This window comes from Streptomyces sp. NPDC093094 (assembly GCF_044754345.1).
In the GTDB taxonomy this organism is placed as follows: domain Bacteria; phylum Actinomycetota; class Actinomycetes; order Streptomycetales; family Streptomycetaceae; genus Streptomyces.
This window is the reverse complement of the sequence record NZ_JBIVOX010000017.1, coordinates 14,528-70,295: the sequence shown is the minus strand read 5'-3', so window position 1 is coordinate 70,295 and position 55,768 is coordinate 14,528. Positions and strand designations below refer to the sequence as shown.

Sequence of the window (55,768 nt, the reverse complement as noted above, 5' to 3'; positions counted from 1 at the left end):
CGCGAGCGACTTGACCAGCGCGTCCCCGGCGGCACCGGCCGGCACCAGCACCAGCCCCGGCTTCACGCAGAACTGGCCGACGCCCAGGGTCATCGACCCGGCGAGCCCGGTCCCGATGGCCTCGGCGCGCTCGGCGGCGGCGGCCTCGGTGACCAGTACGGGGTTCAGGGAGCCCAGTTCGCCGTGGAACGGGATCGGCACCGGCCGTGCGGCGGCGGCGTCGAACAGCGCGCGGCCGCCGCGCACGGACCCGGTGAAGCCGGCCGCCGACACCAGCGGGTGCCCGATCAGCTCGACGCCGGCCCGGAAGCCGTGCACCAGCCCGAGCACGCCCGCGGGGATCCCGTGCTCCGCCGCGGCCCGGCGCAGCACGGCCGCGACCAGTTCGGACAGGGCGGGGTGGTCGGGGTGGGCCTTGACGACGACCGGGCAGCCCGCGGCGAGGGCGCTCGCGGTGTCGCCGCCGGCGACGGAGAAGGCGAAGGGGAAGTTGGAGGCGGAGTAGACGGCGACGACGCCCAGCGGCACCTTGTAGCGGCGCAGGTCCGGGACCGGCGGGGTGGCGGTGTCGTCGGGGTGGTCGACGACGACGTCCAGGAAGGCGCCCTCGTCGACGATGTCCGCGAACGCGCGCAGCTGGTGGCAGGTGCGGGCGAGCTCGCCGGTGAGCCGGGCCGGGCCGAGCGCGCTCTCGGCGTCGGCGGTCTCGACGAGCCGGTCCTTCGCCTCCTCCAGCCGCGCGGCGGCGGTGCGCAGGAAGGCGGCGCGCACGGTCCGGTCGGTCAGTGCGCCGCGGGCCTCGTGGGCCGCGCGGACGGCGGCGTCCACCTCCTGGGCAGTGGCCTCCGCCGCAACCTGTTCCCGCTGCTTCCCGGTACGGGGGTCGACACTCCAGACTGGTGCTGCTGCCACCGCGGATCCCTCCAGGCATATCTGGGTCATCCACCAGCGTCGTTCGATATACTGAACGCTGTCTCAGATGATGAATACGTTTCGGAGACTATTTCCCGCCGAACGAAGGGGTCAAGCGCGATGTCGGCAGGCGAGACGGGAGGCGGATCCCAGGTCAAGTCCGCTGTTCGGACGGTCGAACTGCTGGAGTACTTCGCGGGCCGTCCCGGCATGCACTCCCTCGCCTCGGTGCAGGAGGCCGTCGGATATCCCAAGTCCAGCCTGTACATGCTGCTGCGCACCCTCGTGGAGCTCGGCTGGGTGGAGACCGACGCGACGGGCACCCGCTACGGCATCGGTGTGCGGGCCCTGCTGGTGGGCACCTCCTACATCGACGGCGACGAGGTCGTCGCAGTGGCCCGGCCGACGCTGGACCGGCTCTCGGACGACACCACGGAGACCATCCACCTGGCCCGGCTGGACGGCACGAACGTGGTCTACCTCGCCACCCGCCAGTCGCAGCACTATCTGCGCCCCTTCACCCGGGTCGGGCGGCGGCTGCCCGCGCACTCCACCTCGCTGGGCAAGGCACTGCTGAGCACGTACTCGGACGAGCAGGTGCGCAAGCTGCTCCCGGAGACGCTGCCGGCACTGACCGAGAACACCGTCACCGACCGGGAGCAGCTGATCGAGGAGCTGCACCAGGTCCGCGAGCAGGGGTACGCGGTCGACCGCGAGGAGAACACGCTGGGCCTGCGCTGCTTCGGCGTGGCGATCCCCTACCGCACCCCGGCCCGCGACGCGATCAGCTGCTCGGTTCCGGTGGCCCGGCTGACCCCGGCGCACGAACAGACGGTGAAGGACGCCCTGTTCGACGCCCGCGACCGGCTGACCCTGGCGACCCGCAGACTCTGACCGGGCGCCGGACCCGCGCCTCCCCCCTGCGGAGGAGGCGGATCGTCGCGGAGCAGGAGGTGCGCGGGGCGGTGCACGCGAGAGCGTGGGGGCATGACGCAGACAGCCCCCGCATCGGCCTTCGGCTCCACGACACGCGCCCCACGGACGGACGGCCGACGGCGCCGGGTGCTGCGGGCCGTCTCCGTCGTCGCGTGCGTGCCGTATCTGAGCCTCAAGTGCGCCTGGATCGCGGGAAGCCGCATCGGCATCCCGGACGGCAGCAGGCTCCTGGACCATCGCACCACCCTGGCCGTCGCCAACGGGGTCACCGTGCTGATGGACGCGTGTGTGATCGTGCTGGCGCTGGCCCTGACCCGGCCCTGGGGGCTCCGGCTCCCCGCATGGCTGCTGGGCGTCCCCGTGTGGGTGGCGACGGGGCTGCTCGTCCCGATCATGACCGGTTTCCCGGCCCAGCTCGTCGTGCGGGCGTTCGGCGGATCCGCGGAGCCGGCCGGCGACGGGGGCGAACCCTTCCTGGACTCCTGGGTGTTCGGGGTCGTCTACGGCGGTTTCATCGTGCAGGGCCTCGCCCTCGGCGCGCTGTTCGCGCTCTACGCCCGCGACCGGTGGGGCGACCTGTGGCAGGGCCGGCTGTGGGACCTGCCGGGTGCCGTCGTCGGCGGCACCGGCCGAAGGACCGCCGCCGTCACGGCCGCCGTCCTCGCCCTGCCGCCGCTGACCGTGCATCTGCTGTGGGCGTGCGGCGGCACGGCGGGGCTCGGCGAGGACCGGACCGCCGGCCGCACCGGCGACTTCCAGGTGGTGGAGGCCCAGTCCGCCGTCTTCCTCGCCGTCGCCGCCGCCGCCGGGCTGATGCTCGCCTTCCGCCGCGGCCGGGCGCTGCCGGTGGGGGTGCCGCTCGCCCTCGCCTGGACCGCCTCGGCGGCGGCCTGCTGGGCGCTCTGGCAGGCGGTGGCCTCGCTGGTGATCACGGAGGACGCGGCGGAGCGGCCCACCTGGCAGATGGACCTCACCTACGCCGGCGGCATGACCGTCGGGACCCTCGTCGCGGGTCTGGTCGTCCGTTTCCTCGTCGCGCGTTCCGCGAGCAACAGGCGTACGGCGTGAGCGGGTTCGTCCGGGCCCTGTTCGGGCGGCGGGCACGCCGGCGGTGGATCCACCTGATCCTCGGCGGCGCGCTCGCCATGCCGTACTTCTTCGTCGGCCAGCTGGTCATGGGTCCCGCCCTCGACTCGCGCCATGTCTTCCAGGACACCGTCCTGCAGTTCGCCTCCTTCGCCGTCGGGCTGCCGCTGGCGGCGGTCACCTCGCTGTTCCCGCTGACCCGGACCCTGGAGTCGGGCGCCGCCCGCGCCCTGTGCGGCGTCGACGCGGACGCGCTGGCGTACGGGCCCGCGCGCGGCCGGGCGGCCAGGCGGCGGACGGCCGCCTGGTTCACGCTGCATCTGGGGTTCGGCGGGATCGTCTCCGGGATGTCGCTGGCCGTACCGCCGTTCGCGGCCGTGCTCGTCGCCCTGCCCGCCGCGTCGTGGCTGGCCGGCAGCCGGCTCGGGATGCCCGCCGCCCTGGACCGGACCTGGGTGCTGGCGCTGTGCCCGGCCGCCGGCGTGGCCATGCTGGTGGCGCTGGCCGGGTGCGCGGCGGGGTGCGGCGCGCTGCTCGCCCGCTGGGCGCCGGCGCTGCTCGGGCCCGGCCCGCAGGACCGGCTCGCGGCGGCCGAGGCGCGCGCCGCCGACCTGGCCGTGCGCAACCGGCTCGCCCGGGAGCTGCACGACTCCGTCGGCCACGCCCTCAGCGCGGTCACCCTCCAGGCGAGCGCGGCCCGCCGGGTGCTGGACAGCGACCCGGAGTTCGTGCGCGAGGCGCTCGCCGCGATCGAGGACACCACCCGGCGCACGGTCGGCGAACTGGACGCCGTCCTCGGTGTGCTGCGCGACGGCGACGCCCCCGGCAGGGCGCCCGCGCCCACGCTCGCCGACGATCTGGACGGTCTGCTGCGGCGCACCCGGGCGGGCGGGACGAAGGTCACCGCCGACGTCACGGCGGACCCGGTCAGCGTGCCGCCGATGCTGTCCCGGGAGGCGTACCGCATCGTGCAGGAGGGGCTGAGCAACGCGCTGCGGCACACGGGCGGCGGGGTGCCGGTGCGCCTGCGGCTGGCCGTGGCGGACGGCGGACTGGAGATCATCGTGGAGAACCCCGTGGAGCCCCCCGTGGCCGGGGCCGCGCCCTGCCGCCCCGGCGGCGGGCACGGGCTGCGCGGCATAGCCGACCGCGCCCGGCTGCTGGGCGGCACGGCACAGGCGGGGGCCGCGGACGGGACATGGCGGCTGCGGGTGCGGCTGCCGCTGACAGGACAGGGAGCCTCATGACCGACAGCCCGATCAGGATCGTGCTCGCCGACGACGAGCGCATGGTGCGCACCGCTCTGCGCGCCATCCTCACCGCCGAGCCCGGACTGGAGGTCGTCGGCGAGGCCACGACCGGCGCCGAGGCGGTGTCCGTCGTGCGCGAGGTGCGGCCCGACGTCGTCCTGATGGACGTCCGCATGCCGCAGACGGACGGGATCCGCGCCACCGAGCAGATCCTGGCGACCATGGCCGACCCCCCGCGGATCGTGGTCGTCACCACCTTCGAGAACGATGCGTACGTGTACGACGCGCTGCGCGCCGGAGCCGCCGGGTTCCTGCTGAAGCGGGCGGACGCCGACGAGCTGGTGCAGGCGGTGCGGCTGATCGCGCGCAGCGACACCCTGCTGTTCCCCGCGGCGGTGCGGGCGCTCGCGGTCGAGCACGGGCGGGCGGGCGGACCGCCCCCGGCGTGGGTGGCGCGGCTCACCGGCCGGGAGAGCGAGGTGCTGCGGCTGATGGCGGGCGGGCTGACCAACATGGAGATGGCCCGGCGCATGGAGGTCGGCGCGGCGACCGTGAAGTCGCATGTGGCGGCGGTGCTGGCGAAGACCGGGGCCCGCGACCGGACCCAGGCGGTGATCGCGGCGTACGAGGCGGGGTTCCTGAAGTCCCCGGCGTGACGAGGTCCCGCGCGCGGCGGGGCCCCTGGTGATCGGGCCCGCCGCGCGACGAGGCCCCTCGGTGACCGGGGCCTCCGCATGAGAGAACCATGAGAAAGCCGGGCGGAAGGAACGATCCGGTCAGCCCGCTCGTCCTGTGAACGGGATGAACAAGACGATCAGGCGCGCGTCGGTCTTCACTCTGCTGCTGGTGCTCGCCCTGCTGGTCAGGGCGACCTGGGTGCAGTTCTACGAGGGCCAGGCGCTGGCGGACGACAAGGACAACCGGCGGAACGCGATCGCGCTGTACAGCGAGCCGCTCGGCAACATCGTGGTGGGCGGGGAGGCGGTCACCGGCTCGGCCCGGACGAAGAGCGGCGACCTCAGATACAAGCGCACGTACACCGACGGCGAGCTGTACGCGGCGGTGACCGGCTACAGCTCGCAGGTCTACGGCGCCACCCAGCTGGAGGGCGTCTACCAGGACCTGCTCGACGGCACGGACAGCCGGCTGAAGAACGTGCTGGACACGGTGACCGGCAAGCGCGCCGACCCGGGCGACGTGATCACCACGATCGACCCGGACGTGCAGCGGGCGGCCTACGAGGCACTCGGCGACAAACTGGGCGCCGCGGTCGCGATCGACCCGGAGACCGGCCGGATCCTCGCCGTCGCCTCCACCCCGTCGTACGACCCGTCGGACCTGGCCTCGGGCGACTCCGACGCCTGGACGGCGCTGCGGAAGGACGCCGGCAAGCCGCTGACCAACCGCGCGCTGCGCCAGCCGCTGCCTCCGGGCTCCACCTTCAAGCTGGTCGTCGCCGCGGCGGCGCTGGAGGACGGGCTGTACTCGTCGGTCGACGACAGCACGAAGAGCCCCGACCCGTACCCGCTGCCGCAGTCCGACGACGAACTGACCAACGAGAACCCCTCGGCGCCCTGCGAGAACGCCTCGATCCGGGTGGCGCTCCAGTACTCGTGCAACAACGTCTTCGGCAAGATGGCCGTCGATCTCGGCCAGGACAAGGTCCGGGCGATGGCGGAGAGGTTCGGCTTCGGCGACACCGAGCAGGACGTGCCGGTGCGCGCCTACGAGAGCGTGTACCCGAAGGGCATGGACGAGGCGCAGACCGCGCTGTCCGGCATCGGCCAGTTCGACGTGACGGCCACCCCGCTCCAGATCGCGATGGTGTCGGCGGCGCTCGCCAACGACGGCGAGCTGGTCTCCCCGCACATGGTCTCCCGGATCACCGACAGCAACGGCGACGTGCTGGAGGACTACGACGAGGAGGCGTCCGGGAAGCGGATCGTGAGCTCCTCCACGGCCGAGCAGCTGCGGTCCGCGATGCAGACGGTCGTGGAGGAGGGCACGGGCACGAACGCGCAGATCCCCGGGGTCACGGTGGGCGGCAAGACGGGCACCGCGCAGCACGGCGAGAACAACTCCAGGACGCCGTACGCCTGGTTCACCTCGTACGGCAGGTCCGACTCGACCGGCAAGCAGGTCGCCGTCGCGGTGATCGTGGAGCAGTCGGACGCGACCCGCTCCGAGGTGAGCGGCAACGGCCTGGCGGCACCGGTCGCGAAGGCCGTGACGGAGGCCGCGCTGAAGAGCTAGTGCTGTGACCGGAAAGGTCTGCCGGAAGGCTCGCGGCGTCCGGTGCCGGGGGTACCCCCACGCCTTTCGGGCAGTGGGGGAGCATCGCAAGGCGGAGCGTCGCCCGCGTACTGGATGTACTCGGGTGATGCGACAACGCGGCGTGGGGGTACCCCCGGCCGGAGGCTGGGGGAGCGCCGTGCCGGGCGTCGCGAGCCGGTGAACCTTTCCGGTCACAGCACTAGGGCCGGACGGCTAGGCCAGCAGCTGCCGTACGGGGTCGATGGCGAAGTACACCAGGAACAGCGCCGAGGCCCCCCACAGCAGTCGGTGGACCTCCCTCGCCCTGCCGAGGGCGGTCCTGATGACGACGTGGGCGAGGAAGCCGGCGCCGATGCCGTTGGTGATGGAGTACGTGAACGGCATCACGGCGATGGTGAGGAAGGCCGGGACGGCGATGTCGTAGCGGTCCCAGTCGATCTGCTTGACCTGGGTCATCATCAGGAACCCGACCGCGACCAGGGCGGGGGCCGCCGCCTGGAGCGGGACGATGGTGAGCAGCGGGGTGAAGAGCAGGGCGAGGGCGAACAGAGCGCCGGTGACGAGGTTGGAGAAGCCGGTGCGCGCGCCCTCGCCGACACCGGCCGCCGACTCGATGTAGGAGGTCGCCGAGGAGGACGAGGCGGCCCCGCCCGCAACCGCGGCCGCGCCGTCGACGAGCAGCACCCGTCCGAGGTTCGGCACCTTGCCGTCCTCGCCGAGCAGCCCCGCCTCGGCGCTGACACCGACGACCGTGCCCATGGTGTCGAAGAAGTCGGACAGCACGAGGGTGAAGACGAGCAGGACGACGGTGATCACCCCGACGCCGGGCTCGCCGAAGGCGCCGAACAGGCTGAACTGCCCGATCAGTCCGAAGTCCGGGGTGTCCACGACCCGATCGGGCCAGGCGGGCGTGGTCAGGCCCCAGCTGTCGATGTCGGCGAGCGCGTCGACGGCGACGGCCAGCAGCGTCGTCGTCACGATGCTGATGAGGATCGCGCCCCTGACCCCGCGGGCGAGCAGGGCGAAGGTCAGCAGCACGCCGAGGCAGAACACGAGCACGGGCCAGCCGCCGAGGGTTCCGGCGTCGCCGAGCTGGACCGGGACGGTGGTGTCGGCGGCGTCCGGGATCCGGCTGACGAACCCGGCGTCGACGAAGCCGATGAACGCGATGAACAGGCCGATGCCGACGCCGATGGCCTGCTTCAGCGACTGCGGGACGGCGCGCATGACGGCCTCGCGCAGCCCGGTGACCACCAGGACGCAGATCAGCAGCCCTTCGAGGACGATCAGGCCCATCGCGTCGTCCCAGCTCATCAGCGGGGCGATCTGGAAGGCGACGACCGCGTTGAGGCCGAGTCCGGCGGCCAGGGCGAGCGGGAGATTGCCCGCGACGCCCATGACCACGGTCATCACCGCGGCCACCAGCGCTGTGGCGGTGGTGAGTTGGACCGGGTCGAGCGTCTCGCCGTGCCTGTCCTTCGCGCTGCCCAGGATGATCGGGTTGAGGACGAGGATGTAGGCCATGGTGAAGAAGGTGGCGAGGCCGCCGCGTATCTCGCGGCCGAAGGTCGAGCCGCGTTCGGTGACGCGGAAGAACCGGTCGACCCCGTTCGTCCCGGGGGGCCCGGCGGTCTGACGGTCGGTCACCTTCTCGGTCTCGGACATGGCGAGGCTCCTCGGGCTGGTCGGGCGGGCGGATGCTGGCTGGATTGTTCCCCTGTTGAACCTGGTTCAGGTTTTCCCCGTGTTACGGAATCGGGTTCGGGATGCCAACCGGCGTTCGAAGTCCCGTACGGATCGCTGATAAAGTTCCGGCTCCCGTCCCGGCGTACGGCCGTTCGACGACCGGGGAACCGCTGCGAGGAGATGCCGCCCGTGGGGACTGTCGTCGACGACGCCGCCTCCGTGGAGTTCCATGCCTTCTTCGAGCGTCACCACGCCGAACTGGCCCGTCTCGCCCATCTGCTGACGGGGGAGGCGGACGCGGCCGACGATCTGGCCGCGGACGCGCTGCTCGCGCTGTGGCACCGCTGGGACCGGGTGCGCGCGGCCGACCACCCGGTGGCGTACGCGCGCGGGGTGGTCGCCAATCTGGCCCGCACCCGGATCCGCAGCGCGGTGCGCGAGCGGCGCCGGGTCGCCCTGTTCTGGTCGCGCGGCGAGGACAGGGCCGAGAACCCGGACGTGGCGGGCTCGGTCGATGTGCAGGCCGCGCTGCGCCGGCTGCCGTTCCGCAAACGTGCCTGTGTGGTGCTGCGGCATGCCTTCGACCTCTCGGAGAAGGACACCGCGCTGGCCCTGGGGGTGTCGGTGGGTACGGTGAAGAGCCAGACCTCGAAGGGGATGGCCGAGCTTCAGCGGCTGCTCGGCCCGCAGGCGGCGCCCGCGAGGGTGCATGCGGCGATGGCGCGCGGCGGCGAGGCCGGAGGAAGGAACCGATGACGCGGGACGTGCACGACGAGCTGCGCGCCCGGCTGCACGAGGCGGCCGGCACGCATCAGCCGGACCGCGCGCGCATCCTGGCCGGGATCGAGCGCGGCATGGCCGAGCAGGTCCGCCCCGGCCGCCGGACCCGGCGGCACCCCGTGGCCGGCTGGCTGCGGGTCGCCGGGGCCACGGCCGCGGTCGCGGGTGTGCTGGCGGCCGGCGGCTACGCCGTGGCCTCCGCGGTCAGGGAGGAGGCTCCTTTGCCGCAGCGCGGTGCCGCCGTCTCCCCGGCCCCCACGCCGTCGCCGGACGTGACGAGCCGTCCGCCCGTCCTCCCCGCGGACCCGACGCCCGGCCCCGGCATCTCGCGCCGGCCCGACGGCTCCGGCGGTCCGGACCCCTCGGACACGCCGACGGCAGAGCCCTCGTCCCCCGCGCCCACGCCGTCCGCCGGGCCGCCGGTCTTCGGCGCCGAGGACGGCCCGCTGTGGTCGGACGGTTCGGTCGACCCGCACAGCAACGAGTTCTGGGCGCAGAGCAACGTCACGCTGAGGACGGCCGGCGAACTCACCGCGCTCACCGTGCGGCTGGAGGTCGCGCAGACCGGCGGGGTGTCCTCGACGGGTGCCTGGCGCTCGCTCCCCGAGCAGGACTTCACCCAGACGGTGCAGGAGCGGGACGGCTTCCTCGTCTACACCTGGACGCTCAAGGAGGGCCGCAAGGTCCCCGCGGGCCGGTGGGTGTTCGCCGGGCAGTACGACCATGCGCGCGGCGGCCGGGACGCCGAGGCCGACCGCTACGGCGCGACGGCCCGTGCGGGCTCCCGGAAGCTGTCCGTGGCGGGCGGTTTCGCGCCCGGCGGCGGCAACGGGACGGCGTCCGGCGGAGATTCGTAGAAAAAATCCCGCAGGACACGGCAACCCCTTCCCCGCCGGTGGCGACAAGGAGCCGCAAGGTTCCCCCACCACGCAAGGAATGGGTATGACAGCACGACCCGAACAGCGTGTCCGCCACCGGCGCCGTCCTGCGAGGCGGATCGCGGTCGTCGGCGGCACCGCCGCCCTGGGCATCACCGCGGCGGCGGTCGTCTCCACGACGATGCTGTCCTCGGCGGGCGCCGCCGGCTCCTGGCCGACGGCCACCGGCAAGAAGGCCGTGAGCAGCACCGTCAAGGTGTCCGGCAGCTACGACGGCAGGTACCGGCGCTTCTACGGCAGCGGCGCGCTGGGCGGCGGCGGCCAGGACGAGGACCAGGACCCGCTCTTCCAGCTGGAGGACGGCGCGGTCCTGAAGAACGTCGTCCTGGGCGCCCCGGCCGCCGACGGCGTCCACTGCCTGGGCAGCTGCACGCTGCAGAACGTGTGGTGGGAGGACGTCGGCGAGGACGCCGCCACCTTCAAGGGCAGGTCGGCGTCGGCCGTCTACACGGTGCACGGCGGCGGCGCCCGGCACGCCGACGACAAGGTGTTCCAGTTCAACGGCGCCGGCAAACTGGTCGTGACCGGGTTCCAGGTGTCCGACTTCGGCAAGCTGGTGCGTACCTGCGGCAACTGCAGGACGCAGTACAGGAACCGCCGGGTGATCATCAACGACGTGGACGTCACCGCGCCGGGCAGGTCGATCGTCGGCATCAACTCCAACTTCGGCGACACCGCCGCGCTGCGCAGCGTGCGCATCCACGGCGACGACAAGAAGAAGATCAAGCCCTGCACCCGCTTCCAGGGCAACAGCACCGGCGCGGAGCCGAAGGAGCTGGGCACCGGTCCCGACGGCACGAACTGCCGCTACACGGCCGCGGACCTCATGTACGAGTGATCATCCGAAGCCGCCGGCCGCCCCCCGGCCGGCCACCGGGCACGACCCCCATCGGGCCCGGAACACGAGGCGCCCCCGCCGATGACGATCCGCGGGGGCGCTTCGCCGTGCCGGTCCGGCACGGGGTCAGGGGCGTGTGCCGCAGGGCCTCCAGTCCCCCAGGTAGGTGTCGCGGGTGTGCAGGGCCGCCTCGGCGGAGGTCAGCTGGGGCCGGTTCCCGGGGACGGACACCAGCGCGCCGGGCCCGGTGTTGCGGTACTCGGCGAACCGCTGCCGCTGCCAGGGGTGGGAGCCCGACATGTCGGTGTAGGGCGCGACGGCGTCGATGCCCGCCGCGAGCCGGGTGTCGCGCACGATGAGCATCGGGCGCGCGGTGATGTCGGAGCTGGGCACCCAGGGGCGGGCCAGCTTGTAGAAGGCGTCGGGCGCCTCGCTGCTGACACGGCTGCGGACGACCAGGTGGCCGAGCGGGTTGGCGGACGCGGTGGAGGGCGCGAAGACGAAGCCGTAGGGCGCGGCCGCCAGGTCGGTGCGGTCCAGGGTGCGGAAGTGGCAGTGTTCGAAGACGGCGGTGGCCCGTCCGAAGACGAAGTCGACGTCGCCCTCGACGTAGCAGTGGGAGTAGTACTGCCGGGCGAACACGCCGAGCGCGGAGGAGTCGGCGTACAGGGTGTCCTGGTGGCCGAGGAAGCGGCAGTGGCGGAACGCCGCCCGGTCGCCCTGCACCTTGATCGCGACGGCCTGGGTCGCGGTGACACCGGGATGGCGGGCGCGCAGCCAGTCGTTGGCGAAGGTGATCCGGTGGGCGGTGAAGCCGTCGGCGCGGACCAGGGTGGTGGCGGAGCCGCTGGTGCCGTAGGTGCCGGACCCGTCGGGCCGGGGCGTACCGGCGGCGTTGTCGTACACCACCACGACGTCGCGGGGGTCCTCGCCCGCGCCGATCCAGGTCATTCCGGCGGCACCGGCCGGGACGGTCACGGTCTCGCGGTAGACGCCCGGCGCGAGGACGAGGGTGTGTCCGGCGTCGGTGGCGGCGTCCACGGCGGCCTGGACGGTGGTGAAGTCGCCGCGGCCGCGCGGATCGACGTAGAGCGTGCGTCCGGTGAGGCGGGCCTCCGGTGATCCGTGGCGGCCGAAGGGGCGGGCCCGCGGCCGGGCGGCGGCGTGGGCGGGCAGGGGCGTGAGCCCGAGCGTGGCGCCGGCGAGGAGGAATCCCCGCCGGGAGGGAGGACGAGAGGGCATGCGGATGCTCCTGCACGGTGCGGGCGTGAGGGCCGGGCCGGGGCGGACGCGCCCGGAGTGGGGCGCGGTGCGGACCGCCCCGGCCGGTTCGGGGCGGGTCAGCGCAGCTTGCCGGCGCCCGCGTGGTGGCGGACGATGCCGGGGACGGCCCGCGCCGGGTCGACCCGGGTGCGCAGGACGGGCGTCCAGCCCGCGCCGGACCGGAGGGTCTCGGCCGGGATCTCCGCGTTGTGCACGGCGATCAGATCGACGGGCCTGCCGTTGACGAGGTTGCCCGCCGCGGTGAGGGGGGCCTCGTTCCACTTCTTGAGGATCTTCGCCGGGCTGATCCCGTCCGGCAGCGTGAACGCGTTGTGCTCGGCGACGAGCTGCGACTCCTTGCCGACGCCGAAGCTGTAGGAGTACGCGGCGCCGGCCACGAAGTGGTTGTTGTACGAGTCGACCTGGCCGAAGCGGACCCGCGGCGCGCGCTCGACCAGGTTCCGGAACAGGTTGTGGTGGAAGGTCACCTTGAGGTGGCCGCGGTCGGTGGCGGTCGTGGCCGCGTTGTCGCTGTTGCCGACCAGGATCGTCTTGTCGTGGTCGGCGAAGACGTTCCAGGACGCGGTGACGTGGTCGGCGCCGCGGACGATGTCGAGTTCGCCGTCGTGCTGCTGGTACAGCATCCCGAAGTGGGTGGGGGCGGCGCTGTCGGGGCGGCTGCCGTCGGTGAAGGTGTTGTGGTCGATCCACACATGGGTGGATCCGTACACGACGGCGGTGTCGTACTCGGAGTTCCAGTTGCCCTTGCTGCCGTCGGTGGGGTCCCACTGCGGGAAGCAGTCGACGGGGCTCTCCAGGGCCAGGTTGCGGACGATGACGTTGTCGACGCCCTTGATCTGGAGGCTGGCGCCCTTGATCCCGGCGTCGCGCCCCACCCCGATGACCGTGGTGTTCGACGGCACCTCCACCTTGACGGCCCTGTCCTGGGCGGCGGCCGAGGCCCGCCGCAGCCCTTCGGGGCTGTCGTCCGGCTCGGCGCTCAGGTCGGTGGTCAGGCCCCAGGTCTCCGGCGCGTACTTCGCCAGGTAGGCGCCGAAGTCGTAGCCGGGCGCGGCGAACGCGTCGCAGCCCTGGGCGACCGCGTCGATCGTGCCCCTGACCTTGATGATCCTCGGCGCGCTGCCGCCCTGCGCGAGCGCGGCCCTGAACTCCTCCCAGGTGCGGACGGTGTGGACCCGCGCCGTGTCGGCGGCGGCACCTCCGGTGGTGCCGGACCCGTACGATCCCCAGCCGTCGTTCGCCGGCAGCACCTCCCGCGCCACGTCGTGCCGGGCGCGGGCGCCGGCCGAGGCGGGCCCGGTGACGGACAGCACCAGAGCGGTGCATCCCACCAGGACACCTATGACACGTGCATGACATGCAGTTGTACCCACTGTACGGTTCTCCTCGTCTCAGACGTCCGACGGCCAGGTGATCCAGGAGACCGGGATCTCGTCCTCCAGCCGGAGGACGTCCCGCGGCGCGAGCACCCGGGCCCGCACCGCCTCCTGTGCCACGAGCCGGGCCACCTCGATCGCGCCCGGCGGATTGAAGTGCGTGTTGTCCTGTTCCGTCCCGGTCCAGTTGAAGTACGCCCTGGTCCCCTCCGCCCCCAGCTCCTGCCACAGCCGCAGGGACAGCGCCTGGAGGTCGAGCAGCGCGACCCGCTCCCGCGCGGCCAACGCCCGCATCGCCGCCGGGTACTCCCCGTGGGTGGGCAGCGCCGTGCCCCCGGCGTCGAACCGCCGCCGCTCCACAGGCGTGACCAGCACGGGCCGCGCCCCTTCCGCCCGCGCCCCGTCGACGTACATCCGCAGATACTCCTGGTACGTCGACCAGGGCTCGGTGTACCGCGCGGGGTCGGCCGTCTTCTCGTCGTTGTGCGCGAACTGGATCAGCAGGACGTCCCCGGGGCGGACGACCCGCAGGATCGCGTCGAGCCGCCCTTCGTCGACGAAGCTCTTCGAACTCCGGCCGTTCACCGCATGGTTGGCGACGGCCCGGTCCCGGCGCACGAAGAACGGCAGCGCCGTGCCCCACCCGGTCTCGGGCGCGGCGGACACGTACTTCTGGGCGGCGGTGGAGTCACCGGCGATGTGGAGGGTGCGACGGCTGCGGCCGGCGTGCGCGGGCGCGGCCGCCGCGACGCCGAGAGGAAGGGCGGCGAAGGCCGCACCGGCGACCTGCCTACGGCTGAGGGACACGCGGGGCACCTTTCGACGGGCGGGAAGCGAAAGAAGAGGGCTGGGCCGCACCGGCATGCGGCTCCGCCGCGTGGGCGCGGCCAGCCTGGGACGGCCCGTGCCCGGCGACGCACGGACCGCTCCGCGGCGAGACCCGGCCCGGGTCAGCCCTTCTGCTGGTTCCACTCCGCCTGCGCCTCGTTCAGCTGCTCGGCCAGCCCGTCCAGGAACTCCTTCGCGCTCATGCTGCCGAGCAGCACCTTCTGGAAGTTCGGCTCGTTGTCGGCCTTGGAGATGGTGTTCCAGTCGGGCAGGTAGTACGGAAGCTGCACGATCGTCGTGGACCCGTCGGTCAGCGCCGCCGCGGCCAGCTTCGTCGGCTCCGCCCTGGACACCCACGCGTCCTGCGCGGCCTCGGTGTTCGCAGGCACCTGCCCGGCGGACTCGTTGAACTTCGAGTTCTCCGCGTGGGACAGCGCGAACTCGATGAACTTCCAGGCGGCGTCCTTGTTCTTCGAGCTCTTGAACAGCCCGAGTCCGTCCACGGGGTTGGACACCTGGACCCGCTTCCCGGAGGAGCCCACCGGCTGCGGGACGCCCCGGAACTTCCCGGCCCCGAGCGCCTTCACATGGTCCTGGTAGGAGCCCAGGTTGTGGTTCAGCATGCCGATCGTGCCGGAGTCCCACTGCGCGACCATCTTGGTGAAGTCGTTGTTCAGGTCGGCCGCGGGGGTGCTCTTCTTGAACAGGCCCGCGTACTTCTCCAGCGCGGCCACGTTCTTCGGGTCGTTCACGGTGGTCCTGTCGCCGTCCCAGAACGACGTGATGCCGGACTGCCCGTACGTCGCGTCCAGCGCCTGCGCGATCGACCCGGCCCCGCCGCGGATGGTGTAGCCGAACTCGTTCTTCCCGGCGGCGGTCAGCTTCGACGCGGCCGTGTAGAACGCGTCCCAGGTCGCCGGCTCCTCCAGTCCCGCCTTGCGGAACAGGTCCGTGCGGTAGTACAGCACGCCGTTGTTCGCGGAGGTCGGGATCGAGTACAGCGTGCCGTCGCCGCCTCCGGCCGCCTTCATGGACTCGACCATGTCCTTGTTGAGCATGCCCTTGAGGGCGGAGTTGCCGAGCCGGCCGTCCAGCGGCTCCAGCGCGTTCTGCGCGGAGAACCCGGCGAGCATCGCCGCGCCGACCCCTCCGACGTCCGGCAGCCCGCCGCCCTGGATGGCCGTGTCGACCTTGGACTGGTACTCGGTGGAGGCGATGCCGACGTACTCGACGTCGATGTCCGGGTTCGCCTTCTCGAAGTCGGCGATGATCTCCTTCCAGACGTCGGTGCGGACACCGCCGTTGTTGTCCCAGAAGACGACCTTGCCCTTGCCGCTGCCCTCGGCGCCCGAGCCGCCGCCACCGCTGCCGTCGTCGCCGCAGGCGGTGGCGGTCAGGGCGAGTGCGGATCCCAGGGCGACGGCCACGGCGGCACGCCTGCTTCTGCTGATGCTGGTCTTCATCGGTCGGCTCTTTCTTCCGGATCCAACGGGGGGTGTGCGGTCGTGGGGGGCCGGTGGGCCGCGGACGGGGCGACCCGAACGGCCGGTAAGCGCTTGCTGGAGTGATGCGTCATCGCGGCTCCCGACAGGCGTACGGAGAGGGGGACTCAGGCGGGTGTGATCCTGAACCGGGTGAACGTGGCCGTCCCCGCGGGGCCCGGCCCGTCCGGTGCGAGGGCGAACAGGCCGAGCAGGGCGCCGACCCAGCGCCACGGCGTGGCGGCGAAGACCTGCCCGCAGGGGCGCGGCCCGTCGCCGGTGTCGGCCAGGAAGCGGCAGCGCGCTCCGGGCCCGATGCCGATCCGCAGCCGGACCCGCCCGTCGGGCGCGGGCCGCGGATGTGCGGCGTCGCGTTCGGCGTCGGCGACGCTCTCGGCGAACCGGTGCACCAGCAGGACCGTCCCGTCGGCCCCGCGCTCCAGCCCGATCCACGAGAAGGCGTCCCCGAGCACCACGAGCCCGGCACGGGCGCCCGGCTCCTCGCTGTCCAGGCGCAGCTCGACCTCGGCCGCGCAGGGTGCGCCGGGCAGCCTCTGGGTCAGGACGTTCGGCAGCCTGCGCAGGTCGTGCGCGTCGGCCGAGCGGACGCAGGCCAGCCGCAGCCCGTCGCCGGAGTGCTGGGGCGCCCATCCGTCCTGCGGGTTGGCGGTCCACTGCCACTGGCGGCCGAAGCGGCCTCCGGGGAAGTCGTCGTCGGTGGCGGGCGCGGCGGGCGGCTGCACCGGCAGGGCGGGGAGTTCGTGCACGGTGACGGGGGCGCCGTCGTCGCCGATCACGGGCCAGCCCCCGGCGTCCCAGCGCATCGGCTGGAGGTGGACGACCCTGCCGTGGGCGCCGCGCTGCTGGAAGTGCACGAACCAGTCCTCGCCGGCCGCCGTGCGCACCCAGCCGCCCTGGTGGGGGCCGTTGACGTCGGTGTCCTTCTGCTCCAGGACGACCCTCTCCTCGTACGGTCCGAAGAACCCGCGGGAGCGGAAGGCGCCCTGCCAGCCGGTCTCCACTCCCCCGGCGGGGGCGAAGATCCAGAACCAGCCGTCGTGCCGGTACAGCTTGGGCCCCTCCAGGGTGAACCAGCCGGGGATGCGGTCGGCGTCCACGATCAGGGTGCCCTCGTCGAGGAGCCCGGTGGCGTCGGGGCGCATCCGGTGCCCGGTGAGACGGTTCTTGACGCCGGAGCGGGATCTGGCCCAGGCGTGCACCAGGTACGCCTCGCCGGTCTCCTCGTCCCACAGCGGGCAGGGGTCGATCAGCCCCTTGCCCTCCTTCAGCAGAAGGGGCCGGGTCCACGGGCCCCTGATCCGCGGGGCGCTGACCTGGAAGACACCCTGGTCGGGGTCGCCCCAGAAGATCCAGTAGCGGTCGTCGTGGAAGCGCAGGGAGGGCGCCCAGACCCCGCGGTCGTGGCGGGGCCGCGCGAACTCCCCGGCGGGTTCCAGGCGTTCCAGGGCGTGCCCGACGAGGGTCCAGTGGACCAGGTCGCGGGAGTGCAGCAGGGGCAGGCCGGGGACCCGGCCGAAGCTGGAGGCGGTCAGATAGAAGTCGTCGCCGACGCGGAGCACATCAGGGTCGGACCAGTCGGCGTCCAGGATCGGGTTGGTGTACGTCGTCACCGGCCGGCCGCCTTCGCCGTCAGGGCCGCCGCCTCGTCCCGGTCCAGCCGGCCGTCGGCGACGACGGTGACGACACGGCGTACGACGGTGTCGCCGGGGGCGATCGCGAGCCGCTCGGCGGAGGCGAGGGAGGAGCCGACGCCGGGGTACTCGGCGGTGCGCACGAACCAGGGGTCGCGCCGGGTGGCGTCGGTGGCGCCCGCGAGGACCAGCGTCCAGGTGCTGCCGGCCAGCGCCAGCCAGTCGGCGCGGCGGCCGTGCACCTCGTTCTCGCCCTCGGCGTCGGGGGTGAACACGCGGGGTGCCCCGGCCTCCTTGCGGGCACGCCAGAAGAAGCCTCCGTAGGCCGCTCCGGGCCGCCCGTTGGTGGCGGGGCTGCCGAGGGAGAGCGGGCCGGAGGTGATGTTCGTCAGGGCGAAGGTGAAGTCCAGCGCCCAGGCGGTGCCGCCGAGTTCGGTCACGGCGACCGTGCGGCGCTCGCGCAGCAGTTCGCCGCCCGCGGCCACCCAGCGCAGTTCCTCGACGAACCCGTCGGGGTCGCGCAGCTGGAAGGAGACGTGCCGCTGGGCTCCGTGGTTGTCCAGCTCGGTCGGCCCCCGGTCACGCACGAAGGTGCGGCCGCCCCAGAAGTTGTACCCCTCGACGTCGGGAACGGCGACACCGACGCCGAGGTGGTGGAGATGGTCGGCCGGGCCCAGTTCGGTGACGGCCGTGCCGGCGAGGGTGGTGACGGGGTGCAGGTAGGGGCGCGGGGAGAGCCGGCCGGGCAGCTCGGGCCGGGTGACGTAGCGGGCCACCGGCCGGCCCGCGGCGCTGAGCACCGGGGTGTTCTCGGTCATCGGGCGCTCATCTCCTGGGAACCGGCCGGGAGCGCCCAGGGGGCGCCCAGTTCGGAGTAGAGGGCGAGGGTGTCGGCGCAGGCGGCGACCAGCCCGTCGGCCCCGGGCACGACCCGGCGGCCCTCGGCGGGCAGCCGGTGCCAGGCCGAGCCGGGCAGCGGGGCCGGGTCGGGGGCCCGCCGGATCGCCTCGACGACCTTCATGAAGCCGCCGGTCGCCTCGGGCGGGACGAGGAGTTCCGCGCCGCCCGTGACATGGGCGACGAGGTTCTCCAGCAGGTCGGTGCGGCCGTACTCGCTCTCCTGCGGGCCGTGTCCGGCGCGCTGGAGCAGCACGCGGTCCTGCTTGTACCAGAAGGTGATCCGGCCGCGGCTGCCGTGGACCAGGACGTACGGCTCGTCGGGCCGCTCGGCGCACAGGGTCGCGGCGACGGCGACCGGGCGGCCGTCGCCGGTGGTGACACGGACACAGGAGGTGTCGTCGGCCTCGATGTCGTTGGCGTGCCACAGTTCGGTCTCGACGCCGGCGACGTCCTCGGCCCGGCCGGCTCCGGCCAGTGCCAGGGCGGTGGCGACGGCGTGCGCGAGGGGGTTGGTGAGCGCCCCGTCGATCACGTCCGCCCCGTCCAGGCGCCGTCTGCCGGCCCAGGGAGCGCGCCGGAAGTACGCCTCGTCCCGTGTCCAGGCGCCCGCGCCGCCGAATCCGGTGACCGTACCGACGGCGCCCTCGGCGATCAGGCCGCGGATCGCGGGCACGGCGTGCGAACCGAGCGACTGGAAGCCGATCTGACAGGCGACACCGGCGGCGGCGACCCCGTCGGCCATCCGCCGGAACTCGGCGTACGAGGGTGCGGGCGGCTTCTCCAGCAGCAGGTGCACACCCCGGCGGGCGGCGGTCAGCGCCAGGTCGGTGTGCGTGGGGATCGGGGTGCAGACGACGGCGGCCCGGGCGCCGGTGGCGTCCAGCAGGGCGCCGAAGTCGGCCGACTGGACGGGGAGCGGACCCCCGAACTCCTCCTCGGTGAGCGGGGCCGGCTCGCAGACTCCGACGAGCCGGACCAGTCCCCGCTCCTGGAGCCGTCCGATGTTCTCCAGATGCCAGCGCCCGTGTCCACGGGCCCCGGCGAGGACGAGGGGCAGCGGTTCACTCATGGCGTCCTCCCCGCAGGCGGATTCCCATCAGCCCTTCACCGCCCCCGCGCTGAAGCCGGTGATGAGCCACTTCTGGATGAAGGCGAACACGAGCACGACGGGTACGGCAGCGACGATGCCGCCCGCCGCGAGCGCCCCGAGGTCCACGCTGTCGGCGCTCATCAGGGTGTTGAGGCCGACCGGGATGGTCTGCTTGTCCGGGTTGTTGAGGAACATCAGGGCGAACAGGAAGTGGTTCCAGGAGTGGACGAAGGCGAAGGAGCCGACGGCGATCAGCCCCGGCCGCAGCAGCGGCAGCACGACGATCCGGAAGGCCGTGAACCGGTTGCAGCCGTCGACCCAGGCCGCCTCCTCCAGGGAGTACGGCACGTTCTTGATGAAGTTGCTGATCAGGATCATCGACAGCGGCAGCTGGAACACCGTCTCGGCGATGATGACGCTGCCCAGCGAGTTGATCATCCGGAGCTCGGCGAAGATCTCGAACAGCGGCACCAGCAGCAGCGCGCCCGGCACGAACTGGGAGCACAGCAGGGCCAGCATGAACACCCGCTTGACCCTGAAGTCGAACCGCGCGAGGGCGTAGCCGCCGGCCAGGGCGACGATCGTGGTCATCACCAGCGTGGCGAGGCCGACGAGCAGGCTGTTCTGGAAGTAGGTGCCGAAGCTCCGTTCGTTCCAGACCTTCCCGAAGTGCTCGCCGGTCATCGGCCAGGGCACGAGCGAGGTGGAGCCGGACGGGCGCAGCGCGAACAGCAGGATCCAGTAGAAGGGGATGAGCGTGAAGACGAGGTAGACGGACAGCGGCAGGTAGATCTGCCAGCGGGGGACCTCGTCCCAGGAGCGCTGTCTGCCCGCGGGGTGCGGCCGGGGCGCCTCGGGCAGCCGCTCCGGCGCGGGTGCGGGGGCGGCGGTGGCCTCCTTGACCGTCACTTGGACTCGCCTCCGAACTTGCTCAGCCGCAGATAGACGATCGAGCAGAAGAGCAGGATCACGAACGCGACCGTGGTCAGGGCGGACGCGTAGCCGAAGTCATGGGATTCGACGCTGGTGTTGGCGATGTACAGCGGCAGCGTCGTCGTCTCGCCCGCGGGCCCGCCGCCGGTGAGCGTGTAGAGCAGGTCCACGTTGTTGAACTCCCACACCGCGCGCAGCAGCGTGGACAGGACGATCGCGTCCTTCAGGTGGGGCAGGGTGATGTGCCGGAACTGCTGGAGCCGGCTCGCCCCGTCGACCTCGGCGGCCTCGTACAGGTCGCGGGAGACGGACTGGAGGTCGGCGAGGATGAGGATCGCGAAGAAGGGCACCCCGCGCCACAGGTCGGCGACGATCGCGGCGGGGAAGACGGTGGAGGTGTCCGACAGCCAGCTGGTCCCGTAGGAGCCGATGCCGACGTCGGCGAGGTAACGGGTGATGCCGGTCTGGGAGTTGTAGAGCAGCACCCAGATCGCCGAGGTGAGCACGCCGGAGACGGCCCAGGGCGAGAAGACCAGCGCGCGGCCGAGGGCCCGTCCGGCGAAGGTCTGGTTGACGATCAGCGCGAGCGCGAGGCCGAACAGCAGCTGGAGCCCGACCTCGGCGAACACCCACTTGGCGCTGAAGGTCAGCGTGTTCCAGAACTGCGGGTCGTCGGTGAAGGCGTGGACGAAGTTGCCGAAGCCCGCGTACCCGTTCCGCCAGGGCTTGGTGGGGTTGTAGTTCTGCAGGCTGTAGTAGAAGACGCTGATGACGGGGTAGGCGATGAAGCCGAGCATCAGCAGGGCCGCCGGCGCGATCAGCAGATAGGGCAGTCTGCGCGGCGCGGCGGAGGCACGGCGCCGCCCCGGTGGCGCGGGCGGTTTCGCCACGGCTGCGGCTTGGGCCATGACTGTTCTCCGTTCGGTTGCGTCTCGTGCGGGTGAAGCGCTTGCCGGTAGCCGTTCGAGATCTCGGCCATGAAGAGACGGGGGTGGCGGGGTCAGCCCGCGTAGGGGTCCTGCACCGTGCCGGGCCGCGCGAGGAACTCGAAGTCGCAGCCGGTGTCCGCCTGGGTGATCTGCTGTTCGTAGAGGAATCCGTAGCCGCGCCCGTAGCGGGCGGGCGGCGGGGTCCACTCGGCGCGGCGCCGCCGGAGCTCGTCGTCGTCGACGTCCAGCCGCAGGGAGCGCGCCCCGACGTCCAGGGTGATGAGATCGCCGGTCCTGACCAGCGCCAGGGGCCCGCCGACGTACGACTCGGGTGCCACGTGCAGGACGCAGGTGCCGTAACTGGTGCCGCTCATCCGGGCGTCGGAGATCCGCACCATGTCCCGCACCCCCTGCTTGAGCAGGTACTCGGGGATGGGCAGCATCCCGTACTCGGGCATGCCGGGCCCGCCCCTGGGTCCGGCGTTGCGCAGCACCAGCACGCTGTCGGCGGTGATGCCCAGCGACGGGTCGTCGATGGTGCGCTGCATGGTCCGGTAGTCGTCGAAGACGACCGCGGGTCCGGTGTGCTTGAGCAGCCGCGGCTCGGCGGCGATGTGCTTGATCACCGCGCCGTCGGGGCACAGGTTCCCGCGCAGCACGGCCACCCCGCCCTCGCTCGCGACGGGGTTGCCGCGGGGGCGGATCACGTCGTCGTGGTGCACCCGCGCGCCGGCGAGCTGCTCGCGCAGGGTGTCGTGCGACACCGTCGGCCGGTCCAGGTGCAGCAGGTCGGGGATCCGCGACAGGAATCCGGGCAGTCCGCCCGCGAAGTGGAAGTCCTCCATGAGGTACGTCCGTCCGCCGGGGCGCACATTGGCCAGCACGGGCACCGTACGGGCGATCCGGTCGAAGTCGTCCAGCGTGAGCCGGACCCCGGCCCGGCCGGCCATGGCGATCAGATGGATCACGGCGTTGGTGGACCCGCCGAGCCCCAGCACGGTGGTGACGGCGTCCTCGAACGCCTCACGGGTGAGGATCCGCGAGAGCCTGCGGTCGTCGCGCACCAGGTCCACGGCGGTCATGCCGGCCCTGGCGGCCATCCGGTCGTGCCCCGAGTCGACGGCGGGGATGCTGGACGCGCCCGGCACCGTCACCCCCAGCGCCTCGGCCGCGGCGGTCAGCGTGGAGGCCGTGCCCATGGTCATGCAGTGCCCCGGGGAGCGCGCGAGCCCGCTCTCCAGTTCGGCCATCTCGCAGTCGCCGACGAGCCCGGCCCGTCTGTCGTCCCAGTACTTCCACATGTCCGTGCCGGAGCCGAGGACCTCGCCCCGCCAGTGCCCCGGGAGCATGGGTCCGGCGGGCACGAAGACGGCGGGCAGATCGGCGGAGGCGGCGCCCATGAGCAGGGCGGGCGTGGACTTGTCGCAGCCGCCCAGCAGCACGGCCCCGTCCACCGGGTAGGACCGCAGCAGTTCCTCGGTCTCCATGGCGAGCATGTTCCGGTAGAGCATCGGGGTCGGCTTCTGGAAGGTCTCGCTCAGCGTGGAGACGGGGAACTCCAGCGGGAAACCGCCCGCCTGCCACACGCCCCGCTTCACGGCCTGGGCGCGGTCGCGCAGATGCACATGGCAGGGGTTGATGTCGGACCAGGTGTTCAGGACGGCGATCACCGGCTTGCCGAGATGCTCCTCGGGCAGGTAGCCGAGCTGCCGGGTGCGGGCCCGGTGGCTGAAGGACCGCAGCCCGTCGGCGCCGTACCACTGGTGGCTGCGCAGCTCCTCGGGCCGCTTCACAGGGACCATCCGGCGGCGATCCCGGCGATCTCGGCCCGCTCGTCCTCGGGCAGGGGCCGGCTCGGCGGGCGGACCTCACGGCGGCACAGGCCGAGGGAGGCGAGGGCCTCCTTGACGACGGTGACGTTGTTGGCGGAGGCGTCGGCGGCGCGCAGTTCCTCGAACCGCCGGATCTGCTCCCAGACCTTCATGGCGGCCGCGTGGTCGCCGGCGCGCAGCGCCCGGAGCATGTTCAGCGACACGGCCGGAGCGACGTTGACCAGCCCGGACGTGAAGCCGGTGGCCCCCGCGGAGAAGTACGAGGGCGCGTACGGCTCGGCGAGCCCGGCGACCCAGACGAACCGCTCCAGCCCGGCGTCCCGCGCGAAGCCGGCGAACCGGGCCGCGTCCGGGACCGCGTACTTCACCCCGATGACGTTGGGGCAGGCGTCGGCCAGCTCGGCGAGCCGGGCCCCGTCCAGCTGCGCGTTGCGGATGTACGGCACCACGCCCAGCTCGGGCACGGACTCCGCGATGGCGCGGTGGTAGTCGACCCAGCCGGTCTGCGAGACGTAGGGGTGCACGGGCTGGTGGACCATGACCATCGCGGCCCCCCGCTCCCGGGCGTGCCGGGCGGAGGCGACCGCGGTGGGCACGTCGTGTCCGACGCCCACCAGGATCACGGCCCGCTCGCCCGCCTCCTGGAGGGTCAGCTCGGTGACGAGCTGCCGCTCCTCGGGGGTGAGGGCGTAGAACTCGCCGGTGTTGCCGTTGGGCGTGAGGGTCGTGACGCCGCCGTCCAGCAGCCGGCGCAGCAGGGCCCGGTAGGTGTCCCGCTCGACGGAGCCGTCCTCGGCGAACGGGGTCACCGGGATCGCCACCACGTCGGCCAGGGCCGCCCGCTGGGTCTCGAACGTCGCTGTCATGCCCGGCCGTCCTCTCCCCGGGCCCCGCCGGCCGTTTCCGGGAAGGCCCGTCGCACGAAGGACGCGATGTGGGCGTGCAGCGCGCCGGCCGCGCCGTCGGCGTCACCGTCCAGGGCGAGCCGCAGGATGTCGCGGTGCTCACCGGCCTCGCGCTCCCACGACGGGGAGGAGGCCCAGGCGACGGCCGACACCAGGGCGGCCTGGTCGCGCACCTCGTCGAGCATGCGCCCGAGCAGCGGATTGCCGCAGGGCAGATAGAGCGCCCGGTGGAACTCCCGGTTGGCCAGGGAGCGTTCGGCGGTGTCGGCGGCGGTGTCGGCCCGCTCCAGCGCGTCCCGCGCGGCGTCCAGCGAGGCCCCGCGCCGCACGGCCCGCCGCAGCGCCTCGGGCTCCAGCAGCAGCCGCACGTCGTAGACCTCGCGCGCCATGTCCGCGTCGACCATGCGCACGGTGACGCCCTTGTACTGGTTCATCACGACCAGCCCGGTCCCCGCGAGCGTCTTGAGCGCCTCGCGCACGGGGGTCTTCGACACCCCGAACTGCGCGGCCAGCTCGGTCTCGACGAGGGCCTGACCCGGCGTCAGCCGGCCGGTGAGAATACGGCGTTTGATCTCCTCCAGCACGAACTGCGTGCGGGAGGGGATCGGCGTGGGCACAGAGGTCATGCGCGCCTCTCGGATCTGGCGTATCGCGTCTCATATATGACGTACGAAGTACGACGCGATGAAGCTAGAAGCGCGCCCCTGTTTCGTCAATGCTTCTGACAAAAGAAAGTTCCCGTCAGTCGTCCGGCCGCCGGACGGCTGACGGACGGCCGCCGGACGGCTGACGGCTGACGGCTGACGGCTGACGGCTGACGGACGACGGACGACGGACGACGGACGACGGACGACGGACGACGGACGACCGTGCCACGACTGCCGGACGACCGTCACACAGCTGCCGGGCAGTCGTCACACAGCTGCCGGACGACCGTCCGACGGCCGTCACACGGTCCGGGTCTCGCCCTCCCGGGCCGGGCCGGCCGGGCCGCCGAACACGACGGCCGCCCGCCCGGCGGCCTCCTCGCGCGTCAGCGACGGACCCACATGGGTGACCAGCAGTTCCCCGGCGCCCACGGCGTACGCACCGGCCTCCTCCGGGGTGAGATGGACAGGCTGTTCGCCTTCGCGACGGGTGCCGATGTCCGCCTCGCAGAGGAACAGGTCGGCGCCGTCGGCGAGCCGGGTGAGCGCCGCGCAGGGTCCGCTGTCCCCGGAGTACGCGAGGGCCCGCCCTCCGCTCTCGGCGCGCAGCCCGTACGCCTCGGTGTCGTGCTCGACCGCGCGGGCGGTGAGCAGCAGTTCGCCGTGCCGGGCGGTATGCCCGTCGGACAGCGGCCGGAAGTCGAGGACGCCGTCGAGGAACCTCGCGTCCGGCCGTCCGAAGAACCCGGCGAGACGGCCGGCGCAGTCACGCGGCGCGTACACGGGGACCGGCGCGGGCGGGGTCGTGCCGCCGTACGCGAACGCGTAGAAGGCGGCGAGGAGATCGGCGTAGTGGTCGGCGTGCAGATGGGAGATCCAGATCGCGCTCAGCCGGGCCGGATCCATGTGCCGCTGCAACTCCGCGAAGGTGCCGGTCCCGGCGTCCACCCACACCTCGGCGCCCGGCGCGCGCAGCAGATAGCCGGAGCAGGGGCGGCCGGGGGCGGGGTGCGGGGAGGCGGTGCCGAGCACGGTGAGAGAGAGGGACATGACAAGAGCCTAGGGGCTGCCCCGCGGCCCGGTCCGGACACGGAGGAGCCGCGCCCCCCGAGGGTGCCGCCCCGGCGTCACGCCTGACGGGTCCAGCCCGGCTCCCGGCCGCTCAGGCCCACGGCGCGGTCCAGCAGCGGCGCCTCCCGCGGCACCGGTACGACCGGGCCGAAGATGCCGCCTCCCCGGGTGGGATCCTCGGCGGCGGCCAGGAGGAACGCGTACGACGCCCGCAGGGCGGCCGGGTCGGGCTCGTAGGGCACGCCGACGGCGCGGGCCAGGTCCCAGCCGTGGACGACCAGCTCGTCCACCGCGACGGCACCGGCGACCGCGCCGGGCAGGTCCACACCGCCCGCACGGGTCCGGCCGGTCCAGGCGGCGGGGTCCCGCCATGCCCCGGCGAGCTCGCCGAGGACGTCGGGCAGCTCCTTGCGCCAGCCGGGACCGATGTCCGGGAGCGTGCCGACGGGGCTGGTGTCGGTCGTGACGCCCAGGTCCTTGCGGCCGGCGTCACGGAAGGCCACGGACAGATGCAGCAGATGGCCCAGCATGTTGCGCACCCGCAGGTCCGGGCACGGGGTGGGCCCGGAGAGCTGCTCCTCGGTCACGGCCTCGGCGAGGCGGGCCACGACACGGGTCTGCGGTCCGAGATCGATGATCGGGGTCGGCTCGGTCATGGTGGCTCCTCCACGTTCCGGGTTCGTGAAGGGTGGACCGTCCCCGCGGCGGAAACTCATCGCACGCCCGGCCCCGGGCCACCTGCCCGGGGCCTCGGCGCTCAGAGCGAGGCGAGTGCCTCCCGTACCGCCGCCAGGTCCGCGTCGGAGGCCAGCCCGGCGTGGTAGAGCCGCAGTTCGGTGGCGCCCAGCGCCCGGGCCCGGACGGCGTCCTCCGCGAGGGCGTGCGGGCGTCCGCCCATCCCCGACACGACGGTGAGGTTCGCCGCGACGACGGCTCCCGGCACCCCCTGCCCGGCGAACGGCGTGACCGGCCCGGCCCCGCCCGTGCAGGGCACGACGACCCCGTCGGCGAAGGACAGCACGTGTCCCGGGTCCACGCCCGCGTTGGCGCCGCAGTGATAGGACACCGGGTCGGCGTGCAGCAGCACCTGGAAGCCCTCGGGCGCGGCGGCCCGCACGGCGGCCACGGCGGCCTCCTGGAGGTCGCGGGCCACCGCGTCGCGCCACGCGCGCGTGGCGGCGGCCTCGGCCTCCCCGAGCAGTTTCCCGACCCCGGCCCAGCCCCCGTCCGAGGGTGCGCCCCGCCAGGCCGGCTCCAGTGCCTCCCGCACCCGCGCGGCCAGCGCGTCCGGGTCGAGGCCCTGGCCGGCGTACCCGTCCCGGCAGTCCCCGCAGAAGCACAGCGACATCAGGTACTGGCCGGCGTCCCCCCACGCGACCCCGCCGGTCTTGTCGTGGGCGTGCAGATGGGCGAGCCCGTACCAGCCGAGGGACTCCAGTTCCGTGCCCCGCGCCCCTGGGCGCACGGCCGCCTCGGCGGCCAGGTCGACCAGGTACGCGCGCGTGGCGGGCTGCGCGATGCAGGGCGCCCAGGGGTACCGGTCGCCGTAGGCGTTGACGACGGAGGTGGCGGGACGCTCGGCCCCCAGCCGGGAGTTGTGCGCGAGCACGACCCAGCTGTGCACCTCCAGCCCCGCGCCGGCGAGGGCGGCGGCGGCCTCGCCGAAGGCGTCACCGGGCGCCCACGCGCCCGCCGGGAAGGGCCGCAGCTCGCGCCCCTCCCACAGGTCGCCGGGCGGGTACAGCACGGCGGCGTGCTCGGCCGTGACGATCCGGTGCCGGGGGTGCCGGGGGGTGAGGGCGCGTGTCGAGTGGTAGGCGGAGGCGAGCGTCACCTGCGCGACGCCCAGGCCGGCGATCCGGCCGGCCGCCCCGGGGTCCCCGGCGACGTCCCAGGGATAGAGGAACACCGACGTCCTCACCCGCCCTCCCCCCTCGGCACGTTCCGGGAACGGACCGGCCCGGTCCTCCTCATGCGCCCTCCCCCTTCACCAGTGCGTGGCCCCGCTCGATCAGTCCGGCGAGCCGTTCCAGGTGTTCCGGTGCCGGTTCGTGCAGCGGCGGCCGGACCTCCCCCACCTCCAGCCCGCTCATCCGCACGCCCGCCTTGACGAGCGAGACGGCGTATCCGCTCCCCTGGGAGCGCAGTTCGACGAAGGGGCGGAAGAACCCGTCCTGGAGCCGCCGCACGACGGCCTCGTCACCGGTCTCCAGCGCCCCGTGGAACGCCTGGGCGACCTCGGGGGCGAAGCAGAACACGGCGGACGAGTACAGCGGGACCCCGATGGCCCGGTAGGCCGGCTGTGTCTGCTCGGCCGTGGGCAGCCCGTTGAAGTAGAGGAAGTCCCCCGGTGCCTCGGTGCGCACGGCGCTCACGATCCGCTGCATCAGGCCGAGGTCCCCGACCCCGTCCTTGAGGCCGATGATCCCCTCGGTGCGGGCGAGCCCGACGACGGTCCCGGGGGTGAACACGGCGTTGTCGCGCTGGTAGACCACGACCGGCAGCGGTGTGGCGGCGGCGATCTCCCGGTAGTGGCGCAGCAGCCCCTCCTGTCCGGCGACGACGAGGTACGGCGGCATGGCGAGAAGTCCGTCCGCCCCGGCACCGGCGGCCGTGCGCGCGTAGTGCACGGCGAGCGCGGTGCCGTATCCGGTGCCGGCGACGACGGGCACCCGCCCGGCCGTCTCCTCGACGGCGGCGCGCACGCACAGCTCGTACTCCTCGGGCGAGAGCGCGTGGAACTCTCCGGTGCCGCAGCAGGCGAAGACGGCGGCGGCGCCGGCCTCGACGCCCCGGCGGACGTGCGCGCGGTACACGTCGGGGGCCACCGCGCCGTCCGGGCCGTAGGCGGTGACGGGGAAGAACAGCGGCCCGCCGGGGATACCGAGTCGAGCGGCGAGGTCGTCAGGCGTCACAGGCTCTCCCTAGAACGGGGCGGTGTCGGACGCATGCGGTGGCGCGAGGCGTGCGACCGATGCAAGGCGTACAGAACTCTGATCAGAGTTTATGTTTATGAACACCTTCTCCGCCACTCTTGACGGGTCGCGGCGATGATCCTTAGTTTGTCCATGGATGTGAATGCCGTACGTCGATGCGGCCGCCGACCGGAGGAGACCCGAGGATGCCAGCCCCCCGCACCGTCCTGCTCACCGGCGCCGCAGGCGGGCTCGGCACCCTGATGCGGGACCTGCTCCCGGCGTACGGATACGCGCTGCGCCTGCTGGACCTGCGCCCGGTCGAGGGCGAGCCGGACGCGCTCGTCGCGGACCTCGCCGACCGCGAGGCGGTGCGCGAGGCCGTACGCGGCGTCGACGCGATCGTCCACCTCGCGGGGATCTCCCTGGAAGCCCCCTTCGACAAGATCCTCAGGGCGAACATCGAGGGCACCTACAACCTCTACGAGGCCGCCCGCGCGGAGGGCGTGGCCCGTGTCGTCTTCGCCTCCTCCAACCACGCGGTCGGTTACACCCCCCGCCCCCGGGGCGACGACCCGCTCATCCCGGTCGAAACCCCGCACCGCCCGGACACCTTCTACGGCCTGTCCAAGGCGTTCGGCGAGGACCTGGCGCAGTTCTACTGGGACAAGCACGGCCTGGAGACGGTGTCGGTGCGGATCGGCTCCTGCTTCCCCGAGCCGACCAGCGTGCGCATGCTCTCCGTGTGGATGAGCCCCGCCGACGGCGCCCGTCTCCTCCACGCGGCCCTGACCGCGCCGGACGTCGGCCACACCGTCGTCCACGGCTCCTCCGCCAACACCCGCCTGTGGTGGGACCTCACCAGCGCCCGCGCCCTCGGCTACGAGCCGCAGGACGACTCCGAGCCGTACGCCGGGAAGCTGATCGCCGAGCAGGGCGAACTGGACCCGGCGAACGAGGCCCACGCCCGTCTCGGCGGCCACTTCGTGACCGACCCGCCGATCTGGCCGTACTGACGGGATCCGGGGCCGCCGAGAGCGGCCGGGCACGGAACGGGCCGCCCCGCCCCCGCATCCGGGCATCCCGTCCGGCCGGCCGGGAACACCCCCCGGCGACCGGCGCCCCTCCGGCGGTGCCGCCCAGGGGCGCGGGGAACCGCGCGACCAGCCACGACGCGCCCCGGACGGCGCACGACGGGACCGCGCGGCGTCCTGGATCCGCCCCGGACACCCGCGCGCCCGAACGGGCACACCCGGTCAGCATCACCTCCGCAACAGACCTGGTCACCACCCCGCACCCGCTGTAGAACTTCCCCCATGGCCCGACCGAGGGCCCGAACGGGCGGCGAAGCGGAAGGCGGGTGTCGGCATGAACAGCACCACCGAGGAGCGCCGGCGCGAGATCGTGCGGGCCGCCCGACGCGACGGTTCCGTCGACGTCAACGACCTCGCCACCCGGCTCGGCGTCGCCAGGGAGACCGTACGACGGGACCTGCGCGCCCTGGAGGGCCACGGCCTCGTCCGCCGCACCCACGGCGGCGCCTACCCCGTGGAGAGCGCCGGCTTCGAGACCACGCTCGCCTTCCGCGCCACCAGCCACGTGCCCGAGAAGCGCAGGATCGCCGCCGCCGCGGCCGAGCTGCTCGGGGACGCCGAGACGGTCTTCGTCGACGAGGGATTCACCCCGCAGCTCATCGCCGAGGCGCTCCCCACGGACCGGCCGCTGACCGTGGTCACCGCGTCCCTGCCCGTCGCGGGCGCCCTCGCCGGGGCCGAGAACACCTCCGTCCTGCTGCTCGGCGGCCGGGTACGGCCCGGCACCCTGGCCACCGTCGACCACTGGACGACGAGAATGCTGGCCGGGTTCGTCCTCGACCTCGCCTACATCGGGGCCAACGGCATCTCCCGCGAGCACGGGCTGACCACCCCCGACCCGGCGGTCGGCGAGGTCAAGGCGCAGGCCGTACGGGCCGCCCGGCGCACCGTCTTCGTGGGCGCCCACACCAAGTTCGGCGCGGTCAGCTTCTGCCGGTTCGCCGAGGTCGTCACGCTGGAGGCGATCGTGACGAGCACGCTGCTGCCGTCCGCCGAGGCGCACCGCTACTCCCTGCTCGGCCCCCAGATCGTCCGCGTCTGAGACACCCTCACCCCTCCCGGGCATCCGCACGCCCGGAGGAGCCCTTTGTCTCCCTATATGTTCAGGAGCGATCCATGCGAACCCAGAGCCGACGACGGCCACCGCGAGCCATGCTCGCCGCGGCCGCCGCAGGGACGCTGCTCGCCCCGCTGCTCTCCGGCTGCTGGGTCGGGGCGGGCGGGTCCGGGTCCGGCGGCGACGCCATCAACGTCCTGATGGTCAACAACCCGCAGATGGTGGAGCTGCAGAAGCTCACCGCCGCCCACTTCACCGAAGAGACCGGCATCCAGGTCAACTTCACCGTCCTGCCCGAGAACGACGTCCGCGACAAGATCAGCCAGGACTTCGCCAACCAGGCCGGCCAGTACGACGTGGCGACGCTGTCCAACTACGAGATACCGATCTACGCCCGCAACGGCTGGCTCAAGGAGATGGACTCCTACGTCGCCGGCGACCCGGCCTATGACGAGCAGGACGTCCTCGAACCGATGCGCCGGTCCCTCACCGGCGACGACGGCAGGCTCTACGGCCAGCCCTTCTACGGCGAGTCGTCCTTCCTGATGTACCGCAAGGACGTCTTCGAGAAGAAGGGCCTGACCATGCCCGCCCGCCCCACCTGGCGGCAGGTGGCGGACCTCGCCGCCCGGGTGGACGGCGCCGAACCCGGGATGAAGGGCATCTGCCTGCGCGGACTGCCCGGCTGGGGCGAGGTCATGGCCCCGCTCACCACGGTCGTGAACACCTTCGGCGGCACCTGGTTCGACAAGGACTGGAAGGCCCGCCTGGACTCCCCGCAGTGGCTGGAGGCGACCAGGTTCTATGTCGATCTGGTGCGTGAGCACGGCGAGTCCGGCGCCGCCCAGTCCGGCTTCGCCGAGTGCCTGAACAACATGACCCAGGGCAAGGTCGCCATGTGGTACGACGCCACCTCCGCGGCCGGTCTGCTGGAGGCGGCCGGCTCCCCCGTCAGGGGCAAGGTGGACTACGCCCCCGCCCCCGTCGAGCGGACCGAGTCCTCCGGCTGGCTCTACACCTGGGCCTGGGGCATCCAGGATGCCTCCCGCAACCCCGGCAAGGCATGGAAGTTCGTGTCGTGGGCGTCCGGCAAGCAGTACGAGCAGCTCGTCGGCGACGAGGCCGGCTGGTCCGACGTGCCCGCGGGCAAGCGCGCCTCCACCTACGGCTACGCCGGCTACCGCGCCGAGGCCGCCGCCTTCCAGGAGATGACCCGGCGGGCCATCGAGGGCGCCCGCCCCGACGACCCCGGAGTGCAGCCTCGCCCCGCGCCCGGCATCCAGTTCGTCGGCATCCCCGAGTTCACGGACCTCGGCACCAAGGTCTCCCAGGAGATCAGCGCGGCCATCGCCGGACGCCAGTCCGTCGAGTCGGCCCTGAAGACGTCGCAGGCGCTCGCCGAGAAGATCTCCGAGGAGTACGAGGGACGATGACCGCGACCACCACGGCCCCGCCGGCCACCGCGACCGTCCGCGCGCCCGGCCGCTCCACGACCCGTCTGCACGCCTGGGCGACCCGGGCCCCGCTGCTGCCCGCCCTGGTCTTCATGATCGCGGTCACCCAGCTGCCGTTCGTGGCGACGCTGGTGATCTCGTTCTTCGACTGGAACGCGCTCTACCCCGACGCCCGCCGCTTCACCGGCCTCGCCAACTACTCCGAGGTCCTCACCGATCCCGCTCTGCGCCGCTCGGTGTGGACGACGGTCCTGCTCACCGCGGCCGTGGTGCTGGCGAGCCTGGTCCTCGGACTGCTCCTGGCGCTGCTGCTGGACCGCCGCTTCCGCGGCCGCTCCGTGGTCCGCACCCTGCTGATCGCCCCGTTCCTCGTGGTGCCCGTGGCGGCGGCCCTGCTGTGGAAGCACGTGCTCTACAACCCCGAGTACGGCCTGTTCAACGGCTTGTTGCACCACGTCGGCGGGCCCCAGCCGGACTGGATCTCCAACACCCCGCTGCTCGCGGTGGAGGCGGCCCTGGTGTGGCAGTGGACGCCGTTCATGATGCTGATCCTGCTGGCGGGCCTGCAGAGCCGCGACCAGCAGCAGATCGAGGCGGCCCGGGTGGACGGGGCGAGCGGCTGGCAGATCTTCCGCCATCTCACGCTCCCGCATCTGCGCCGCTACCTCGAACTCGGCGCCCTGCTGGGGTCGATCTACATCGTCCAGAACTTCGACGCGGTCTTCACCCTCACGTCCGGCGGCCTGGGCACGGCGAACCTCCCCTACACCGTCTACCAGAGCTTCTACCAGGCCCACGAGAACGGCCTCGCCTCGGCCGCGGGCGTCCTGGTGGTCATCGGCTCGATCGTCATCGCGACCCTCGCGCTGCGCGTGGTGTCGTCCCTGTTCCGCGAGGAGGTGTCCCGGGCGTGAGCGTCCTGCGCAGAAACGGCCTGGGCCTGATGGCCTGGCTGGCCGGCATCGTGTTCTTCCTGCCCATCGCCTGGATGGCGCTGACGTCCCTGCACTCCGAGCAGGACGCGGCGACGAATCCGCCGTCCTTCTCGGCGGCGCTCACCCTGGACGGCTACCGGGAGTTCTTCGGCTCCGGCGGCGGCGCGAGCCCCTGGCCGTCGCTGGTCAACTCCACGGTGGCGTCGCTGGCGTCGACCCTGCTCGTCCTGGTGCTGGCGCTCCCGGCGGCCTACGCCCTGTCCGTCCGCCCGGTCCGCAGATGGACGGACGTGCTGTTCTTCTTCCTCTCCACCAAGATGCTGCCGGTGGTGGCGGGGCTGCTGCCGGTCTACCTGTTCGCACGCGACACGGGGCTGCTGGACAACATCTGGCTGCTCGTCGTGCTCTACACCTCCATGAACCTGCCGATCGCGGTGTGGATGATGCAGTCCTTCCTCTCCGAGGTGCCGCCGGCCGTGATCGAGGCGGCCCGGGTGGACGGGGCACGGCTGCCGACGGTCCTCACCCGGGTCGTCGCCCCCATCGCCCTGCCCGGGATCGCCGCGACGGCGCTGATCTGCTTCATCTTCAGCTGGAACGAGCTGCTGTTCGCCCGGGTGCTGACCGGCGTGGTGGCCGGGACCGCCCCCGTCTTCCTGACCGGCTTCATCACCAGCCAGGGCCTGTTCCTGGCCAAGGTGTGCGCCGCGTCGCTCGTCGTCTCCCTGCCGGTGCTCGCCGCGGGGTTCGCCGCCCAGGACAAGCTGGTCCAGGGCCTGTCGTTGGGAGCCGTTAAATGAAGGCCGCCGTCATCGAGTCCGTGGGCAAGGCCGTCGTCGCCGAGGTCCCCGACCCGACGCCCGGCCCGCGCGAGGTCGTCGTGGAGGTCGCCGCGTGCGGGCTGTGCGGCACGGACCTGCACATCCTGCGGGGCGAGTTCGCGCCGGAGCTGCCGATCGTGCCGGGCCACGAGTTCGCGGGCGAGGTGGTCGCGGTCGGCACCGCCGTCACGGAGCTGTCGGCGGGCGACCGGGTCGCGGTCGACCCCTCCCTGTACTGCCACGAGTGCCGCTACTGCCGTACCGGCCACAACAACCTCTGCGAGCGCTGGGCGGCGATCGGGGTGACCGTGCCGGGCGGCGCGGCCCGCTACGCCGTCGCCCCCGTGGCGAACTGCGTCCTGCTGCCCGAGCACGTCCGCACCCAGGACGCGGCCCTGGTCGAGCCCCTGTCCTGCGCGGTGCGCGGCTACGACGTGCTGCGCTCCCGCCTCGGTGCCCACGTCCTCGTCTACGGCTCCGGGACGATGGGCCTGATGATGCTGGAACTCGCCAAGCGCACCGGCGCGGCCGGCGTGGACGTGGTGGACGTCAACCCGGCCCGCCTGGAGACGGCCCGCCGCCTCGGCGTCTCGGCCTGCGCGGCGGACGCCGACGAGCTGGACCGGCCGCAGGGCTGGGACCTCGTCATCGACGCGACGGGCAACGCGGCGGCGATCCAGGACGGCCTCGGCCGGGTCGCCAAGGCCGGCACGTTCCTCCAGTTCGGCGTCGCCGACTACGCGACCCGCGTCACGATCGACCCGTACCGCATCTACAACCAGGAGATCACCGTCACCGGCTCCATGGCCGTTCTGCACAGCTTCGAACGCGCCGCGGAACTCTTCGCGAACGGCGTCCTGGACCCGGACGTCTTCATCAGCGACCGCATCCCGCTGAGCCGCTACCCCGAGGCCCTGGCGCAGTTCGCGTCGGGGGTGGGCCGCAAGATCGTGGTGGTGCCGTGAGCCCGGGGAAGCCATGAACCCGGGAGAGCCCTGAGCCCGGGGAAGCCGTGAGCCCGGGAGAGCCGTGACCGTGGCGGCGGGGCGGTGGGGGCGGTGGGGCGGAAAAACCGGTGCGCCCCGCCGCCCCCGCCGCCGTAGCATCCCGCCCATGCCGGCTCCCCGAGACTTCGCCTACGAGGCCCACTCCGACGGCACCGTCGTGATCACCCACCACGGTCGCCCCGCCACCACCCTGCGCGGCTCCCGGGCGGCCCGCTTCCTCGACGAGGTCGCCGCCGACCCGCAGCTCGTCATGGCCCGCTGGACCGGGAACTACCGGCGCGGCAACGAGCGCACCGCCCGCGACCACCCCCGCAACCGCCGCTGACCCGATCGGCGGTCAGGTAAGGGAACGGTAAAACCCCCTCGCTCGTTCACGAGGCATGACAGCTATGACCCCCGGCTCGAACATCCCGCTCACCGCCGCCCGTGTGACGGTGGACGTCACCGCCCCGGTGCGGCTGGACGTCTCGGGCCTGCTGCTCACCGCCGACGGCAAGGTGCGCTCCGACGACGACTTCATCTTCTACAACCAGCCCACCGGCCCCGGCGTGGCCTACCGCTCCGGCGGCGGTGCCGCCCCCGACGCCATCACCGTCGACACCGCCGCCCTGCCTCCGGGCATCGAGAAGATCGTCGTCACCGCGAGCCCCGACGCGGCCGGCCAGACCTTCCAGGGCATCGAGCCGACGGCGACCCTGCGCAACGCGGACGACAACAGCGTCCTGGCCACCTTCACACCCCCGCAGCTCGGCGCCGAGACGGCGCTGGTGATCGTCGAGATCTATCTGCGCGGCGGCGTCTGGAAGGCCCGCGCGGTCGGCCAGGGGTACGCCGACGGGCTGGCCGGGATCGCCACCGACTTCGGCGTCTCCGTGGAGGAACCCGCCGCCCCCGCCCAGCCCGTCGCTCCCCCGGCACCCGTGACGCAGCCCCCGGCCGCCCCGCCGCCCCCGCTGAACGCGCCCGCGGCTCCTCCCGCTCCCCCCGCTCCCCCGGCGGCCCCGCCCGCCGCCGGCACCGGCAAGATCAACCTGGACAAGGGCCGGGTCAGCCTCCAGAAGAACCAGACCGTGTCCCTGGTCAAGGGCGGCCGGCCGCTGCTGTCCCAGGTCAAGATGGGCCTCGGCTGGGAGCCGGCCTTCCGCGGCAAGGACATCGACCTGGACGCGTCGGTGATCGCCTACGGCCCCCAGCGCAACCACATCGACAGCTGCTACTTCGGCAAGCTGACCATCGTGGGCGGCGCGATCCGCCACTCCGGCGACAACCTCACCGGCGAGGGCGGCGGTGACGACGAGGTGATCACCGTCGACCTGGGCCGGCTTCCCCAGGAGGTCACCGGCCTGGTCTTCACCGTGAACTCCTTCTCCGGTCAGAAGTTCACCGAGGTCGCCAAGGCGTACTGCCGTCTGCTGGACGCCTCGACCGGCGAGGAACTCGTCCGCTTCGACCTCACCGGCGCCGAGCCCCAGACCGGCGTGATGATGGCCAAGCTGATCCGCCAGTTCTCCGGCGAGTGGGAGATGACGGCCATGGGCGACTTCGTGAAGGCGCGCACGGTCCGCAACATGGTCAAGCCGGCCGCACAGGCACTGTGACGGACGGGCGCGGGGCGCCCCGTCCGGGGCGCCCCGGCGCGCTCGTCCCTCCGCCGCGCCCGTTCATCCCCGTGCGGCCCGCCCCCGGGGCCGCAGCCCTTCCATGAGCAGGTCCACGTAGCGGCCGACGTACTGTTCCCCGTCCTCGGCGAGGCCGGAGGCCGTGGCCAGCCCGTGGGCCAGCCGCAGCAGGTCCTGGGCGTCCACGTCCGGACGCAGGGTCCCCTCCCGCCACGCCGCCTCGGCCAGCCGCCGGGCCGCGTCCCGCAGTGTGCTGCCGCAGACGGTGTCCGCGAAGGAGCCGCCCTGCGCGGCGGCCGCGCCGAGCAGGGCCCGCAGACCGCGGATACGGATCGTGCCGAGGCCGAGTTCCCGCATCCACTCCGTCAGCGCCTCGCCCGGCGGCAGCCGGCCGGCGATCTCGTCGGCCCGGGCCGCGAGCGCCTCGATCCGGTCGACGTACGCGGCCTCCAGCAGGGCCTGACGGGTCGGGAAGTGCCGGTACAGCGTCCCCGACCCCACACCGGCCCGCTTGGCGATCTCGTCCAGCGACGCGCCCTCGCCGCGCTCGGCGAACACGGCGGCCGCCACCTCCAGCAGCCGCTGATGGTTGCGGCGGGCGTCCGCCCGTCTCGGCCTGACGGCGGCGCCCTCCGGGCCGGTGGGGCCGGCCGGCCGTCCCCCCGCTCCCACCTGCGACATTCGGCTGCTCCTCACGGACCGGGGACCGTCTCCGCATCCTATCCGCGGCCGGCCGCGGACGACCCCGGCCGACCGGGGCTCACCTCCGCGCGGGCCACCTGGTGTCCTCCACCGCGCCCGGCAGACCGGGACGGGTGGGGCAGGTGGGACGGGTGAGGCAACAGACTGCATGTACGGAACGGGCCATGATGAATTCCCCCGAATTCGCTGTCGTTTCCGACCTTTCCGAGGAAGACGCACCGGCGGGGGCCACGGCTGCGAACATTTCAGCCGATCAAGAACGGGCCGGATCCGCACGTCCCCGAAGGCGTTCCCCGGCCCCTCGCCGCACGAGGGCGGACGCGGTCCGGGCGAGTCGTCGGCGGCCGGTCAGTTCCCCTGCTGGGAACGGGCCTTGAAAGCCGCCTTGCGCGCCTCCTTGGCGACCTTCTTGTCCGGGTGGAGGCGGCCCATCGCCTCCAGCACGTCCGCCGTGGCGGGGTGGTCGACGCGCCAGGCCGCCGCGAAGAACCCGCTGTGCTGGGCGGCCAGCCCCTCCACGAGAGCCTGCAGCTCCTCGGAGTTGCCCTCGGCGGCGAGCTGCGCGGCCAGGGTGTCGACGGTCAGCCAGTACACCATCGCCTCGGGCGGCGGCGGCACGTCCGTCGCGCCGCGCTCGGCCAGCCACACCCGGGCCAGGCCGCCCAGTTCGGCGTCGTCCAGCACCTCGCGCAGCGCGGGCTCCGCCACCGCGCCGACCAGGGACAGGGCCTGCTGACAGCGCAGTCGGCGCAGCGGCCCGCCCGGGTCGGTGCCCCGCGCGGCGCCGAGCAGCTCACGGGCGGCGTCCTGCGGATCACGGCGGGCCAGCCACTGCTCGGTCTCGGCCTGCGCGGCACGCGGCCCGAACGCGGCGGTGCCGTCCAGCAGCGTGTCCGCGCCCTTGTCGCCGAATTCGCCCACGGCGGGTGCGGTGTGCCCGGCGTCGAGCAGCCGGGCGCGCAGCCCGTACAGGCCGAGCGGGGTCAGCCGCACCATGCCGTAGCGGGAGACGTCGGTGTCGTCGACGGGCCCGGCGGGGACGTCGGGGTCGTCGGGGTCGGCCATCAGCGCCTCGTCGACCGGGTGGTACTCCACGAGCCCGACCGGCTCCAGTGTCCGGAACTGGTCGTCGAGGCGCATCATCGCGTCGGAGACCTGCTCCAGCATGTCGTTGGTCGGTTCGCCCACGTCGCCGGGCACGATCGCGGACGCGGCGAGCGCGGGCAGCGGCACGGGCGCGTCGCCGGGTCCCTCCTCGCTGACGCTGAGCAGGTAGAGGTTGGCGAGCACACGGTCGAGGAAATCGGCCTCGGCCTGCGGGTCCCAGTCGAGCCGGGAGAAGTCGATGGTGCCGCCCTCGTCGAGCGCGTCGACCAGGTCGTCGAGATCGGGCACGCTCGCGTCGGCGAGCAGCGTCTCCAGGGCGTCCTGCCACACACCGAGCACATCGTGCGGGGAGCCCGAGGTGAGCAGCGCGAGGTCGGCGCCCCCGGTGACGGTGCCGGTCTCCTCGTCGGCGACCTCGACGAGCCCGGTGTCGACGGCGACCCGCCACGCCTCGCTGGCATGCGCGGCGGCGTCGTCGCCGCTCAGGCCGAGCACCCCGGCGGCCTCGGCGAGCTGTTCGTCGACCAGTCCGCCGCCCGCGTCGACCCGGGTGGCGGGGCCGGCCCAGCGGGCGAGACGGGCGGCCCGGGACAGCACCGGGGTGGACAGCGCGTCGCGCGCCAGCTCCGCTTCGGACGCGAGCCGCGCCGGGGGCAGGGGGGAGCTGTCTGACATGGGCCTGGTTCTCCTAGGGCGCCTGGTCGCTGTGAACGCAGCTCAGCCTAGACGGATTTCGCCCCATGCCGCCCGGTTCATCTCTCCGTCAGGTGACGTACATGGCCGAAACCTTGACAACTGGCGCCGCCAGGCAGGAAATTGACGCGCGTAGAAATGGGGGGAACACCTGTACACCGACGCCGCGCGCGTCATGGTCCAGCCATCGACCCACCCTCGTCCCGGCGCTTCACGAAAACGTCCCCGGAGGGATCCCTTGCCGAGCAAGTCTTCCGCGCGCCTCGCCGCGCTCACCGTCGCCGCCGTGTGCTCCGCGGCGTCCACGGTCGTCCTGACCTCGCCCGCGCACGCCGACGCCGTACGCGTGCACGACATCCAGGGCACCACCCGCATCTCCCCGTACGCGGGCAAGCAGGTCACCGATGTGACCGGCGTCGTCACCGGCGTGCGGACCTACGGCTCCTCGCGGGGCTTCTGGATCCAGGACCCGCAGGCCGACGCCGACCCGGCCACCAGCGAGGGCGTGTTCGTCTTCACCGGCTCCGCCCCGAAGGGTGTGGCGGTGGGTGACGAGGTGAAGGTCTCGGGCACGGTCTCCGAGTTCGTCCCCGGCGGCACCGCCTCCGGCAACCAGGCGGTGACCGAGATCACCAAGCCGGTCTTCACCGTGCTCTCCGGCGGCAACGCGGTCCCGGCCGCCGTCACGCTGGACGAGGACTCGGTGCCGGACGCGTACGCCCCGGAGGGCGACCCGGCCGCGGGCGGCTCGGTCAACGCGCTGCCGCTGCGCCCGTCGGCGTACGCCCTGGACCTGTACGAGTCCCTGGAGGGCATGAACGTCCGGGTCGGCGACGCCCGCGTGGTCGGCGCCACCGACCCGTACACCGAGCTGTGGGTCACGGTGAAGCCGGACGAGCACGACAACCGCCGCGGCGGCACGGTCTACGGCTCCTACGCCTCCCAGAACACCGGCCGGATCCAGGTCCAGTCGCTCGGCAAGCCCGCCGACTTCCCCGCCGCGAACGTCGGCGACACCCTCGCCGGCACCACCGCCGGCCCGCTGGACTACAACCAGTTCGGCGGCTACACCCTCGTCGCGAGCGAGATAGGCACGCTGGAGAGCGCCGGTCCGGAGCGCGAGACCACGCGCAGGCAGCAGCGCGGCGAGCTGGCGGTGGCGACGTACAACGTCGAGAACCTCGACCCGTCCGACAGCACCTTCGCCGCGCACGCCGCCGCGATCGTGGACAACCTCCAGTCGCCCGACATCGTGTCCCTGGAGGAGATCCAGGACAACAACGGCGCGACGAACGACGGGACGGTCGCCGCCGACCAGACGGTCCGCAAGCTGATCGACGCGATCGTCGCGGCGGGCGGCCCGGCCTACGACTGGCGCTCGGTCGACCCGGTGGACCTCGCCGACGGCGGTGAGCCCGGCGGCAACATCCGCCAGGTGTTCCTGTTCAACCCCGAGCGGGTGTCCTTCACCGACCGCGCGGGCGGCGACGCCACCACCGCCGTCGGGGTCACCAAGGTGCGCGGCAAGGCCGCCCTGACCGTCTCCCCGGGCCGTGTCGACCCGGCGAACGCGGCCTGGAACAACAGCCGCAAGCCGCTGGCCGGCGAGTTCGTCTTCCGGGGCCGCACGGTCTTCGTGGTCGCCAACCACTTCAACTCCAAGGGCGGCGACCAGGGTCTGACCTCGCAGTACCAGCCGCCGGCCCGCAGCTCGGAGATCCAGCGGCACGCGCAGGCCACGGCCGTGAACGCGTTCGTGAAGGACGTCCTCCACGTCCAGAAGAACGCGGACGTCGTCGTCCTCGGCGACATCAACGACTTCGAGTTCTCCGGCACCGCGAAGATCCTGGAGTCCGACGGCGCGCTGTGGTCGGCGATCAAGTCGCTGCCGCGCAGCGAGCGTTACTCGTACGTCTACCAGGGCAACGCCCAGGTCCTGGACCAGATCCTGGTCAGCCCCGACATCCGCCGCGGCTGCGACCTCGACTACGACAGCGTGCACATCAACGCGGAGTTCAACGACCAGATCAGCGACCACGACCCGCAGGTGCTGCGCTTCCGCCCGTAGGTCTCACGAAGAGCCGACCGTGCAGCTCCACTTAGCGATATCTCGTAGGAGATTTAAGTGGAGCTTCACGGTCCCTCGGCCGAGACTGGCTCCATGACCGCTACGCATCCTCCTTTCGGCCGCGCCCTGTGCGCGATGATCACCCCCTTCACCGCGTCGGGCTCGCTCGACCTCGACGGGGCGCAGCGGCTCGCCGACCGGCTGGTGGGCGAGGGCTGCGACGGGCTCGTGCTCTCCGGCACGACCGGCGAGTCGCCGACCACGTCGGACGCCGAGAAGGCCGGGCTGATCAGGGCGGTGCGGGAGGCCGTGGGCGACCGGGCGAGCCTGGTGGCGGGTGTGGGCACCTCCGACACCCGCCACACCGTCGAACTCGCCCTGGCGGCCGAGAAGTCGGGCGCCGACGGGCTGCTGGTGGTGTCGCCGTACTACAGCAGGCCGCCGCAGGACGCGCTGGAGGCGCACTTCCGCGAGATCGCGGACGCGGCCGGTCTGCCCGTCCTCCTCTACGACATCCCCGGCCGCACCGGAACCCGCATCGAGCCGGACACCATGATCCGCCTGGCCGGCCACCCCCGGATCGTGGGCGTCAAGGACTGCTCCTACGACTTCCTCGCCGCCCAGAAGGTCCTCTCCGCCACGGAACTGGCCTACTACGCGGGCTGCGACGAGCACAACCTCGCCCTGTACGCGATCGGCGGGGCCGGGTACGTCAGCACGGTCGCCAATGTGATCCCCGGTCATCTGCGCGCGGTGCTCGACGCGTTCGACGCGGGCGACACCGCGGGCGCGGCCCGTCTCCAGCGGGCGGCGACCGCGCTCATCGAGCTGATGATGTCGGCGGGCCTCCCCGGCGCGGTCACCGCGAAGGCCCTGCTCGACGGGCTCGGCCTGCCCGCGGGCCCGGTGCGCGCCCCGCTGCGCCCGGCCGGCCGGGACGCGGCCGACGCGCTGCGGGCGGCGTACGACCGCCTGACGACCGCGCCGCCCGCTCCGGCCTCCGCCTGATCAGCGCCGGGCGAGGACGGGCTCCCAGCCCTGCCGGGAAGGGTCCGTGTCCGCTTCGCGCACCCCGCTCAGCGGTACGGCCTCCTTCTCGCCGAGCGTGACCAGCACCAGCCGGGGCAGATAGGGCGCATCGAGCTTCGACGCCCGTTCCCAGGCGATGAGCCGCCGGTCGTCGACCCAGGCCAGCAGCTGCGCACCGCGCACCTGGGCGACCTCCTTGCCGGTCCGCGGGTCCACGACGGAGGAGTACGACTCGTCGGGCTCCACCTCCCTGGTCAGCCCGAGCGCGGCGAGCCGCCCGTCCGGCGAGAGCCGCGCGGGCACGTCCGCCCGCAGACGCCGCTCGGCCGCGGGCGCGGCGATCTCGTCGCCGTCGAGGCCGTAGAACCGCTGGAGCCCGTCCCGGCCGCCGAGGACCTGGCAGTACACCGACCGGCCGTCCCGGCCGAAGGCGAAGTCCTGACGCTGCCCGAAGTAGTCGTCGCCCCGGGCGGCGACCCTGCTCCAGTCGGCCTTCCCCGAGGCCACGTCGAGGACGTAGAAGCCGGTGCGGTGCGGGTCCCGCGGCGGGAGCACGTAGCTCCCGTCGTCGCCGGGGGTGTCCTTCGGGACGTACGGGTCGGGGTGGTTCCCGTACGTCGTCGCGACGAGCTTCGTCCCGTCGGAGGAGTACGCGAGCCCGCCCGCCCCGCGCTCCAGCGGGATCCACCGCTCGACCTTCCCGGTGCCCAGGTCGAGCAGTCCGACGCGCCGCGCGGGCAGCTGCCGTTCCAGCACGGCGGCGGTCTCCAGTCCGGGCGCGACGGCGACGAAGGACCACCGGGTGTCCTTCTCGTAGCGGTCGGTCGTGGGGTCGAGGAGCCAGTACGTGCGCCGGAGGACGAACCGGCCCCCGGGCACCGGCACGGACCCGGTGCGGTAGTACGCGGCCATCGCGACGTCCCCCGCGGCGATCAGATCGGCCGGGGGCGACTGATCCGGGTGGGCACTGACCTTCGTCCCGTCCGGCGTGGTGACCGCATGCCGGTTCCGCTCTCCGGCCCCGCCGGGTCCGAGCAGCGGCACGGCCGTCGCGACGGCCACGACGGCGGCACCCGCCGCGACGGCGGCGGCGATCCGCCGGCCACGACGGCGCCCGCGCGCCCGCAGCACCTGCTCGGCCAGGTCCGGCGCCGCGCCCTGCTGTTCCCCGGCCAGCTCCCGCAGGGAGTCCCGCACCAGTTCCTCGACGTTCACGGACGCACCTCCACGGGTGAGAAGTCACGGGCGGCCCGCGGCGCGGCACCGGACGTGCCGCGCAGGGCGGCCAGTTCGGGCGCGAGGTCGCGCAGCCGGGCCAGCGAGCGATGAGCGGTGGACCGTACGGTGCCGACCGAACAGCCCAGCAGACGGGCCACCTCGGCCTCGGGCAGGTCCTCGAAGTAGCGCAGCACGAGCACGGCCCGCTGCCGCGCGGTCAGCCGGGCCAGCGCCTCCCGCATCACGAGCCGCAGCTCGGCCGCGGTCGAGCCGTCGGGGACGGCACCGTCGTCGGGCGGTTCGGCGACGGTGAACTCGCGCCGCCGCCACTTCAGCCGCCATCTGCCGATCTGCTGCCGGTACAGGACCTGCCGGACGTACGCCTCCGGCTCGTCGATCCGCTGCCACCGTCCGGCCGCCTTGATCAGGGCGTTCTGCAACAGGTCCTCGCCCGCGTGCCGGTCGCCGCCGCTGAGCAGGACCGCGGTTCTCAGCAGCGCGGAGGACCTGCCGGCCACGAACCGCCGGAACTCCTCCTGAGCCTGGGCGTCCATCGTCACCTTCCCCGTCGGCCGGCGGACCCGCTGTCCGCCCCTCCCACTGGTGGTGACGCGTCCGGAGGCCGGCCGCTATGCGGGTTCCGCGCGGCTTCTTCCGTACCGCTCTGCGGCACCGCTTCCCGCGGCGCACGGGAACGGCCCGGAGCCCGCGCCGCGCCTGAGCGCGACACGGGCCCCGGGCCGTCCGCGGACCGGTTCCTCCCTGGTCAGCCCCCGAGCTTCCCGGGACCGACCAGGAGCACGTGCTCCAGCACGTCCTCCATGGGGTCGTCCACCTGCCCGACGCTGACCAGGGCCACCCGGTGGCCGTTGTGCGAGGCGGTGTGGTGCTCGTCGGCCTGCGCCGTCCCCGCCGCCTGCCATCCCAGCACCGCCACGGCCCCGGCCACCGCCGCCCTCGCCCGTGCGTCCACCATCACTCAGCCCCTCGTCTCGACGAACATCCGGCACCTCTGCCATCCGCCGAACCGCCCCGGAGGTCACGCGGAGCAACCCGAACGAGCGCACGGGCCCTCGGGACGAGGTCAGTTGTGGCTGTGGAGGATGTCGTTCAGGCCGCCCCACTCGGCGTTGTTCGGGACCGCCTGGACGGCGCCGGTGACGGAGTTGCGGCGGAAGAGGATGTTGTCGGCACCGGAGAGCTCACGGGCCTTGACGACCTGGCCGTCGGGGAGGGAGACCTTGGTCCCGGCGGTGAGGTAGAGGCCCGCCTCGACGACGCAGTCGTCGCCGAGCGCGATGCCGACGCCGGCCTCGGCGCCGACCAGGGAGCGCTCGCCGATGCGGACGCGCTCCTTGCCGCCGCCGGACAGCGTGCCCATGGTGGAGGCTCCGCCGCCGATGTCCGAGCCGTCGCCGACGACGACGCCCTGGGAGATACGGCCCTCGACCATGGACGTGCCGAGGGTGCCGGCGTTGAAGTTGACGAAGCCCTCGTGCATGACCGTGGTACCGGCGGCGAGGTGCGCGCCGAGACGGACCCGGTCGGCGTCGGCGATCCGGACGCCCGCGGGGGCGACGTAGTCCGTCATCCGCGGGAACTTGTCCACGCCGAAGACGCCGAGGTGCAGGCCGCGGGCCCGGGCGGCCAGGCGGACCGTCTCCAGGCCGTCCACGGCGACCGGGCCGAGCGAGGTCCAGGCGACGTTCGCGAGCAGGCCGAAGATGCCGTCCAGGTTCTGCTCGTTCGGCTTCACCAGGCGGTGCGAGAGCAGGTGCAGCCGCAGGTAGGCGTCGTGGGTGTCGAGCGGCTTGTCGTCCAGCGAGGAGATGACCGTACGGACCGCGACGATCTCCACGCCCCGGACGGCGTCCGTGCCGAGGGCGGCCGCACCCTGCTCGCCGAGCAGCTCGGCGGCACGCCGGGCGTCCAGGCGCTCGGTGCCGGCGGGACCGGGCTCGGCGCTGAGCCGGGGCGCGGGGAACCAGGTGTCGAGGACGGTGCCGTCGGCGGCGATCGTGGCGAGGCCGGCGGCCACGGCGCCGGTGGTACGAGGAGCAGTCGTGTCGGTCATGAGGGAAACCTAACGTGGCGGGGGCCGCCCGGGCGAACCGGCCACCGGCCGTCTCACGTGCCGGGCGACCCCGGCGGAAGGGCCCGCCGCCCGGCCCTCCCGGCACCCTCACCGGCGGGTCCCGGGGCTGGTCCGGGGGCGGGTCTCAGGGGTGCTCTCAGGGGCGCACGCCCTTCCTGTCCACCACCGCCGTGTCCGTGCGCGCCCCGCTGATGACGGCGGCCCCCTCCTGCCACTCCTGCTCGTCCTCGCCCGAGACGTACCGGTAGCCGCGGTAGAGGAAGGTGACCGGGTCGAGGAGGATCTCCTCGCGCCCGGCGGAGGGCTGCTTGCCCGGCAGATAGACGGCGACGGCGTCCCGGCCCGTGACGTCGGTGACGTCGGCGGCCCGGACCCCGGGGACGGCGGCCAGCGCCCGGTAGACCTTGGCGAGGCCCTCGGGGTCGTAGGGGTAGGAGCGGGACAGGACCGCCGTCAGGGCGCGGTACCCGTGCTCGGCCGTCAGCTCGTAGGGGTCGGTGGCGCTGTAGAACTGCACCGCCCTCGCCCGGACCTTCTCCGGGTCGTCCGGCAGGCTCCGCAGGAACTCGTACTGCTCGCGGGGCGAGTGGTCGTCCCCCTGCCTGCCGTTCTCGAAGGCCGGGTCGGCGTACCGCGTCCAGTCCTCGTCGGTCTGCGGGCCAGGCTTCTCGTCGTCGGTCAGATTCGTCTCCACGGTCTTCGTGTAGATCCACTGCCCCTCGCGCGCGGTCGTCCCCGGGCGGGCCTCGATCGCGTCCGCGGCCCTGTTCAGCAGCCCCTTCGCGCTGCCCAGTTCGATCGTGTAGCGCGGTGCGGAGCCGCCGGGCCGGATGCCGTCCTGTCCGCCGACGACCTGGGTGCCGATCACCGCGGCCATCGTGATCGCGGTGGCACCCGCCGCGGCGAGCCGCCAGTCGCCGCGCAGCCTCCGGGCGCGCCTGCCCTGCCGTGCCTCCGTCAGGAGCCGCTCGCGTCCGGCGACCAGATCGGCCCGCCGTGCGGCCGGCGCGTCGGAGCGCAGGTCGCGTACCGCCGTCATCTCGTCCATGTCAGATCGCCTCCGTGGGGTCGAGCGTGAACGCGGGATCGGCGCCCAGCGCGGAACGCACCTTGCGGCGGGCGCGGTTGAGCCGGGAGCGGACCGTCCCGACGGGGATGCCGAGCGCCTCGGCGACCTCCGGGTAGGTGAGGTCGGCCCAGGCCACCAGCAGCAGCACGTGCCGGTCGCCGGCCGACAGCGCGGCCAGGGCCCCGGCCAGCGGCGCCTGCGCGGTGCCGGCGGCGATCCGTTCGTCGGCCCGTTCCGACCAGGACTCCGCGACCGGGTCGTGCCCGGTGCGGGCCAGCGCCCGCAGGCCCCGCACCTCGGCGCGGCGCTGCTTGCCGATGAGGTTGGCGGCGATGCCGTACAGCCAGGGCCGGGCATGGGCGCGGCCGGTGTCGTAGCGGCCCCGGATGCGGAAGGCGACCAGGAACGTCTCCGCGGTGATGTCGTCCGCCGCGCCCGCGCCCAGCCGGCGGGCCGCGTAGCGGTGGATGTCGGGCGCGTACCGGTCGTAGAGCCGGGCGAACAGCTCCGGCTCCTCCAGGGACTGGGCCACGAGGTCGCCGTCCTCGGACGGCTCCGGCGGTCCGGTCACGTGTCCTCCAGGGAACAAGGTCTTGGTGAGCATGTCACCCGCTGTTCCCCGAAGCCCCCTGAGGGGTTCACGCCCCGCGCAGGACCCTCGACAGCATCCGGCGCGCGTACTCCTCGTCGTAGGGCACGTCCGTGAGCAGCACCTGGAGACAGATGCCGTCCATCAGGGCCACCAGGGCGCGTGCCGTGACCGGGTCGGTGTGCGCGGCGAGCAGCTCGCCGAGTCCTTGCGCCCACTCCGCCGCGACCGGCCGCAGCGCGGGCCTGCGCAGCGCCGCGAGGTAGAGCTCGTACTCCAGCTCCACCCCGGTGCGGTCCCCGGCGAGCCAGTCCCGCATCAGCGCGGCGAGCCGGGCGGCGAGGTCGGTGCCCGGGGCGTCGAGTCCGCCGTGCCCGGCGACCAGCGCGGTGAAGCCCTCCCCGGTGCGGCGCAGGGCGGCGGTCAGCAGCTCGTCGAGGGTGGCGAAGTGGTAGGTCGTGGAGCCGAGCGGCACGTCCGCCTCGGCCGCGACGGTGCGGTGGCTCAGGCCCGCGATGCCGCGCTCCGCCACGACCCGGATCGCCGCGTCGACGATCCGCTCCCGGCGGCCCGGGTCGTGGCGCCGGGGCATCAGTGGGCGCCGCCCGTGCTGAGCACCACGACCCCGATGATGATCAGCGCGATCCCGGCGGCCTTCGCGGCGTTCATCCCCTCCCCCAGGAAGAGCACGCCGATGGCGGCGATCGCGGCGGTGCCCACGCCGGACCATATGGCGTAGGCGTTGCCGATCGCGACGGTCCTCAGCGTCTGCGCGAGCAGGGCGAAGGACACGACGTAGCCCAGCACGGTGAGCACGGAGGGCAGCAGCCGGGTGAACCCGTCGGTGTACTTCATGGCGGTCGTGGCGGCGACCTCGGCGGCGATGGCCCCGGCGAGCAGGAGGTACCCCATGTGTACGAGCGTACACAACGGATCTGGCGCGGACATGCCGAAGGGGCGGCACCCGTGACGGGTGCCGCCCCTTCGCCGGATGCTCCGGCAGGGCGTCTCAGACGTTGAAGCCGAGCGCGCGCAGCTGGTCGCGGCCGTCGTCCGTGATCTTGTCCGGGCCCCACGGCGGCATCCACACCCAGTTGATGCGCAGCTCGTTGACCAGCCCGTCCGTGGCGGACTTCGCCTGGTCCTCGATGACGTCCGTCAGCGGGCAGGCCGCCGAGGTCAGCGTCATGTCGATCGTCGCGATGTTCGCGTCGTCGATGTGGATGCCGTAGATCAGGCCGAGGTTGACGACGTCGATGCCCAGTTCGGGGTCGACGACGTCGTACAGGGCCTCGCGGATCTCGTCCTCGGAGGCCGGCTTCGTCTCAACGGTCTCGCTCATGCCGTCTTCCTTTCCGCGTCGGCTCCGCCCAGGGCCTGGGCCGTCGCGTCCTTCCATGCCATCCAGCTCAGGAGGGCGCACTTGACCCGGGCCGGGTACTTGGAGACACCGGCGAACGCGACCGCGTCCTCCAGCACCTCCTCCATTGCGTCGTCGGGCTCGATCTTCCCCTTGGACTGCATCAGCTCCAGGAAGGTCTCCTGGATCCGCTGCGCCTCGGAGACGTCCTTGCCCACGAGCAGGTCGTTGAGCACCGAGGCCGACGCCTGGCTGATGGAGCAGCCCTGGCCCTCGTAGGAGACGTCCTCGATCTTCGTGCCGGCGTACTTCACGCGGAGCGTGATCTCGTCGCCGCACGTGGGGTTCACATGGTGCACCTCGGCGTCGCCGTCCCTCAGACCACGCCCGTGCGGGTGCTTGTAGTGGTCCAGGATGACGTCCTGGTACATCGAGTCCAGCTTCATGCGATCGCTCGTCCCGTCAGCCGAAGAAGTTCCGTACGTGCTCCAGCCCCTCGACCAACGCGTCGATCTCGGCGGGCGAGGAGTACAGATAGAACGACGCTCGTGTGGTCGCGGGAATTCCGTACCGCAGGCACACGGGGCGGGCGCAGTGGTGGCCGACCCGGACCGCGATGCCCTGCTCGTCGAGGACCTGGCCCACGTCGTGCGGGTGGATGTCGCCGAGCGTGAAGGAGATCGCCGCGCCCCGGTCCTCGGCCGTGGTGGGGCCGATGATCCGCAGGTCGGGGACCTCCTGGAGCCGCTGGACCGCGTACTCGGTCAGCGCGTGCTCATGGGCGAGGATCCGGTCCATGCCGATCGAGCCGAGGTAGTCGATCGCCGCGCCCAGACCGACCGCCTGCGCGATCGGCGGGGTGCCCGCCTCGAACTTGTGGGGCGCCGGGGCGTACGTGGAGGAGTGCATCGAGACGGTCTCGATCATCTCGCCGCCGCCCAGGAACGGGGGCAGGTCCTCCAGGAGCTCCTGGCGGCCCCACAGGACGCCGATGCCGGTCGGGCCGCACATCTTGTGGCCGGTGAAGGCCACGAAGTCGGCCTGGAGGGCCTGGACGTCCAGCGGCATGTGCGGCGCGGCCTGGGAGGCGTCGATGCACACCAGCGCACCGACCTCCTGGGCGCGGCGGACTATGGCCTCGACCGGGTTGACCGTGCCCAGGATGTTGGAGACCAGCACGAAGGAGACGATCTTCGTCTTCTCGGTGATGATCTCGTCGATGTTGGACAGGTCGAGACGGCCGTCGTCCGTGAGACCGAACCACTTCAGCTTCGCGCCCGTGCGCTGCGCCAGCAGCTGCCACGGCACGATGTTGGAGTGGTGCTCCATCTCCGTGATGACGATCTCGGTCTCGCGGTCCACGCGGTAGGGCTCGTCGGCCCAGCCCAGCATGTTCGCCACGAGGTTGAGCGACTCGGAGGCGTTCTTGGTGAAGATGACCTCGTCGCGGCTCGGCGCGTTGATGAACTCGGCGACCTTGTCACGCGCGCCCTCGTACAGCGCCGTGGCCTCCTCGGCGAGCACATGCACACCGCGGTGGACGTTGGCGTTGTAGCGCTCGTAGTACTCGCTCAGGGCGTCAAGCACCTGGCGCGGCTTCTGCGAGGTCGCCGCGTTGTCCAGGTACACGAGCTTCTTGCCGTCGTGGACCTGTCGGTCCAGGACGGGGAAGTCCTTGCGGATCGCCTCGACGTCGAGGAGGCCCGGCAGCTGTGTCACTCGGATGCGCCACCCTTCGTGTATGCCTCGTAGCCCTCGGCCTCGAGCTTGTCGGCGAGCTCCGGACCACCGGACTCGACGATCTTGCCGCCCGCGAACACATGCACGTGGTCGGGCTTGATGTAGCGCAGGATGCGCGTGTAGTGCGTGATGAGCAGGGTGCCGACCTCGCCGGTCTCACGGACGCGGTTGACGCCCTCGGAGACGATGCGCAGCGCGTCGACGTCCAGACCGGAGTCGGTCTCGTCGAGAACCGCGATCTTCGGCTTGAGCAGCTCCAGCTGAAGGATCTCGTGGCGCTTCTTCTCACCGCCGGAGAAGCCCTCGTTGACGTTGCGCTCGGCGAAGGAGGGGTCCATGTTGAGGCGCTCCATGGCCTCCTTGACCTCCTTCACCCAGGTGCGCAGCTTGGGGGCCTCGCCGCGGATGGCGGTGGCGGAGGTGCGCAGGAAGTTGGAGACCGAGACGCCGGGGACCTCGACCGGGTACTGCATCGCCAGGAAGACACCCGCGCGGGCGCGCTCGTCGACGGACATCTCCAGGACGTCCTCGCCGTCGAGCAGCACGGTGCCGCCCGTGACGGTGTACTTCGGGTGACCCGCGAGCGAGTACGCGAGGGTGGACTTGCCGGAGCCGTTGGGGCCCATGATGGCGTGCGTCTCGCCCTGCTTCACGGTGAGGTCGACGCCCTTGAGGATCTCCTTCGTGGCGTTGTCGGCCTCGACGGTGACGCGCAGGTCTCGGATTTCAAGCGTTGCCATGGGTGCCTCAGGACTCCTGGTTGAGGGAGACGAGCACGTCGTCCCCTTCGATCTTTACGGGATATACGGGGACGGGGCGCGTCGCGGGAAGGCCGGACGGCTTGCCGGTGCGGAGGTCGAACGCCGAGCCGTGCAGCCAGCACTCGATCTGGCAGTCCTCCACCTCGCCCTCCGACAGGGAGACGTTCGCGTGCGAGCAGATGTCGTGGATCGCGAACACCTCGCCCTCGGTGCGGACGACGGACACCGGCGTGCCGTCGAGTTCCACCCGTTTCGGGGTGTCCTCCTCCAGCTCGCTCAGCGCACAGGCGCGTACGAAGGTCATGCGACCGACGCCTCCAGCTCTTCTTCGATCTTGGCGAGCAGGCGCTCCTCGATGTCGTCGACACCGATCTGCTGGACCAGCTCGGCGAAGAAGCCGCGGACCACCAGGCGGCGGGCCTCGTGCTCCGGGATGCCTCGGGCCATCAGGTAGAAGAGCTGCTCGTCGTCGAAGCGGCCGGTGGCGGAGGCGTGGCCGGCGCCCACGATCTCGCCGGTCTCGATCTCCAGGTTGGGCACCGAGTCGACGCGGGCGCCGTCGGTCAGCACCAGGTTGCGGTTCATCTCGTAGGTGTCCGTGCCCTCGGCCGCGGCCTCGATGAGCACGTCGCCGATCCACACGGCGTGCGCCTGCTCGCCCTGGAGCGCGCCCTTGTAGACCACGTTCGACGTGCAGTGCGGCACGTTGTGCGTGACCAGCAGACGGTGCTCCTGGTGCTGGCCGGCGTCGGTGAAGTACAGGCCGAACAGCTCGGCCTCGCCGCCGGGACCGGCGTACGTCACGCGCGGGTGCAGCCGGACCACGTCGCCGCCGAAGGTGACGACGACCGACTTGAAGGAGGCGTCGCGGCCGATCAGCGCGTTGTGCTGGGCCATGTGCACGGCCTTGTCGTCCCAGTCCTGGACGGAGACGACGGTCAGCTTGGCGCCGTCGCCCAGGATGTAGTCGACGTTGGCGGAGAGCACGGCGTCACCGGTGTGGTCGATGACGACGACGGCCTCGGCGAACGCGCCCAGCTCGATCACCTGGTGGCCGAAGGCGGTGCCGCCCTCGCCGTGCACGGCGATGCGGATCGGCTCGGTGAGGACGGTCTCCTTGGGGACGGTGACGACCGCGGCCTTCTCGAAGGCGGAGTACGCCTGCGCGGCGACACGGTCCACCGGGGTGCCCGCCCTGCCGATGCGCGCGTCGTCGCGGCCGACGGTCTCGACGGTGACGCCCTCGGGAGCCTGGACCTCGACCTTCACGCCCTCACCGGTCGCGACGGCGGTTCCGTCGTGCAGACCGCGCAGCCGCTCCAGCGGGGTGAACCGCCACTCCTCCTCGCGGCCGTGCGGGACCGGGAAGTCCGCCACGTCGAAGGACGGGGGCGCGCTCATGCGCGAGACGACGGTCGACTCGGCGGCGACCGCGATCGAGCCGGCGGTCGTGGAACCGACCGGGATGTTCTGAGCCTCAGCCATGGCTGTCGTAGTGCTCGCTTTCCGTTGCGTTAGGGGCCTGATGGAGATCGCTGCCGGTGATCAGCCGACCGCGCCTTCCATCTGCAGCTCGATCAGCCGGTTGAGCTCCAGGGCGTACTCCATGGGCAGCTCCTTGGCGATCGGCTCGACGAAGCCGCGCACGATCATGGCCATGGCCTCGTCCTCGGACAGGCCGCGGCTCATCAGGTAGAAGAGCTGGTCCTCGGAGACCTTGGAGACGGTCGCCTCGTGGCCCATGGAGACGTCGTCCTCGCGGACGTCGACGTACGGGTAGGTGTCCGACCGGGAGATGGTGTCGACGAGCAGCGCGTCGCAGAGCACGTTGGACTTGGAGCCGGGGGCGCCCTCGCCGATCTCGATCAGACCGCGGTAGGAGGTGCGGCCGCCGCCGCGCGCCACGGACTTCGAGACGATGTTGGACGACGTGTTCGGCGCCATGTGGACCATCTTCGCGCCGGCGTCCTGGTGCTGGCCCTCGCCCGCGAAGGCGATGGACAGGGTCTCGCCCTTGGCGTGCTCGCCCATCAGGTAGACGGCCGGGTACTTCATCGTCACCTTGGAGCCGATGTTGCCGTCGACCCACTCCATGGTCGCGCCCTCGTAGGCGACGGCACGCTTGGTGACCAGGTTGTAGACGTTGTTCGACCAGTTCTGGATGGTCGTGTAGCGGCAGCGGGCGTTCTTCTTGACGATGATCTCGACGACCGCGGAGTGCAGCGAGTCCGACTTGTAGATCGGGGCGGTGCAGCCCTCGACGTAGTGCACGTAGGCACCCTCGTCGACGATGATCAGGGTCCGCTCGAACTGGCCCATGTTCTCCGTGTTGATACGGAAGTACGCCTGGAGCGGGATCTCGACGTGCACGCCCTTCGGCACGTAGATGAAGGAGCCGCCCGACCACACGGCCGTGTTCAGCGCGGCGAACTTGTTGTCACCGACCGGGATGACGGTGCCGAAGTACTCCTTGAAGAGCTCCGGGTGCTCCTTCAGCGCGGTGTCGGTGTCGAGGAAGATGACGCCCTGCTCCTCCAGGTCCTCGCGGATCTGGTGGTAGACGACCTCCGACTCGTACTGGGCGGCGACACCGGCGACGAGACGCTGCTTCTCCGCCTCCGGGATGCCCAGCTTGTCGTAGGTGTTCTTGATGTCCTCGGGCAGGTCCTCCCAGGACTCCGCCTGCTTCTCCGTCGAGCGCACGAAGTACTTGATGTTGTCGAAGTCGATGCCCGACAGGTCCGAGCCCCAGTTCGGCATGGGCTTCTTCTCGAAGAGCCTCAGCCCCTTGAGACGCAGCTTCGTCATCCACTCCGGCTCGGACTTCTTGTCCGAGATGTCGCGGACGACGGCCTCGCTCAGGCCGCGCTTCGCCGCGGCACCGGCCTCGTCGGAGTCGGCCCAGCCGTACTCGTACTTGCCCAGACCTTCCAGCTCAGGGTGGGCAGTCTCCGTGGGCAGAGTCATGCGGGGTTCCTCCCGGCCGTGCTTGCAGATGCGTTGTGGGAAATCTTGGGGATGAACGTCGTGCACACGCCGTCGCCGTGGGCGATGGTCGCAAGCCGCTGGACATGGGTCCCGAGCAGCTCGGCGAAGAACTCCGTCTCCGCCTCGCACAGCTGGGGGAACTGCTCCGCGACATGGGCGACCGGGCAGTGGTGCTGGCACAGCTGCTCACCGACGGGGGCGCTCCGCGCCGTAGCAGCGTACCCGTCGGCCGACAGGGCCTTGGCCAGGGCTTCGGCGCGCTGGTCGGGGGCCGCACCGGCGACGGCCTCACGGTACGCGGCGGCCTGCGCGGCGATCCGGGCGCGGGCGAAGGCGGCGACGGCCTCGCCACCGCCCTCCTGGTCGGCGATCCAGCGCAGGGCGTCCGCGGCGAGCTTGTCGTACGACTGGTCGAAGGCGTCACGGCCGCAGTCGGTGAGCGCGAAGACCTTGGCGGGGCGGCCGCGGGTGCGTGTGCCGTAGACCCGCTGCTCCCGGGCCTCGACGACGTCGTCGGCGACCAGCGCGTCGAGGTGGCGGCGGACGGCCGCCTGGGTCAGGCCCAGCCGGGAGGCGAGGTCGGCGACGGTCGACGGGCCGTGGTCCAGGATGGACCGCGCGACGCGGTTGCGTGTCGAACGCTCTCCGGTCGCGAGCTCCTCATGAGGGGCCCCCGTGGGGGTCTCCCGAGCCTCGCCGACGTTTTTCACAACGCCATTGTTGCGTAATTCCTCAGAGCTGGGCAAGCGCGGCCCGGACGCCCCGACGGTGCCCTACATCACTTAGGCATACCTAATCTGACCTGCGGAAACGATCTTTGATCGATCAAAAACGAAAACAGGAAGGCGCCTCCGACCAGGACTGTTGCCGTCCGACCACCCGCCGTCCCGGGCCCCTGCTCGCGAAACCTAGACTCTTCAGTCATGCGAACCGATCCCGTCCTCCAGGTCCAGGCCCTGGTGAAGCGGTACGGCGACACGACCGCGGTGGACGGCCTCGATCTGGTGGCCCGTCCCGGAGTCACCGCCGTACTCGGCCCCAACGGCGCCGGCAAGACCACCACGGTCGAGACGTGCGAGGGGTACCGCAGAGCGGACTCCGGCACCGTCCGCGTCCTGGGCCTCGACCCGGTGCGGCAGGCCGACGAGCTGCGCCCCCGGATCGGCGTGATGCTCCAGTCGGGCGGTGTCTACTCCGGCGCCCGCGCCGAGGAGATGCTGCGCCACATCGCCCGGCTGCACGCGCACCCGCTGGACGTGGACGCGCTGGTCGAGCGGCTCGGACTCGGCTCCTGCGGCCGCACCTCCTACCGGCGCCTGTCGGGCGGCCAGCAGCAGCGGCTCGCGCTGGCGATGGCCGTGGTGGGACGCCCCGAGCTGGTGTTCCTCGACGAGCCGACCGCGGGCCTCGACCCGCAGGCCCGCCGCGCCACCTGGGACCTGGTCCGCGACCTGCGCGCCGACGGCGTCTCGGTGATCCTCACCACGCACCACATGGACGAGGCCGAGCAGCTCGCCGACGACGTCGCGATCATCGACGGGGGCCGGGTCATAGCCCAGGGCACCCCCGAGGAGCTGTGCCGCGGCGGCGCCGAGAACACCCTGCGCTTCACCGGCCGCCCGGGCCTCGACGTGGGCTCGCTGCTCAAGGCGCTCCCCGCGGACAGCGCCGCCGCGGAGCTGACTCCGGGCTCCTACCGGATCACCGGCAAGATCGACCCCCAGCTGCTGGCCACGGTCACCTCCTGGTGCGCCCAGCACGGAGTGATGCCGGACCGCATCTCGGTGGAGCGGCACACGCTGGAGGACGTCTTTCTGGA

The 55,768-nt window shown here is 72.6% G+C and carries 55 protein-coding genes (1 of these 55 only partly in view); 19 read left to right on the top strand and 36 right to left on the bottom strand.

Annotated features, from left to right (window positions below; genetic code table 11):
- Nucleotides 1-912 carry the 5' portion of an aldehyde dehydrogenase (NADP(+)) gene (locus ACIQGV_RS30340; RefSeq protein WP_402499983.1) on the bottom strand. 618 nt of this gene lie to the left of the window's left edge, so only the first 912 of its 1,530 coding nucleotides appear in the window; its start codon is at nt 910-912; the stop codon falls past the left edge of the window.
- 120 nt (nt 913-1,032) lie between these two features.
- Here ACIQGV_RS30340 and ACIQGV_RS30335 point away from each other — a divergent pair, with 120 nt between their 5' ends.
- From ACIQGV_RS30335 to ACIQGV_RS30315, 5 genes are all read left to right on the top strand, one after another.
- Nucleotides 1,033-1,806: an IclR family transcriptional regulator gene (locus ACIQGV_RS30335; RefSeq protein ID WP_402499981.1), complete on the top strand. Its 774-nt coding sequence runs from the start codon at nt 1,033-1,035 to the stop codon at nt 1,804-1,806.
- A gap of 93 nt (nt 1,807-1,899) precedes the next feature.
- The gene (locus ACIQGV_RS30330) at nt 1,900-2,916 is read left to right on the top strand and encodes a hypothetical protein (RefSeq protein ID WP_402499979.1); all 1,017 of its coding nucleotides are present in this window, start codon (nt 1,900-1,902) and stop codon (nt 2,914-2,916) included.
- Nucleotides 2,913-4,181 carry a sensor histidine kinase gene (locus tag ACIQGV_RS30325; protein WP_402499977.1) on the top strand — a complete coding sequence of 423 codons (1,269 nt, stop codon included), beginning with the start codon at nt 2,913-2,915 and terminating at the stop codon, nt 4,179-4,181. Before ACIQGV_RS30330 ends, ACIQGV_RS30325 begins: the two co-directional genes overlap by 4 nt.
- Complete coding sequence (locus ACIQGV_RS30320; RefSeq protein WP_402499975.1) at nt 4,178-4,840, top strand: response regulator; 663 nt, start codon at nt 4,178-4,180, stop codon at nt 4,838-4,840. The genes ACIQGV_RS30325 and ACIQGV_RS30320 overlap by 4 nt, the downstream gene beginning before the upstream one ends.
- Nucleotides 4,841-4,985: 145 nt before the next feature.
- Nucleotides 4,986-6,437, top strand: a complete 1,452-nt coding sequence (locus tag ACIQGV_RS30315; RefSeq protein WP_402499972.1) for a peptidoglycan D,D-transpeptidase FtsI family protein — start codon at nt 4,986-4,988, stop codon at nt 6,435-6,437.
- A gap of 234 nt (nt 6,438-6,671) precedes the next feature.
- Here the strand turns inward: ACIQGV_RS30315 and ACIQGV_RS30310 are convergent, their stop codons facing one another.
- On the bottom strand, nt 6,672-8,123 hold the full coding sequence (locus ACIQGV_RS30310) for an NCS2 family permease (RefSeq protein WP_402499970.1): 1,452 nt from the start codon (nt 8,121-8,123) through the stop codon (nt 6,672-6,674).
- A gap of 210 nt (nt 8,124-8,333) precedes the next feature.
- Here ACIQGV_RS30310 and ACIQGV_RS30305 point away from each other — a divergent pair, with 210 nt between their 5' ends.
- The 3 genes from ACIQGV_RS30305 (at nt 8,334) to ACIQGV_RS30295 (ending at nt 10,700) form a co-directional block, all read left to right on the top strand.
- Nucleotides 8,334-8,900: a SigE family RNA polymerase sigma factor gene (locus ACIQGV_RS30305; protein WP_402499968.1), complete on the top strand. Its 567-nt coding sequence runs from the start codon at nt 8,334-8,336 to the stop codon at nt 8,898-8,900.
- Nucleotides 8,897-9,781 (top strand): hypothetical protein, encoded by an 885-nt coding sequence (locus tag ACIQGV_RS30300; RefSeq protein WP_402499966.1) that lies wholly within the window; start codon nt 8,897-8,899, stop codon nt 9,779-9,781. The genes ACIQGV_RS30305 and ACIQGV_RS30300 overlap by 4 nt, the downstream gene beginning before the upstream one ends.
- Before the next feature lie 85 nt (nt 9,782-9,866).
- Nucleotides 9,867-10,700: a pectate lyase gene (locus ACIQGV_RS30295; protein WP_402499964.1), complete on the top strand. Its 834-nt coding sequence runs from the start codon at nt 9,867-9,869 to the stop codon at nt 10,698-10,700.
- Between the two features lie 126 nt (nt 10,701-10,826).
- Here the strand turns inward: ACIQGV_RS30295 and ACIQGV_RS30290 are convergent, their stop codons facing one another.
- The 16 genes from ACIQGV_RS30290 to ACIQGV_RS30215 form a co-directional block, all read right to left on the bottom strand.
- Nucleotides 10,827-11,942: a pectinesterase family protein gene (locus ACIQGV_RS30290; protein ID WP_402499962.1), complete on the bottom strand. Its 1,116-nt coding sequence runs from the start codon at nt 11,940-11,942 to the stop codon at nt 10,827-10,829.
- 98 nt (nt 11,943-12,040) lie between these two features.
- A complete protein-coding gene (locus ACIQGV_RS30285) occupies nt 12,041-13,318 on the bottom strand; it encodes a polysaccharide lyase family 1 protein (RefSeq protein WP_402500185.1) in 1,278 nt (425 codons plus the stop codon).
- A 57-nt stretch (nt 13,319-13,375) separates the two neighbouring features.
- The gene (locus tag ACIQGV_RS30280; protein WP_402499959.1) at nt 13,376-14,167 is read right to left on the bottom strand and encodes a rhamnogalacturonan acetylesterase; all 792 of its coding nucleotides are present in this window, start codon (nt 14,165-14,167) and stop codon (nt 13,376-13,378) included.
- A gap of 143 nt (nt 14,168-14,310) precedes the next feature.
- Entirely contained in the window at nt 14,311-15,651 is a 1,341-nt protein-coding gene (locus ACIQGV_RS30275; RefSeq protein ID WP_402499957.1) for an ABC transporter substrate-binding protein, read from the bottom strand.
- Between the two features lie 146 nt (nt 15,652-15,797).
- A complete protein-coding gene (locus ACIQGV_RS30270) occupies nt 15,798-17,300 on the bottom strand; it encodes a family 43 glycosylhydrolase (protein ID WP_402499954.1) in 1,503 nt (500 codons plus the stop codon).
- Nucleotides 17,297-18,139 (bottom strand): PmoA family protein, encoded by an 843-nt coding sequence (locus tag ACIQGV_RS30265; protein ID WP_402499951.1) that lies wholly within the window; start codon nt 18,137-18,139, stop codon nt 17,297-17,299. Before ACIQGV_RS30265 ends, ACIQGV_RS30270 begins: the two co-directional genes overlap by 4 nt.
- Nucleotides 18,136-19,290, bottom strand: a complete 1,155-nt coding sequence (locus ACIQGV_RS30260) for a Gfo/Idh/MocA family protein (protein ID WP_402499948.1) — start codon at nt 19,288-19,290, stop codon at nt 18,136-18,138. Before ACIQGV_RS30260 ends, ACIQGV_RS30265 begins: the two co-directional genes overlap by 4 nt.
- A 27-nt stretch (nt 19,291-19,317) precedes the next feature.
- Entirely contained in the window at nt 19,318-20,220 is a 903-nt protein-coding gene (locus tag ACIQGV_RS30255) for a carbohydrate ABC transporter permease (RefSeq protein WP_402499945.1), read from the bottom strand.
- Entirely contained in the window at nt 20,217-21,152 is a 936-nt protein-coding gene (locus tag ACIQGV_RS30250; RefSeq protein WP_402499943.1) for a carbohydrate ABC transporter permease, read from the bottom strand. The genes ACIQGV_RS30255 and ACIQGV_RS30250 overlap by 4 nt, the downstream gene beginning before the upstream one ends.
- A gap of 92 nt (nt 21,153-21,244) precedes the next feature.
- The gene (gene araD, locus ACIQGV_RS30245; RefSeq protein WP_402499941.1) at nt 21,245-22,975 is read right to left on the bottom strand and encodes an L-arabinonate dehydratase; all 1,731 of its coding nucleotides are present in this window, start codon (nt 22,973-22,975) and stop codon (nt 21,245-21,247) included.
- Nucleotides 22,963-23,871 (bottom strand): dihydrodipicolinate synthase family protein, encoded by a 909-nt coding sequence (locus tag ACIQGV_RS30240; RefSeq protein WP_402499939.1) that lies wholly within the window; start codon nt 23,869-23,871, stop codon nt 22,963-22,965. Before ACIQGV_RS30240 ends, araD begins: the two co-directional genes overlap by 13 nt.
- A complete protein-coding gene (locus ACIQGV_RS30235) occupies nt 23,868-24,536 on the bottom strand; it encodes a GntR family transcriptional regulator (protein ID WP_402499937.1) in 669 nt (222 codons plus the stop codon). Before ACIQGV_RS30235 ends, ACIQGV_RS30240 begins: the two co-directional genes overlap by 4 nt.
- 321 nt (nt 24,537-24,857) lie before the next feature.
- Nucleotides 24,858-25,607, bottom strand: a complete 750-nt coding sequence (locus tag ACIQGV_RS30230; protein WP_402499935.1) for an MBL fold metallo-hydrolase — start codon at nt 25,605-25,607, stop codon at nt 24,858-24,860.
- 77 nt (nt 25,608-25,684) lie between these two features.
- On the bottom strand, nt 25,685-26,284 hold the full coding sequence (locus ACIQGV_RS30225; RefSeq protein ID WP_402499933.1) for a TIGR03086 family metal-binding protein: 600 nt from the start codon (nt 26,282-26,284) through the stop codon (nt 25,685-25,687).
- Nucleotides 26,285-26,385: 101 nt separating this feature from the next.
- On the bottom strand, nt 26,386-27,549 hold the full coding sequence (locus tag ACIQGV_RS30220) for a hypothetical protein (RefSeq protein ID WP_402499930.1): 1,164 nt from the start codon (nt 27,547-27,549) through the stop codon (nt 26,386-26,388).
- Nucleotides 27,550-27,598: 49 nt separating this feature from the next.
- Nucleotides 27,599-28,543, bottom strand: coding sequence for a 5-dehydro-4-deoxyglucarate dehydratase (locus ACIQGV_RS30215; RefSeq protein ID WP_402499928.1), 945 nt, complete (start codon nt 28,541-28,543; stop codon nt 27,599-27,601).
- A 206-nt stretch (nt 28,544-28,749) separates the two neighbouring features.
- Between ACIQGV_RS30215 and ACIQGV_RS30210 the strand changes: the two genes are divergently transcribed.
- The 8 genes from ACIQGV_RS30210 to ACIQGV_RS30175 all read left to right on the top strand — a co-directional run bounded on the left by ACIQGV_RS30210 (nt 28,750) and on the right by ACIQGV_RS30175 (nt 36,509).
- Nucleotides 28,750-29,559 (top strand): NAD-dependent epimerase/dehydratase family protein, encoded by an 810-nt coding sequence (locus ACIQGV_RS30210; protein WP_402499926.1) that lies wholly within the window; start codon nt 28,750-28,752, stop codon nt 29,557-29,559.
- 352 nt (nt 29,560-29,911) lie between these two features.
- A complete protein-coding gene (locus ACIQGV_RS30205; protein WP_402499925.1) occupies nt 29,912-30,679 on the top strand; it encodes a DeoR/GlpR family DNA-binding transcription regulator in 768 nt (255 codons plus the stop codon).
- A gap of 74 nt (nt 30,680-30,753) precedes the next feature.
- The gene (locus ACIQGV_RS30200; protein ID WP_402499923.1) at nt 30,754-32,127 is read left to right on the top strand and encodes an ABC transporter substrate-binding protein; all 1,374 of its coding nucleotides are present in this window, start codon (nt 30,754-30,756) and stop codon (nt 32,125-32,127) included.
- Entirely contained in the window at nt 32,124-33,062 is a 939-nt protein-coding gene (locus tag ACIQGV_RS30195; RefSeq protein ID WP_402499920.1) for a carbohydrate ABC transporter permease, read from the top strand. The genes ACIQGV_RS30200 and ACIQGV_RS30195 overlap by 4 nt, the downstream gene beginning before the upstream one ends.
- Nucleotides 33,059-33,883 carry a carbohydrate ABC transporter permease gene (locus tag ACIQGV_RS30190; protein ID WP_402499917.1) on the top strand — a complete coding sequence of 275 codons (825 nt, stop codon included), beginning with the start codon at nt 33,059-33,061 and terminating at the stop codon, nt 33,881-33,883. The genes ACIQGV_RS30195 and ACIQGV_RS30190 overlap by 4 nt, the downstream gene beginning before the upstream one ends.
- Complete coding sequence (locus tag ACIQGV_RS30185; protein ID WP_402499914.1) at nt 33,880-34,869, top strand: zinc-dependent alcohol dehydrogenase family protein; 990 nt, start codon at nt 33,880-33,882, stop codon at nt 34,867-34,869. The genes ACIQGV_RS30190 and ACIQGV_RS30185 overlap by 4 nt, the downstream gene beginning before the upstream one ends.
- A 148-nt stretch (nt 34,870-35,017) precedes the next feature.
- Complete coding sequence (locus ACIQGV_RS30180; protein WP_402499911.1) at nt 35,018-35,236, top strand: hypothetical protein; 219 nt, start codon at nt 35,018-35,020, stop codon at nt 35,234-35,236.
- A 64-nt stretch (nt 35,237-35,300) separates the two neighbouring features.
- On the top strand, nt 35,301-36,509 hold the full coding sequence (locus ACIQGV_RS30175) for a TerD family protein (protein ID WP_402500183.1): 1,209 nt from the start codon (nt 35,301-35,303) through the stop codon (nt 36,507-36,509).
- 63 nt (nt 36,510-36,572) lie between these two features.
- Here the strand turns inward: ACIQGV_RS30175 and ACIQGV_RS30170 are convergent, their stop codons facing one another.
- Together ACIQGV_RS30170 and ACIQGV_RS30165 are read right to left on the bottom strand one after the other, a co-directional pair.
- Nucleotides 36,573-37,211 carry a TetR/AcrR family transcriptional regulator gene (locus tag ACIQGV_RS30170; protein ID WP_402499908.1) on the bottom strand — a complete coding sequence of 213 codons (639 nt, stop codon included), beginning with the start codon at nt 37,209-37,211 and terminating at the stop codon, nt 36,573-36,575.
- A 369-nt stretch (nt 37,212-37,580) separates the two neighbouring features.
- Entirely contained in the window at nt 37,581-39,014 is a 1,434-nt protein-coding gene (locus tag ACIQGV_RS30165; RefSeq protein ID WP_402499906.1) for a hypothetical protein, read from the bottom strand.
- A 256-nt stretch (nt 39,015-39,270) separates the two neighbouring features.
- Between ACIQGV_RS30165 and ACIQGV_RS30160 the strand changes: the two genes are divergently transcribed.
- Together ACIQGV_RS30160 and dapA are read left to right on the top strand one after the other, a co-directional pair.
- Complete coding sequence (locus ACIQGV_RS30160) at nt 39,271-41,100, top strand: endonuclease/exonuclease/phosphatase family protein (RefSeq protein WP_402499904.1); 1,830 nt, start codon at nt 39,271-39,273, stop codon at nt 41,098-41,100.
- Nucleotides 41,101-41,193: 93 nt separating this feature from the next.
- A complete protein-coding gene (gene dapA, locus ACIQGV_RS30155) occupies nt 41,194-42,108 on the top strand; it encodes a 4-hydroxy-tetrahydrodipicolinate synthase (protein WP_402499902.1) in 915 nt (304 codons plus the stop codon).
- On the opposite strand, the gene ACIQGV_RS30150 is transcribed toward dapA, so the two are convergent.
- The 16 genes from ACIQGV_RS30150 to ACIQGV_RS30075 form a co-directional block, all read right to left on the bottom strand.
- Nucleotides 42,109-43,344, bottom strand: coding sequence for a WD40 repeat domain-containing protein (locus ACIQGV_RS30150; RefSeq protein WP_402499900.1), 1,236 nt, complete (start codon nt 43,342-43,344; stop codon nt 42,109-42,111). It abuts the gene before it with no gap.
- Complete coding sequence (locus tag ACIQGV_RS30145) at nt 43,341-43,901, bottom strand: SigE family RNA polymerase sigma factor (RefSeq protein WP_402499898.1); 561 nt, start codon at nt 43,899-43,901, stop codon at nt 43,341-43,343. Before ACIQGV_RS30145 ends, ACIQGV_RS30150 begins: the two co-directional genes overlap by 4 nt.
- A 212-nt stretch (nt 43,902-44,113) precedes the next feature.
- Nucleotides 44,114-44,323: a hypothetical protein gene (locus ACIQGV_RS30140; RefSeq protein WP_402499896.1), complete on the bottom strand. Its 210-nt coding sequence runs from the start codon at nt 44,321-44,323 to the stop codon at nt 44,114-44,116.
- A gap of 108 nt (nt 44,324-44,431) precedes the next feature.
- Nucleotides 44,432-45,421, bottom strand: coding sequence for a 2,3,4,5-tetrahydropyridine-2,6-dicarboxylate N-succinyltransferase (gene dapD, locus ACIQGV_RS30135; RefSeq protein ID WP_402499894.1), 990 nt, complete (start codon nt 45,419-45,421; stop codon nt 44,432-44,434).
- A 157-nt stretch (nt 45,422-45,578) separates the two neighbouring features.
- A complete protein-coding gene (locus tag ACIQGV_RS30130; RefSeq protein ID WP_402499891.1) occupies nt 45,579-46,490 on the bottom strand; it encodes a CU044_5270 family protein in 912 nt (303 codons plus the stop codon).
- Nucleotide 46,491: 1 nt separating this feature from the next.
- Nucleotides 46,492-47,082, bottom strand: coding sequence for an RNA polymerase sigma factor (locus ACIQGV_RS30125; protein WP_402499888.1), 591 nt, complete (start codon nt 47,080-47,082; stop codon nt 46,492-46,494).
- A 67-nt stretch (nt 47,083-47,149) separates the two neighbouring features.
- Complete coding sequence (locus tag ACIQGV_RS30120; RefSeq protein WP_402499885.1) at nt 47,150-47,692, bottom strand: TetR/AcrR family transcriptional regulator; 543 nt, start codon at nt 47,690-47,692, stop codon at nt 47,150-47,152.
- Entirely contained in the window at nt 47,692-48,012 is a 321-nt protein-coding gene (locus ACIQGV_RS30115) for a DMT family transporter (protein WP_402499882.1), read from the bottom strand. The genes ACIQGV_RS30120 and ACIQGV_RS30115 overlap by 1 nt, the downstream gene beginning before the upstream one ends.
- Before the next feature lie 97 nt (nt 48,013-48,109).
- Nucleotides 48,110-48,442, bottom strand: a complete 333-nt coding sequence (locus ACIQGV_RS30110) for a metal-sulfur cluster assembly factor (RefSeq protein WP_402499880.1) — start codon at nt 48,440-48,442, stop codon at nt 48,110-48,112.
- Nucleotides 48,439-48,906 carry a Fe-S cluster assembly sulfur transfer protein SufU gene (gene sufU / locus ACIQGV_RS30105; RefSeq protein WP_402499879.1) on the bottom strand — a complete coding sequence of 156 codons (468 nt, stop codon included), beginning with the start codon at nt 48,904-48,906 and terminating at the stop codon, nt 48,439-48,441. Before sufU ends, ACIQGV_RS30110 begins: the two co-directional genes overlap by 4 nt.
- A gap of 16 nt (nt 48,907-48,922) precedes the next feature.
- Nucleotides 48,923-50,179, bottom strand: a complete 1,257-nt coding sequence (locus ACIQGV_RS30100; protein ID WP_402499877.1) for a cysteine desulfurase — start codon at nt 50,177-50,179, stop codon at nt 48,923-48,925.
- Nucleotides 50,176-50,940 carry a Fe-S cluster assembly ATPase SufC gene (gene sufC / locus ACIQGV_RS30095; RefSeq protein WP_402499875.1) on the bottom strand — a complete coding sequence of 255 codons (765 nt, stop codon included), beginning with the start codon at nt 50,938-50,940 and terminating at the stop codon, nt 50,176-50,178. The genes ACIQGV_RS30100 and sufC overlap by 4 nt, the downstream gene beginning before the upstream one ends.
- 7 nt (nt 50,941-50,947) lie before the next feature.
- A complete protein-coding gene (locus ACIQGV_RS30090) occupies nt 50,948-51,265 on the bottom strand; it encodes a non-heme iron oxygenase ferredoxin subunit (protein ID WP_402499872.1) in 318 nt (105 codons plus the stop codon).
- Nucleotides 51,262-52,446, bottom strand: coding sequence for a Fe-S cluster assembly protein SufD (gene sufD, locus ACIQGV_RS30085; protein WP_402499870.1), 1,185 nt, complete (start codon nt 52,444-52,446; stop codon nt 51,262-51,264). Before sufD ends, ACIQGV_RS30090 begins: the two co-directional genes overlap by 4 nt.
- Before the next feature lie 60 nt (nt 52,447-52,506).
- Complete coding sequence (sufB, locus tag ACIQGV_RS30080; protein WP_402499868.1) at nt 52,507-53,928, bottom strand: Fe-S cluster assembly protein SufB; 1,422 nt, start codon at nt 53,926-53,928, stop codon at nt 52,507-52,509.
- Nucleotides 53,925-54,659, bottom strand: coding sequence for a helix-turn-helix transcriptional regulator (locus ACIQGV_RS30075; RefSeq protein ID WP_402499866.1), 735 nt, complete (start codon nt 54,657-54,659; stop codon nt 53,925-53,927). Before ACIQGV_RS30075 ends, sufB begins: the two co-directional genes overlap by 4 nt.
- 213 nt (nt 54,660-54,872) lie before the next feature.
- Between ACIQGV_RS30075 and ACIQGV_RS30070 the strand changes: the two genes are divergently transcribed.
- Nucleotides 54,873-55,768: ABC transporter ATP-binding protein (locus tag ACIQGV_RS30070; protein WP_402499864.1), on the top strand; the 896-nt coding region annotated here is incomplete at its 3' end.

Coding starts and splice junctions, on each gene's coding strand:
- ACIQGV_RS30090 (WP_402499872.1), bottom strand. CDS start 51,265: ATGACCTTCGTACGCGCCTGTGCGCTGAGCGAGCTGGAGGAGGACACC.
- ACIQGV_RS30310 (WP_402499970.1), bottom strand. CDS start 8,123: ATGTCCGAGACCGAGAAGGTGACCGACCGTCAGACCGCCGGGCCCCCC.
- ACIQGV_RS30290 (WP_402499962.1), bottom strand. CDS start 11,942: ATGCCCTCTCGTCCTCCCTCCCGGCGGGGATTCCTCCTCGCCGGCGCC.
- ACIQGV_RS30140 (WP_402499896.1), bottom strand. CDS start 44,323: ATGGTGGACGCACGGGCGAGGGCGGCGGTGGCCGGGGCCGTGGCGGTG.
- araD (WP_402499941.1), bottom strand. CDS start 22,975: ATGGTCCCTGTGAAGCGGCCCGAGGAGCTGCGCAGCCACCAGTGGTAC.
- ACIQGV_RS30230 (WP_402499935.1), bottom strand. CDS start 25,607: ATGTCCCTCTCTCTCACCGTGCTCGGCACCGCCTCCCCGCACCCCGCC.
- ACIQGV_RS30250 (WP_402499943.1), bottom strand. CDS start 21,152: ATGGCCCAAGCCGCAGCCGTGGCGAAACCGCCCGCGCCACCGGGGCGG.
- sufD (WP_402499870.1), bottom strand. CDS start 52,446: ATGGCTGAGGCTCAGAACATCCCGGTCGGTTCCACGACCGCCGGCTCG.
- ACIQGV_RS30130 (WP_402499891.1), bottom strand. CDS start 46,490: ATGGACGAGATGACGGCGGTACGCGACCTGCGCTCCGACGCGCCGGCC.
- sufB (WP_402499868.1), bottom strand. CDS start 53,928: ATGACTCTGCCCACGGAGACTGCCCACCCTGAGCTGGAAGGTCTGGGC.
- ACIQGV_RS30265 (WP_402499951.1), bottom strand. CDS start 18,139: ATGACCGAGAACACCCCGGTGCTCAGCGCCGCGGGCCGGCCGGTGGCC.
- ACIQGV_RS30205 (WP_402499925.1), top strand. CDS start 29,912: ATGAACAGCACCACCGAGGAGCGCCGGCGCGAGATCGTGCGGGCCGCC.
- ACIQGV_RS30225 (WP_402499933.1), bottom strand. CDS start 26,284: ATGACCGAGCCGACCCCGATCATCGATCTCGGACCGCAGACCCGTGTC.
- ACIQGV_RS30315 (WP_402499972.1), top strand. CDS start 4,986: ATGAACAAGACGATCAGGCGCGCGTCGGTCTTCACTCTGCTGCTGGTG.
- ACIQGV_RS30120 (WP_402499885.1), bottom strand. CDS start 47,692: ATGCCCCGGCGCCACGACCCGGGCCGCCGGGAGCGGATCGTCGACGCG.
- ACIQGV_RS30175 (WP_402500183.1), top strand. CDS start 35,301: ATGACCCCCGGCTCGAACATCCCGCTCACCGCCGCCCGTGTGACGGTG.
- ACIQGV_RS30195 (WP_402499920.1), top strand. CDS start 32,124: ATGACCGCGACCACCACGGCCCCGCCGGCCACCGCGACCGTCCGCGCG.
- ACIQGV_RS30200 (WP_402499923.1), top strand. CDS start 30,754: ATGCGAACCCAGAGCCGACGACGGCCACCGCGAGCCATGCTCGCCGCG.
- ACIQGV_RS30235 (WP_402499937.1), bottom strand. CDS start 24,536: ATGACCTCTGTGCCCACGCCGATCCCCTCCCGCACGCAGTTCGTGCTG.
- sufC (WP_402499875.1), bottom strand. CDS start 50,940: ATGGCAACGCTTGAAATCCGAGACCTGCGCGTCACCGTCGAGGCCGAC.
- ACIQGV_RS30110 (WP_402499880.1), bottom strand. CDS start 48,442: ATGAGCGAGACCGTTGAGACGAAGCCGGCCTCCGAGGACGAGATCCGC.
- ACIQGV_RS30240 (WP_402499939.1), bottom strand. CDS start 23,871: ATGACAGCGACGTTCGAGACCCAGCGGGCGGCCCTGGCCGACGTGGTG.
- ACIQGV_RS30180 (WP_402499911.1), top strand. CDS start 35,018: ATGCCGGCTCCCCGAGACTTCGCCTACGAGGCCCACTCCGACGGCACC.
- ACIQGV_RS30335 (WP_402499981.1), top strand. CDS start 1,033: ATGTCGGCAGGCGAGACGGGAGGCGGATCCCAGGTCAAGTCCGCTGTT.
- dapA (WP_402499902.1), top strand. CDS start 41,194: ATGACCGCTACGCATCCTCCTTTCGGCCGCGCCCTGTGCGCGATGATC.
- ACIQGV_RS30295 (WP_402499964.1), top strand. CDS start 9,867: ATGACAGCACGACCCGAACAGCGTGTCCGCCACCGGCGCCGTCCTGCG.
- ACIQGV_RS30145 (WP_402499898.1), bottom strand. CDS start 43,901: ATGGACGCCCAGGCTCAGGAGGAGTTCCGGCGGTTCGTGGCCGGCAGG.
- sufU (WP_402499879.1), bottom strand. CDS start 48,906: ATGAAGCTGGACTCGATGTACCAGGACGTCATCCTGGACCACTACAAG.
- ACIQGV_RS30170 (WP_402499908.1), bottom strand. CDS start 37,211: ATGTCGCAGGTGGGAGCGGGGGGACGGCCGGCCGGCCCCACCGGCCCG.
- ACIQGV_RS30320 (WP_402499975.1), top strand. CDS start 4,178: ATGACCGACAGCCCGATCAGGATCGTGCTCGCCGACGACGAGCGCATG.
- ACIQGV_RS30210 (WP_402499926.1), top strand. CDS start 28,750: ATGCCAGCCCCCCGCACCGTCCTGCTCACCGGCGCCGCAGGCGGGCTC.
- ACIQGV_RS30300 (WP_402499966.1), top strand. CDS start 8,897: ATGACGCGGGACGTGCACGACGAGCTGCGCGCCCGGCTGCACGAGGCG.
- dapD (WP_402499894.1), bottom strand. CDS start 45,421: ATGACCGACACGACTGCTCCTCGTACCACCGGCGCCGTGGCCGCCGGC.
- ACIQGV_RS30115 (WP_402499882.1), bottom strand. CDS start 48,012: ATGGGGTACCTCCTGCTCGCCGGGGCCATCGCCGCCGAGGTCGCCGCC.
- ACIQGV_RS30260 (WP_402499948.1), bottom strand. CDS start 19,290: ATGAGTGAACCGCTGCCCCTCGTCCTCGCCGGGGCCCGTGGACACGGG.
- ACIQGV_RS30165 (WP_402499906.1), bottom strand. CDS start 39,014: ATGTCAGACAGCTCCCCCCTGCCCCCGGCGCGGCTCGCGTCCGAAGCG.
- ACIQGV_RS30330 (WP_402499979.1), top strand. CDS start 1,900: ATGACGCAGACAGCCCCCGCATCGGCCTTCGGCTCCACGACACGCGCC.
- ACIQGV_RS30185 (WP_402499914.1), top strand. CDS start 33,880: ATGAAGGCCGCCGTCATCGAGTCCGTGGGCAAGGCCGTCGTCGCCGAG.
- ACIQGV_RS30275 (WP_402499957.1), bottom strand. CDS start 15,651: ATGAAGACCAGCATCAGCAGAAGCAGGCGTGCCGCCGTGGCCGTCGCC.